Annotated in this window: 35 protein-coding genes and 1 pseudogene; 22 read left to right on the top strand and 14 right to left on the bottom strand. The window is 57.7% G+C overall.

Annotated features, from left to right (window positions below; all coding sequences use genetic code 11):
* Positions 1–732: 732 nt before the first annotated feature.
* From HKD31_RS14185 to HKD31_RS14175, 3 genes are all read right to left on the bottom strand, one after another.
* Entirely contained in the window at positions 733–1,515 is a 783-nt protein-coding gene (locus HKD31_RS14185; protein WP_194265551.1) for an N-formylglutamate amidohydrolase, read from the bottom strand.
* 79 nt (positions 1,516–1,594) lie between these two features.
* Positions 1,595–2,449 carry a MurR/RpiR family transcriptional regulator gene (locus HKD31_RS14180; protein ID WP_194265552.1) on the bottom strand — a complete coding sequence of 285 codons (855 nt, stop codon included), beginning with the start codon at positions 2,447–2,449 and terminating at the stop codon, positions 1,595–1,597.
* Complete coding sequence (locus HKD31_RS14175; RefSeq protein WP_194265553.1) at positions 2,446–3,756, bottom strand: M20 family metallopeptidase; 1,311 nt, start codon at positions 3,754–3,756, stop codon at positions 2,446–2,448. Before HKD31_RS14175 ends, HKD31_RS14180 begins: the two co-directional genes overlap by 4 nt.
* A gap of 188 nt (positions 3,757–3,944) precedes the next feature.
* On the opposite strand from HKD31_RS14175, the gene HKD31_RS14170 reads away from it, so the two are divergent.
* The 4 genes from HKD31_RS14170 (at position 3,945) to HKD31_RS14155 (ending at position 9,570) form a co-directional block, all read left to right on the top strand.
* The gene (locus tag HKD31_RS14170) at positions 3,945–4,562 is read left to right on the top strand and encodes a cysteine hydrolase family protein (protein ID WP_194265554.1); all 618 of its coding nucleotides are present in this window, start codon (positions 3,945–3,947) and stop codon (positions 4,560–4,562) included.
* The gene (locus HKD31_RS14165) at positions 4,555–5,877 is read left to right on the top strand and encodes a type I glutamate--ammonia ligase (RefSeq protein WP_194265555.1); all 1,323 of its coding nucleotides are present in this window, start codon (positions 4,555–4,557) and stop codon (positions 5,875–5,877) included. The genes HKD31_RS14170 and HKD31_RS14165 overlap by 8 nt, the downstream gene beginning before the upstream one ends.
* A 72-nt stretch (positions 5,878–5,949) precedes the next feature.
* Positions 5,950–8,358, top strand: coding sequence for a TonB-dependent receptor (locus HKD31_RS14160; RefSeq protein WP_194265556.1), 2,409 nt, complete (start codon positions 5,950–5,952; stop codon positions 8,356–8,358).
* Between the two features lie 15 nt (positions 8,359–8,373).
* The gene (locus HKD31_RS14155; RefSeq protein WP_194265557.1) at positions 8,374–9,570 is read left to right on the top strand and encodes an MFS transporter; all 1,197 of its coding nucleotides are present in this window, start codon (positions 8,374–8,376) and stop codon (positions 9,568–9,570) included.
* A 173-nt stretch (positions 9,571–9,743) separates the two neighbouring features.
* Here the strand turns inward: HKD31_RS14155 and HKD31_RS14150 are convergent, their stop codons facing one another.
* Positions 9,744–10,697, bottom strand: a complete 954-nt coding sequence (locus HKD31_RS14150) for a LysR substrate-binding domain-containing protein (RefSeq protein WP_194265558.1) — start codon at positions 10,695–10,697, stop codon at positions 9,744–9,746.
* Between the two features lie 136 nt (positions 10,698–10,833).
* Between HKD31_RS14150 and hglS the strand changes: the two genes are divergently transcribed.
* From hglS to HKD31_RS16385, 5 genes and pseudogenes are all read left to right on the top strand, one after another.
* The gene (gene hglS / locus HKD31_RS14145; protein ID WP_228120821.1) at positions 10,834–12,192 is read left to right on the top strand and encodes a 2-oxoadipate dioxygenase/decarboxylase HglS; all 1,359 of its coding nucleotides are present in this window, start codon (positions 10,834–10,836) and stop codon (positions 12,190–12,192) included.
* Complete coding sequence (locus HKD31_RS14140; RefSeq protein WP_194265559.1) at positions 12,189–13,475, top strand: NAD(P)/FAD-dependent oxidoreductase; 1,287 nt, start codon at positions 12,189–12,191, stop codon at positions 13,473–13,475. Before hglS ends, HKD31_RS14140 begins: the two co-directional genes overlap by 4 nt.
* 53 nt (positions 13,476–13,528) lie before the next feature.
* Entirely contained in the window at positions 13,529–15,064 is a 1,536-nt protein-coding gene (gene amaB / locus HKD31_RS14135; protein WP_194265560.1) for an L-piperidine-6-carboxylate dehydrogenase, read from the top strand.
* A 329-nt stretch (positions 15,065–15,393) separates the two neighbouring features.
* Positions 15,394–15,753 (top strand): Rossmann-fold NAD(P)-binding domain-containing protein, encoded by a 360-nt coding sequence (locus HKD31_RS16140; protein ID WP_228120818.1) that lies wholly within the window; start codon positions 15,394–15,396, stop codon positions 15,751–15,753.
* Between the two features lie 307 nt (positions 15,754–16,060).
* Positions 16,061–16,812: pseudogene (locus HKD31_RS16385) on the top strand (IS5 family transposase); the annotation flags it as partial.
* A gap of 237 nt (positions 16,813–17,049) precedes the next feature.
* Here the strand turns inward: HKD31_RS16385 and HKD31_RS14120 are convergent.
* The 7 genes from HKD31_RS14120 to HKD31_RS14090 form a co-directional block, all read right to left on the bottom strand.
* Positions 17,050–19,542: a TonB-dependent receptor plug domain-containing protein gene (locus HKD31_RS14120; protein ID WP_338085587.1), complete on the bottom strand. Its 2,493-nt coding sequence runs from the start codon at positions 19,540–19,542 to the stop codon at positions 17,050–17,052.
* 165 nt (positions 19,543–19,707) lie between these two features.
* On the bottom strand, positions 19,708–20,709 hold the full coding sequence (locus HKD31_RS14115; protein ID WP_194265561.1) for an ABC transporter ATP-binding protein: 1,002 nt from the start codon (positions 20,707–20,709) through the stop codon (positions 19,708–19,710).
* A complete protein-coding gene (locus tag HKD31_RS14110) occupies positions 20,706–22,382 on the bottom strand; it encodes an ABC transporter permease (protein ID WP_194265562.1) in 1,677 nt (558 codons plus the stop codon). The genes HKD31_RS14115 and HKD31_RS14110 overlap by 4 nt, the downstream gene beginning before the upstream one ends.
* A 2-nt stretch (positions 22,383–22,384) precedes the next feature.
* Positions 22,385–23,515 (bottom strand): M24 family metallopeptidase, encoded by a 1,131-nt coding sequence (locus tag HKD31_RS14105; RefSeq protein WP_194265563.1) that lies wholly within the window; start codon positions 23,513–23,515, stop codon positions 22,385–22,387.
* Positions 23,515–24,555: an ABC transporter substrate-binding protein gene (locus tag HKD31_RS14100; protein WP_338085586.1), complete on the bottom strand. Its 1,041-nt coding sequence runs from the start codon at positions 24,553–24,555 to the stop codon at positions 23,515–23,517. The genes HKD31_RS14105 and HKD31_RS14100 overlap by 1 nt, the downstream gene beginning before the upstream one ends.
* Positions 24,552–25,253, bottom strand: coding sequence for a type 1 glutamine amidotransferase (locus HKD31_RS14095; protein WP_194265564.1), 702 nt, complete (start codon positions 25,251–25,253; stop codon positions 24,552–24,554). The genes HKD31_RS14100 and HKD31_RS14095 overlap by 4 nt, the downstream gene beginning before the upstream one ends.
* 2 nt (positions 25,254–25,255) lie before the next feature.
* Positions 25,256–25,927 carry a GntR family transcriptional regulator gene (locus tag HKD31_RS14090; protein WP_194265565.1) on the bottom strand — a complete coding sequence of 224 codons (672 nt, stop codon included), beginning with the start codon at positions 25,925–25,927 and terminating at the stop codon, positions 25,256–25,258.
* A 139-nt stretch (positions 25,928–26,066) separates the two neighbouring features.
* Here HKD31_RS14090 and HKD31_RS14085 point away from each other — a divergent pair, with 139 nt between their 5' ends.
* The 3 genes from HKD31_RS14085 to HKD31_RS14075 all read left to right on the top strand — a co-directional run bounded on the left by HKD31_RS14085 (position 26,067) and on the right by HKD31_RS14075 (position 29,701).
* Positions 26,067–27,281, top strand: a complete 1,215-nt coding sequence (locus tag HKD31_RS14085) for a M24 family metallopeptidase (RefSeq protein ID WP_194265566.1) — start codon at positions 26,067–26,069, stop codon at positions 27,279–27,281.
* A gap of 47 nt (positions 27,282–27,328) precedes the next feature.
* Positions 27,329–28,204, top strand: coding sequence for a LysR family transcriptional regulator (locus HKD31_RS14080; RefSeq protein WP_194265567.1), 876 nt, complete (start codon positions 27,329–27,331; stop codon positions 28,202–28,204).
* A 168-nt stretch (positions 28,205–28,372) separates the two neighbouring features.
* On the top strand, positions 28,373–29,701 hold the full coding sequence (locus HKD31_RS14075) for a CapA family protein (RefSeq protein ID WP_194265568.1): 1,329 nt from the start codon (positions 28,373–28,375) through the stop codon (positions 29,699–29,701).
* Between the two features lie 7 nt (positions 29,702–29,708).
* Here HKD31_RS14075 and HKD31_RS14070 read toward each other — a convergent pair whose 3' ends face one another.
* Positions 29,709–30,599 (bottom strand): LysR substrate-binding domain-containing protein, encoded by an 891-nt coding sequence (locus tag HKD31_RS14070; RefSeq protein WP_062495557.1) that lies wholly within the window; start codon positions 30,597–30,599, stop codon positions 29,709–29,711.
* A gap of 267 nt (positions 30,600–30,866) precedes the next feature.
* On the opposite strand from HKD31_RS14070, the gene HKD31_RS14065 reads away from it, so the two are divergent.
* The 8 genes from HKD31_RS14065 to HKD31_RS14030 are packed head-to-tail and all read left to right on the top strand — an operon-like array spanning position 30,867 to position 39,286.
* Positions 30,867–33,374 carry a TonB-dependent receptor plug domain-containing protein gene (locus tag HKD31_RS14065; RefSeq protein ID WP_194265569.1) on the top strand — a complete coding sequence of 836 codons (2,508 nt, stop codon included), beginning with the start codon at positions 30,867–30,869 and terminating at the stop codon, positions 33,372–33,374.
* A gap of 26 nt (positions 33,375–33,400) precedes the next feature.
* Positions 33,401–34,654, top strand: coding sequence for an MFS transporter (locus HKD31_RS14060; protein ID WP_062495484.1), 1,254 nt, complete (start codon positions 33,401–33,403; stop codon positions 34,652–34,654).
* A complete protein-coding gene (gene pxpB / locus HKD31_RS14055) occupies positions 34,651–35,292 on the top strand; it encodes a 5-oxoprolinase subunit PxpB (protein ID WP_194265570.1) in 642 nt (213 codons plus the stop codon). The genes HKD31_RS14060 and pxpB overlap by 4 nt, the downstream gene beginning before the upstream one ends.
* A complete protein-coding gene (locus tag HKD31_RS14050; protein ID WP_194265571.1) occupies positions 35,289–36,260 on the top strand; it encodes a 5-oxoprolinase subunit C family protein in 972 nt (323 codons plus the stop codon). Before pxpB ends, HKD31_RS14050 begins: the two co-directional genes overlap by 4 nt.
* 39 nt (positions 36,261–36,299) lie before the next feature.
* Positions 36,300–37,064: a LamB/YcsF family protein gene (locus HKD31_RS14045; protein WP_194265572.1), complete on the top strand. Its 765-nt coding sequence runs from the start codon at positions 36,300–36,302 to the stop codon at positions 37,062–37,064.
* A 26-nt stretch (positions 37,065–37,090) separates the two neighbouring features.
* Positions 37,091–37,543, top strand: coding sequence for an acetyl-CoA carboxylase biotin carboxyl carrier protein (locus tag HKD31_RS14040; protein WP_194265573.1), 453 nt, complete (start codon positions 37,091–37,093; stop codon positions 37,541–37,543).
* Positions 37,536–38,891, top strand: a complete 1,356-nt coding sequence (gene accC / locus HKD31_RS14035; protein ID WP_194265574.1) for an acetyl-CoA carboxylase biotin carboxylase subunit — start codon at positions 37,536–37,538, stop codon at positions 38,889–38,891. Before HKD31_RS14040 ends, accC begins: the two co-directional genes overlap by 8 nt.
* Entirely contained in the window at positions 38,888–39,286 is a 399-nt protein-coding gene (locus HKD31_RS14030; protein WP_194265575.1) for a hypothetical protein, read from the top strand. Before accC ends, HKD31_RS14030 begins: the two co-directional genes overlap by 4 nt.
* A 10-nt stretch (positions 39,287–39,296) precedes the next feature.
* On the opposite strand, the gene HKD31_RS14025 is transcribed toward HKD31_RS14030, so the two are convergent.
* Entirely contained in the window at positions 39,297–39,860 is a 564-nt protein-coding gene (locus HKD31_RS14025; protein ID WP_194265576.1) for a winged helix DNA-binding protein, read from the bottom strand.
* A gap of 78 nt (positions 39,861–39,938) precedes the next feature.
* On the opposite strand from HKD31_RS14025, the gene HKD31_RS14020 reads away from it, so the two are divergent.
* Positions 39,939–42,029 carry a hydantoinase/oxoprolinase family protein gene (locus HKD31_RS14020; protein ID WP_194265577.1) on the top strand — a complete coding sequence of 697 codons (2,091 nt, stop codon included), beginning with the start codon at positions 39,939–39,941 and terminating at the stop codon, positions 42,027–42,029.
* On the top strand, positions 42,029–43,597 hold the full coding sequence (locus HKD31_RS14015) for a hydantoinase B/oxoprolinase family protein (RefSeq protein WP_194265578.1): 1,569 nt from the start codon (positions 42,029–42,031) through the stop codon (positions 43,595–43,597). Before HKD31_RS14020 ends, HKD31_RS14015 begins: the two co-directional genes overlap by 1 nt.
* Before the next feature lie 48 nt (positions 43,598–43,645).
* On the opposite strand, the gene HKD31_RS14010 is transcribed toward HKD31_RS14015, so the two are convergent.
* The coding region (locus tag HKD31_RS14010; protein ID WP_276529682.1) for an NAD(P)-dependent oxidoreductase at positions 43,646–44,004 on the bottom strand (359 nt) is incomplete at its 5' end.

Genomic DNA, 44,004 nt, shown 5'->3' with positions numbered 1-44,004 from the left:
TGAAACACAGGCTCATGCGATTTATTTTCCACAGTCAGGGAACAGAACTCGCCGGATGATGGCATAAAGCCCCCTCTTGTCCATCTCCAAAGACCTTTCCGCAGGTCTGCTGTCTAAAATGGAGAACATGCGACCAGATCAAGCCGGTTGTGAATATGTCCCGATTTAGATGTTTAAATCACGTTGACAAAAGACCTATTGGTATGGGGTGAGAGCTGTTCCGCTGGTTGCTTTGACTCGGCAGCGTCGTGGAACCGGCATGGCCTGAGGCGATCTGGTGGATCAGGAATGGGCGATTATTGGTCTGCTTCTGCCACCCGGACACAGATGTTGGACCCGGTCAACTGAAGACAACCACCTGTTCCTCAATGGCATGCTCCGTGTATGTCCGATTTCACCGTTAGACCGAACAGGATCTCTGGGATGCCCTGCGGCAAACGTTGATGGATTTTCGCCTGATCAGTGAGGGACAGAATAGGGTCAAAAGCACAGTAATCCCTGCTCAATCACCGGTCAGCGGCGCAAAAGGGGAACTCGCCTGGAATTTTTTAGTCGATCACGCAGTGACTTTACGAGCAAGGTTCACGCCCGATGTGACAGTCAGGGATATCCTCTCAGGATCTACGGATCCACGGAATCCTGCCGGTCATTCCATCACGCCAGAGCCGAAGAATCCCGCAAAAAAACAGACTGAAACCGCTACAGGGGTTTCAAACGTATTAATATAACGCATCAGCACAACAGCTGGCCCTGAACTTTCAAAGCAGCCTGCGCCAAGAAGGATGCCCATCGGTACGTTTGATGCTTCTCCGTCAGCAGATCCTGCCGAATTTCAACAAGACATGCAGGAATATCGCGCCCGTCGCCATGAACCGGCACCGCATAATCTTCATCAAATTCGATCACATAAGGAAAATTTCCGACGACCGGATCGCCAGAAGCCTCATGAAGGGCCTTGATGAAGGCTTCGGCATAGACTGTTGCCTTGTCAAACAGGATTCCCGCTGGCCACAACCTCTGCTCCCCTTTGAATACTGCGGTAAAACTGTGGATTCCAAGCAGTAGCGTCGGCTCTTTCACTGCCTGCCGCTGGTCCAGAATGCGCGTTACAGCGTCATGGAATGGATGGAACCAGCGCCTCTGGCGCTCTTGCCGCTCGATATCAGACAGATCCTTATTACCCGGAATAACGGTCAATTCACTTACTGTCGGGATCGAACTCGAACTATGCAATGGCCTGTTGAGATCAATGACAAGGCGCGATACTGTTCCCAGAATAAGAACGGCATCGAGCTGTCGTGACAATTCAACAGCAACCGCCCGGGCACCGATATCCCATGCGATATGGCGCAACCGTTCCTCTACCGACAGCCCCAGGTTCGCATAGGAAGATGGAATTGATGACGAGGCATGTTCGCACAGAAGAACATAGGGAGATTTTCCAGATGGATTAACGATCTCTACAGCTTCAGCCCCTGAATTTTCAGACCGATCCAACACAGCTCTCAGTATCATATCTATCCTTTAAATAACCGGATGATCCAGGCGCACTGCCAACACCAGTAAATGAAATGATTGAATTTCCAGTGAATGCCTAAAGCTTCCTGCGTACCCTCTCGATATCTTCCAGTCGTTCCTGAACCCTGCTTTCCGGATCCGCCATGATGGCAGCGAACAGCGCTTCAATCTGTGCCAGTCCTGGAATGAGAGTATCGAATGGAGAGATGGTCGCGATCGGAGCGCTCAGCGTCACATTGGCGAATGCGGCAATAGGAGACTGCCACATGTCAGTGAATAGCAGGATGCGAACACCCCGCTCATACGCGGACCGCGCAAAAGCAATGATATCCTCCTGATAGCGACGATAATCGAACACGGCCAGTGTGTCGTTCTCGGTAAAATCTGCAAGAAGATCAATGAGATCCGCCGGGCCGCCACCAATATGAAAGACGCCTGATCGGGCCTGGATCAAATGCCCTTGCAGCAAACCCGCGAGATGCTTGCTGGATCGTCCTCCCAAACAGTAGACATACCGCCTGCGTCTTCCCAGCAACTCCATTGCACCGTGAAAATTCGGAGGCAGATACCCGTCATGCATCGTCTGAAGATTGGCAATGATCCCCTCAAGAAACATGTTATGCACTTCGTCGGAACGGAAAGACCTGGCATCCTTTCCCTGGAGTACCCGCAATGGAGAAAAACGACCATCATCGAGTTCCTCGAGAATGGCCGCTTTCAGCTCCTGGTAGTTTTCGAACCCCAGCTTCGACACGGCCCGCATGACGGTCGGATCGCTCACATGAGCCTGCCGGGCCAGTGAAGACATTGAGCCCGTAACTGCCAACGGATAATTATCGACGAGAACCCGAACGACCTTGAGTTCAGAGCGCGTCAATCCAGAACTTCTCTCGATCAGTTCGTCCCGGATGGATGTGAATTTTTCTGTCATATGCCGTGAATACCGCACCATTTCATGATGCTATACGCCAGAACCTTTGTTGTCTCTGTGATACTCTCAAGCGTTACATATTCGTCTATGCCGTGGGCATTGTTTCCCGAACATCCATAGATTACACAGGGAATACCATGCGCGGCATAATGGGCAGCGTCGGAAACGGCGATGAACCCCGTAATGTCCACATCCAGCCCCAGCGCCTTTCTGCCCGAAACCAGAGACTGCACCAGTGGATGCTCGACAGGCGTGTTCATAGGTTCAAAATGCAGGCCCCCAAGCTCCCAGATCACCTTGGGAGGATGGTCCCGCAGCCAGGCGTAGTTCTGCGCAAAACGATTGACGAATGCCTCGAATTCGGTACGAACATCCGCACTTTTCTCGTTCGGCAGAAACTTCAGATCAATATCAATTGCGCAACAGTCTGGCGTGATGGCCGGATTTTCCATCATTGTCGGCACGCCATTTGGTCCAGCGAACGCTCCCGCACGGATCACACCCGCGTGCAACGTATTCATCCCTGGTGGCAGGAGAGGATGGCTTTTGGTCATGGCCCAGTCACGTTCCAGTTCGCCAAGTGCAATCAGGAAGCGCGCGCCAAGATCTACAGCACTGACGCCCGGCGTTCGGGACGGTGCCTCAGCCAGCGGGTAAAGCGATGTGTAACGCCATGCTGAATGGGCAGCCCGGCCCGGGATGACCACCCGGACCCATTCCAGACCGCCCTCCGCTGGCAGGATGTTGCCGTAAGTCGTTTCCGTGATGATCCCGGCACGACATTTCGGAAAATTTGCCGCTGCATGAATTGCCCCGAACCCGCCGGCTTCCTCATCAACGACACTGTGAACGTCCACACGCCCCCGGGGTCGGTATCCAGCCCTGAGAACGGCCCTTAGCGCAGCGATCATGGCGATGACGCCACTCTTCATGTCAGTGGCGCCCCTTCCCCACAGACAACCCTTCGCAATGTCACCGGAAAAGGGTGGCATCGACCAGGTTCCGGCATCCCCCGCAGGCACCACATCGATATGACCGTTTAGCATCAGGGACGTTTCGTCCTCTCCGGCCAGGCTGGCGATCAGATTGGGCCTGCCGGGGAACACATCATATCGCTCGGTGCTCAGACCGATCTCTTCCAGCAGGCCAGCAAGATACGCCTGAACATCGGCCTCACGGTTCAGACCGTCTGCGATCTGGAACTTGGGATTAATCGAGGGAATGCGCACGATGGCCTGACTTTGCAGAATCGCCCAGTCCTGCTCCGCATCAATGACAGCACAAACCTTTTCATAAGCCTGCTTCATCTAACACTTCCCCTCAGATGGCGCTTTCCAACACGGGCCGGAATCGTCAGCTCTGGCGTGCCGGTCGCGTTTTGTAAGATAGTCAACATTATTGATGAATATGTCCATACTGGAATCATCTTGACTCCGGATTGATCTACGCGCGATGGTTTTCACATGAACAGCCAACCAGGGACGGACGGAGGCCTATGACACCTCGGGACTCACGATTTCAGCCGGGGCGAAGCGTGCTCCTTCTGGTCGACATGCAAACTGTCTGGATGCGTTCTCCCACCGGGACAGGGAACGACTATTTCACAACACGCAACGCAACCCTTGCAGTCCCCAACCAGGTCCGCATGCTTCAGTCGGCACGCAGACTGGGCATTGATGTCGTGCACACAATCATCAGAAGTCTGCGTTCAGACGGCCGTGACCGGTCTCTGGACCATAAACTGACCCCCATCCACATCGCTCCCGACGATCCGGACGGCGATATCATCCCCGAACTCGCACCTCAAAAGGACGAGATCGTTCTGCCCAAAACGTCTTCCGGGGTCTTTAATTCGACCAATATCGATTACATCCTGAGGAACCTTGGCACCGATCATCTGATCGTCGCCGGGCAACTCACAGATCAATGTGTCGACATGGCGGTCCGCGACGGAGCAGACCGCGGTTATCGCGTCCTGGTTCCCGAAGACGCCTGCTCGACCTACTCCCCTGAACGCCACGCGGCTGCCCTTACGGCTTTTGGCGGATACTGCACGATTACCGATACCGAGAACGTCCTGCGCAGAATGGAAGAGGTTTCCTGTCATGCATGATGATCACCAGACCACAACACTGGGAGCACTTCTCACCAATGATCTGGTCGGAATCACCCGTGGCCGTTTCTTTCCTCTTCCCGCACGCGCGCAGGCCATGGAGAAAGGCTGTGGCTGGGTTCCAGCAAATCTGGGCCTTACACCATTTGACGAAATTGCCGCCGACAACCCATGGGGCTGTACCGGCGACCTGCGCCTCCGTCCCGATCCGCAGACAAAATTCCTTTCCTGTCGCCTTGGAGACGGAGCGTTTTCGGGAATGCTGTGCGACATCACGACGCTTGAGGGGCTGCCCTGGTACGGTTGCGGTCGTTCTTTCCTCAAGGCTGCGCTTGATGACCTGAAAAATGAATTCGGCCTGATCATGCAGGCGACATTTGAAATGGAATTCCAGATTACGGGTACGCAATGGGATTCAGCGCCCGCATTTTCCATACAGGCTATGCGACGTGCAGACGGCTTCCTGCGTGCCCTCACGGATGCTCTTACGGATATCGGCAACGCTCCCGAAATCGTTCTCCCCGAATATGGCGTCGACCAGTTTGAAATGGCTTTTCCACCTCGCCCTGCTCTTGAAGCGGCCGACAAAGCCATTCTGACCCGGGAGGTCGTCCGTGAGGCTGCACGCCTGCATGGACATCGCGCCACCTTCACCCCCAAACTGCATCCAGACAGCGTTGGGAACGGGCTGCATATTCATTTCTCGTTCCTGGATAGCACCAACCTTCAACCCGTAACCTATGACCCGAGTGCTCCAGGTGGGGTCTCAACACTGTGCGGTCAGTTCGTCGCCGGCATCCTGGAACATATGCATGCACTTATGATTTTCTGTGCTCCCACGGCAGTGTCCTATTTGCGTCTGCTTCCGCATCACTGGAGTTCGGCCTATGCGAGCTTCGGTGCTTTAAACCGGGAAGCCGCTCTGCGCATTTGCCCGATGGCGCCGGGGGTTAATCCGGAAAAAGCCTTCAATATTGAATTTCGCCCGACAGATGGAACATCCAGCCCCTACTGGGCCCTGGGTGCACTGGTGCGCGCGGGTCTTGAAGGCCTTCGCCAGAAACGCTCGACCCCCTCACTTCTATCGGGAGATCCCGATGCCCTCTCGGAAACGCAGCGTTCGGAGATGGGCATCACGCGCCTTCCCGCATCACTAACAGAAGCGCTGGCAGCGTTCCTGGATGACGTTACGGTAAAGAACTGGTTTGATCCGACCCTGGTGGATGGAATCCGTACCGCCAAGATCTGCGAAATAGAACGGGTAGCCGACTGCGATCCGGCAGAGCTGTGCCGGAAATATGCAAGAATATACTGATCCAGAGACAACAAACCCAGTAGCCAAAGACGTAACCACATCGTCACGGTTTTTAGAAAAGGCGGATCCACAATGTCCAATGGCAGGTCACAGCACAGCAGGCGTCTCCGGGGCCTACTCGGTTCCGCCTCGCTTCCCGCAACATTTCTTGTTTTTGTTGCCATATCGCAACATAAAGCCTGCGCAGCCGAAGAAGCATCTTCCGGCCATCAGGCGAACCGCGACATCCCAAACGCATCTCGCCACGGTTCACACGCTACGAAAAAGGCAACTGCGCATCCGTTAACAGTGGCTAGCACAAGTGTCGAAAAAATTCATATCAACGGGCAAAGCCACAGACATCAGCTTTTGCAGGAGCCGCAGTCTATTGCCACATATTCCGGGGCCGAGCTACGTCAGCTCAATGTTACGAAAACTACGGATCTGCTGGGCATGACACCCGGTCTTTACATGACAACCAGCAAGCTCTCGCCCTCACAGGAATCTACCCAGTTGGTAATCCGCGGTGTTGGTACCAATGCCCAGCTTGAGCCCGCTACCGGAATATACGTCGATGGCGTCTACATGCCTGCGCTTGATTTCGATGTAGGTTTCATGGATCCCGAACGGGTTGACATCTACAAAGGGCCCCAGAACACCCAGTTTTCCCGAAATGCAGAAGCCGGCATTGTCAGTATCGTGACAGCCCCACCAGGTGACCATACAGTCAGGCGAGCACGTGTCGGGTTGGACAGCTTCGACACGTTAACCACTCAGCTTTATCTCAGCGGCAAAATTGCCAGGAATTTTTATGGTTCCATTATCGCCGATTATAGCCGTTCAGACGGATACATCAAAAATAATGGAAAATCCAAATTCCCTCTCACCGATCCATACTTTCCCAATCAGGATCTGATCTCCCTTTACGGTTCGCATATCAAACTCAACCGCTATACGGGCGTCGAACAGAAAGGGGGCTTCCGAACGGACCTGCGTTACAAACCTACACAGAGGCTCGAATTTCGCCTCGTCGGCGACTATCATCGCGATAATGGCAACCAGAACGGCGCCGGCCCTCTGGACAGTTGTCACTGTTACAATGTCAATGGCGATCTGGCTTATCAGGCTGACAGTGTCAATTACGGTGCGGCCCTCATCGCAAGCTATACGCTGCCTTACGCCAAATTTTCGACCATCACATCATGGCGTGAATCCCGTTCCGATGTTCCCCTAGATTTCGTGGGAGATTCACGCCTGACCAATAACCTGCAGGACATCTATTCCGAACAGCAGTCCAAAATGCAGGAATTCAGGATCGAGTCCGTCGGACAGCGACGTCTGACATGGAATGTGGGCTTCACGGCCTACAAGGACAGAGAATACACGAACAGGTTCTATCTTCTTTCTGATCTCGACTCTCCGGACGGAACCCAGCATTCGCTCTACAGCGGAATCTGGAACTCGCAGGTCGTCTCCCTGCGCCGCACCGGGTATAGCGGGTATGGGGAGTTGGCCTATGCGATCACGCCTCGCTTACATCTCACAGCAGGTGTCCGGTATCTCTGGGAAGACACCCGCGCTTCGGGGCTGGAACGTTATGTTATCCCGGCAAACAACGTCCTGTCCGCTCCACTCTCCAGCCTGTCTTCCTGGGGGTCCTTCAACACGCCCGTCCTCAGCGAGAGACGCTGGAACAGGGCACTGCCTTCTGCCACGCTGAGTTATGACCTGGCTTCCTCGACATCTGTCTATTTGCGTTATGCCCAAGGCTACAAATCTGGAAGCTATCAGAAGGCCCCCGTCGTCCCGACGGATGTTTCGCCCGTCCTGCCGGAAACGACCAACACCTATGAGATGGGGATAAAATCCCAGGTCAACAAAAACATCATTGTCGAGCTTGCCGGCTTCGACACCGAACTCCACAATCAGCAGGTGGATTCTACCGTTGTTCGCGATGGCATTACCTCCAATGCCATAACGAATGCCGGGGCCAGTCGCATTACGGGTTTTGAGGCCAATATTGGCTGGCACGTTACCCCACGCTTCGAGATCAACGCCAATGCAGCTTACACGCCGAGCAAGTTCCTCGACTATGTAATTCATCCCGGAGCAGGCAAAGCTGCCGTAGTGCGTACAGGGTCCGCCCTACCCAGCACTCCGGACTGGACCGCCAACATCCGCGGTGCCTACACCCTAGCCTTGAGCACCACGCAAAGTCTCATGTTCCAAGCGAATTTCCGCTGGGTCAACAGTACCTATGTGGGCACGAATGCGACATCTGCCGATCCCATCCTACATATCCCATCCTGGAACCAGTTGGACCTCAAAGTGATGTATCATGGCAAATACTGGTCAGCCTCGCTCTATGGCAACAACGTACTGAACCGATACATCATCCTCTCCAAATTCAACACTTTCTTTGCCCTGCCATCAGGACGATATATCCACGATATAGTCGCTCCTCCAGCAAATGTCGGCTTCGATGTCACTGCCAATTTCTGACGGCAAGAAAAAAGAATGTTATTCGCATCTCACCCAAAAAACGTCTGGAATATTTTTGCGATCGCAGTTTTCGCAGGTCTAGCCAATGCCAGCCTGCTTTGCGCTCCGGTGATTGCCACTCAGTTAATAGCGGAACTTGCGCTTACGACACGACAGACGGGTTTATTTTTTTCCATTGAATTCGCTGGATACTGCATCGCTGGGTTCGGCGGACGATGGCTTTTACCTCATGTCTCCTGGCACCGGATCACTCTCCTGGCGATTGTTATTGTTGTCATAACCAATGCATGTGCCGTTCTGCTCCTGCACCATTGGCAGCCATTGCTGCTCCTGCGTCTGATTGGTGCTTCTGCCAGCGCGATGATTGGTATTATCGCCATGAGCAGCGCGAACAGGCATCCTTCGGCAGGTCGCGCCTATGGCATATATATTCTCGGCCAGTGCATTACAGGGGTGGTCGGGCTCGCCCTTCTACCTGCGCTTTTCGCGCACTGGGGCGTGAGAGTCTATTTCGTTTCCATGGCGCTCCTTTTCTGCCTGGCCGCTTTCATGGTGCCGCTGCTTCACAGCGGGGAAAGCATCCATGCTGGTACGGACGCGTTCTCCAGTCATCCCTCCATCATGGATGGGAAAGACCATACGATACGCGTCGTCCTGCGTCGGGCTGCGGTTTTCCTGTTCTATACGGGCCTGAGCGGCATCTGGACGTTCTCTGGAGCTCTGGGGCAGAGAGCAGGTATTAGTAATCTCCACGGTGGAGTTCTACTGTCTCTGGCTGCTCTCGCTGGCGTCCTTGGATCAACATGCGCAGCTTGGTACGGAGGACGGCAAGATGGCACAGGATCAGGCAGTACAAGAATTGCTGTTCTCGTAGGCTACATACTCTTGATCGCAGCGCTGCTGACGATGACTGCTCCGTTCGGCACAACGTATATTGTGGGAATTATCTGTTTCAAGTTCGCCTGGACCTTTGCCGTACCGTTCATTTTCGCCACTGTCGGGCGCCACGATGTTGATGGAAAAATCATCGCCGAAATCAACCTGCTGGCTGGACTGGGATTGGCTGTAGCGCCCTGGATTGCTGGCCAAATCGTAGCTGCCGGAAGCCTGACACTCCTCCTACTAAGCGAAAGTGCACTGCTATTGGGGTCAGTCGCCAGCGTTCTTGTGCTTCAAGGCCACGAACAGGCAACCCAAAAACATCAAAAATAAAAAAATACGCTCAGGGTATGTCGTCAATCACGTTGAGGTTATTCGTCCCCAGATTGACGGAGAACATTTCTCCTGAAGTTCGTACCCGGGCGGTTCGACTAAATGTAGAACATGAGGAAAAGCACCCATTACGATGGGCCGCGATGCTTCCATTATGAAATGACTGTCCTCTCTCAGCCTTTGGCCACTTCCAGATACCGCTGAAATTTGTGTCGGCGCTGGGTCTGGCGTCCATTTTCTACGGCTACCTCCTGAAGCAACCAGCGATGGAAAGTTTCCAGCGCCCCCGACAGGCTTCGCGCAAGTGGTCTTGCAAAGTAATAGGCATCTTCACTCTCCACAGGCCGAGCAACAAACTCCAGCAACTGCCCCGTACTGATCTCCTTCTCCACCAAAAAACGAGGCACGAGCGCACATCCGGCTCCGCCAAGTGCTGCCCCTACGATGAAGCTGAACTGGTCAAACAGCGGACCATGCAAGGATGTTGGCTGAACATTCTGAGCTACAAACCAGCGCTCCCATGCATCCGGCCTTGAAACGAGATGCAGCAGGGGGGCAGAGAGCAGATCCTCACATTTTCGGAAGGAAAACCTTTCATAAAGCTCAGGAGTACACACCGGCACCAACCGCTCCGGCATCAGATATGAGACTTCGCTTCCCGGCCATTCCGCCGTACCGAAATGTATAGAAGCATCCAAAGTGTTTTCCGTGAATTCAAAGGCATGCAGATGAGTATACAGATTGAGCGTAATGTCCGGATGCTGCTCCATGAAGGAAGCAAGCCTTGGCGCAAGCCATTGTGTGCCCAGCGTCGGGAGGACGCCCAGACTGACAGTCCCGCCACCCGGATTGGCCCGGAATGCCAACGTGGCAGACGAGATATAACGCAAAGCCGCCCGGATTTCGCGGGCATAGGCGTCCCCCGCCTGCGTCAGCCGTACTGTCTGGCGATCACGGGTAAACAGTGCGGCGCCTAGATGTTCCTCAAGAGCACGAATATGTCGGCTGACTGCACTCTGGGTCAGATTCAACTCTTCTGCCGCGCTTGTAAAGCTCTGGTGCCGGGCAGAGGCCTCAAAGGAATACAGAAGCGAAGTGGAAGGCAGAAAACGGCGTGCAATAGCCATGGCGGGAGCCTCGTTCACATGAGTCAGGACAGGAGATCATTCCATATCTACATGACCTCTGTCTTCAATATCGTTTGTGAAATGCAACGTGACAATTACAGTCTCGATTTCAGACCCGTGGCGCAATGAGAGGAAAATGATTGCCATGCCGCCCTGTTCGCATGTTTCTCCTGATGAGATCAGGGCACATTTCGCAAGTGCCATGTCTGCGATGTACCGTCAGGAGGTTCCGTCCTACGGCACGCTTCTGGATCTGGTAAAAGAGGTCAATCAGCAGACCCTGAACGCGCACCCGGCACTGAAAGCACGCCTGAGTAGTGATAATACCTGCGCGCGGCTGGACGTGGAACGTCATGGTGCCATCCGTCTGGGTACGCCCCAGGAACTGGAAACATGCCGCAGGGTATTCACGGTAATGGGCATGTTTCCGGTAGGATATTACGATCTTTCCGTGGCAGGTATCCCTGTTCATTCAACGGCCTTTCGTCCGCTGGATGAAGTGGCGCTTTCTCGCAGTCCATTCCGGATTTTCACTTCACTTTTGCGTCCGGAACTGATTGCGGACGAAGAACTACGCCAGACAGCACTGGATGTTCTGCAAAAGCGCGACATCTTTATTCCAGAGACAAAAAACCTTCTCGAACTCCATGATCGGAATGGTGGCCTGACATCCGCTGAAGCAGATCGTTTTGTTTCGACAACCCTTGAGACTTTCCGCTGGCACAGAGAAGCCAGTGTCAGCGCGAACACCTATCATCAACTCCATGCCGCCCATCGGCTTGTTGCAGATATCGTGTGCTTCAAGGGCCCACACATAAACCATCTTACCCCTCGCACCCTCGATATCGACGCTGTCCAGAAACAGATGCCAGAACGGGGAATGCAGGCAAAAGCCCGGATTGAAGGACCGCCAGAACGACTGGTGCCTCTACTGCTGCGTCAAACCAGTTTTACGGCACTTAAGGAGGAGATCATCTTCGCCAATGGCGAGGCTGGAACACATACAGCCCGCTTTGGAGAGATTGAACAGCGCGGCATTGCACTGACCCCCAAGGGACGTGCCCTGTACGACACCCTGCTGGAACAGGCCCGGCAGGAAAGCACCACACCCTATGAGCAGCGTCTTGTAGAGGCATTTCGCGCCTTCCCTGACGATGAACAGGAACTGCGCCGCCAGAAACTGGCTTTTTTCCGCTACGTGCTCACTACACAAACCGTGCCCGCAGGTCGCTCCCTTGAAGGCCTTATTGCAGAGGGTGCCATCGTAGCTATCCCTATCACTTACGAAGATTTTCTGCCCGTCAGTGCCGCTGGTATTTTCCAGTCCAATCTGGGGGAACACAAAACTGCTGCCACAATGCAGGCGGCCAGTCGCCTTGCCTTTGAAAAGGCACTGGGTGCACCGGTGCATGACGAAATGGCACTTTATGAAGCCATGCAGGCGGCATCACTTGAGCAGCTCGGACTGACAGAAACGGAACTGTGCAACGCATGAATAACGATCCGCTGACACACGGCCTCTGGGAACTTACCGCCCCGCCGCCCCCGAAAACAGACACTCTGTCAGATGACCTTCATGCAGATGTAGTAGTGGTCGGAGCGGGTTATACAGGCCTCAGCGCCGCCCTGAAAATTGGAACAGCAGGACGTTCCTGCATCGTTCTGGAAGCAGAGGAAATCGGTTTCGGAGGCTCCGGCAGGAATGTCGGACTTGTCAACGCCGGTCTCTGGCTGCAACCAGCAGAAGTACGCAAGGTGCTGGGCCAGCCCTATGGAAACCGTATTCTCTCCTTGCTCGATCAGGCGCCTTCCGTGGTGTACGATCTGATAGCAAAATACGGCATTTCCTGTGAAGCCTCACGGCCCGGCACACTTCATTGTGGGGTCGGAGCAGCCGGAGACAGACAGTTGCGGGAACGGGAACGCCAATGGCAAGCCCTGGGAGCAGATGTCGTCCTGCTGGACCGGAATGAAACCGCAGCTCTGACCGGCAGCAGACGCTATTCCAGCGCCCTGCTTGACCGTAGGGCGGGCACCATCCAACCCCTGGCCTATGCTCGCGGACTAGCAGATGCCGCCCTTGGCGCAGGCGCGCAGATCTTCACCCGAAGCGCGGTTATAAGCACGACAAGGCTGACAGATGGCTCTTGGCGGCTGAGCACGCCGAACGGCAGTGTCACAGCACGCTGGGTTATCGTGGCGACAAATGCCTACACGGTCTTCCCATGGTCCAACCTCCGGACGGAGCTGGTGCCATTGCCCTACTTCAACATTGCCACTACACCACTTCCTCCTGCCATACGCCGGAGCGTGCTGCCACATGGGCATGGAATCTGGGATACAAAAGAGGTACTGACATCCGCACGGATGGATCAGGCGGGGCGGCTGATCATTGGGAGTGTAGGTGCACTACGGTATGGTGGTGCCCCCATCCACGAGGCTTGGGCAAAACGGTCCATGCACCGTCTTTTCCCGCAGACACGGGATATTCCCTTCGAGAGCGCATGGTGGGGCACAATCGGCATGACCGCTGATCATGTGCCACGCTTCCACCACCTGGCGGATCAGGTCGTCACGATGTGTGGATATAATGGCCGCGGGATCGGCCCCGGAACCGTATTCGGAATTGCTCTGGCTGAACTGGCATTGGGCACGCGGGATTTGTCCCAGATGCCCCTTGCCTGCCAGCCCGTACACCGCATCACCGGCCGTAAAGTACGAGAAACTGTCTATGAATTGGGATCAGTTGCTTCGCATCTGGTCACAGATCGCGTCTAGTTGCCCTGCTGTCTTCAATATTCTTCCCAGAAATTATCCGGAATTCTCTTTGCATGATGTCTTCTCTCTCTTCCCAGACCAGCGCGCTCCTTGCCAGCCTCGACATTCCGGAAGGGTACTATACGCAAGGCACGCGTGTCGTAACGTCTCCTCTGACGGGTGAGGAAATCGCACGCGTCGCGGAAGTAACTTCCCAGGATGCAACGACCAGGATCGGCGCATCTGTCACGGCTTTTCAGGCGTGGCGTCAGGTTCCCGCCCCCCGACGTGGCGAACTTGTACGGCTGCTGGGTGAAGAACTGCGCGCTGGCAAGAAAACCCTTGGGCAGCTGGTTTCTCTTGAGGCGGGGAAATCCCCGTCCGAAGGTCTGGGTGAAGTGCAGGAAATGATCGATATCTGTGATTTTGCAGTCGGTCTGTCTCGCCAGCTTTATGGTCTGACCATCCCTTCTGAACGCCCGGATCATCGCCTGACGGAACAATGGCACCCCATGGGGCCAATCGGCATCATCTCCGCATTTAATTTCCCTGTCGCCGTCTGGTGCTGGAATGCGGCTCTGGCGCTGGTCTGCGGCGATCCAGTCATCTGGAAGCCATCGGAGAAAACTCCTCTGACAGCTCTAGCCACACAGGCTCTTTTCCTACGCGCTGCCGCCCGTTTTGGTGATGCTCCGGCAGATCTCAGCACTGTGCTGATCGGTGGCCGGGCAATCGGCGAACTACTGGCTGATGATGCCCGTGTCCCCGTTATTTCCGCAACCGGCTCCACCCGCATGGGACGTTGGGTTGGCGAGCGGGTGGCACGCCGCTTTGGCCGATCCATCCTCGAACTGGGCGGCAACAATGCCTCCATCGTCACACCTTCAGCCGATCTGGATCTCACCCTCCGGGCCGTTGCGTTCAGTGCAATGGGTACGGCGGGTCAGCGCTGCACCACACTACGTCGTCTGCTGGTTCACAGCAGCGTCTACGATCAACTCGTGTCGAAACTGGTCAACGTCTATCGCACCATCAGCGTCAGCAACCCGCTGGAAGGCAATGCTCTCGTCGGTCCGCTCATCGATGAAGCCGCGTTCACTGCCATGCAGACCAGCCTTGAGGCCGCCAGGGCAGCTGGCGGGACCATTCATGGCGGCGAACGTGAAAACGTCAACGGTGCAGGCTCATTCTATGTCCGCCCTGCGCTGGTTGAAATGACCTCACAGACAGGCCCTGTTTTGGAAGAGACATTCGCACCTATCCTGTATGTCATGAAATACGACACACTTGCCGATGCGATCGCGCTTCAGAACGACGTCCCGCAGGGTTTGTCCTCCTCCATCTTCAGTACCGATATCCGCGATATCGAACTGTTCCTCTCTTCCCGTGGGTCGGATTGCGGCATTGCCAACGTCAATATGGGGCCATCCGGTGCAGAAATCGGTGGCGCATTTGGCGGGGAAAAGGAAACAGGTGGCGGCCGCGAGTCTGGCTCCGACGCCTGGAAAGGCTATATGCGCCGCCAGACCAACGCCATCAATTACGGTCGCACCCTTCCGCTGGCACAGGGTGTGAAATTTGATATCGATGACGGGTCCGCGAAAGGTTGAAGTATTTTTCTTCTGCTGAGACATAGAGCCTGCTCCCCTGGGAGGCCCTGATTGATACACTGGCGCAAGCCGTGTCTGATTATGCTGCGGGAACTATCATCTGCCATGAGCGGATGGTGCTCCCTGCTGGAGAAGGGCATGCATATCAAATGTGCATGCCCACAGTGACACCGGATCTGCTTGTCACAAAACTGCTCACCATTTTTCCTGAAAATGCCCGTCATGGGCGCCCCACCATATAGGGGTAGGTTCTATGCGCAGATGGTCAGACCGGCACGTTTCTGTTCGGACCCGATGGGTAGACGGTAACGATGCGTAGAACGGCTACCATGAGCCTTCTGGCAATCAGATGGCTTCATGCGGAAGCCCTGTGCTGCCTCTATCCAGATGTAAAAATCGCTATTCACGGGCACGCATGGGCAGCAGCCAGGAAAATCTGTGCGTCCCTCGCAAAACAGAACATCTTTCCCGCTGAAACCCGGAATGACTTTTATTATGAACCAGCCAGACCAGACTGTCTGGTCAGCGGCGTGGGAGCCTATCGTCCCGGCATGCTAGAAATCGGATCGCGCACCATTAGGGGCAGCCTAATTTACGTTGATGATCCTGTCGGAGTCCCTACAAAAGCGGGAGATATTATCCAGGCTGGAGTAAGCTGGGATTTTGTCCATGCGTTAGCAAAAGCTTGAAAAACACCACCGACATCGAAAAATTCCATCTTCTTCAAATCGGTCGGTTGCGAAACATGGGATCTCGCGGCAAGGCGGCTTGCAAGACAGGCTCAAGCAGATGCGCCATATCGCGACCCGCTACGACAAGACCGCCTTGTCCTTCATGAATTTCCTCAATATCGCCGCAGCAAGGCTCTGGATCAGGTCTTTTGTCAACGTGACCTAGGTACTGTTGACAAAAGACCTTTTCAGGTTGTTGGAGATGTGCTTCAAAGCTGGTCTTTGTGGAGACCCGTAGATGCGTGGCGACGTGAGGGACGAGGAATGGGCGATCATTGGCGGCCTGCTGCCGCCTGAACGTGGCCGTTGGTCACGGCCAGCACAGGATAACCGTCTGTTTCTCAACGGAATGCTTTATGTCCTGCGTGTGGGTTGCCCATGGCGGGACATGCATGAGCGCTACGGAAAATGGAACTCGGTCTATGTCCGGTTCCGTCGATGGGCAGAGCAGGGTGTCTGGGACGCCCTGCTGGAAACGCTGGTTGAACTTGGCCTGACCGATGACTGGCAGCACATGATCGACAGCACGGTCGTTCGGGCTCACAGCCAGGCTGCTGGCGCAAAAGGGGGACACATAAGGAAGGCTTTGGTCGAAGCCGCGGCGGCTTTACGAGCAAGATCCACGCCCGCGCTGACGGTCAGGGACGCCCTCTTGGCTTTGAACTGACGGGCGGTGAAATTTCTGACTACTCCGGCGCTGATGCCCTGATGGACCTGTCGGTCGTGACACCGCGCCGACTTCTGGCCGATAGGGGATATGATAGTGACAGGATACGGGAGAACCTGCTTTTTCGAGGCATTCTTCCTGTCATCCCGCCGCGTTCAAAGCGCACAGAGGATATCCCCTGCGACTTCCGTCGCTATCGGGATCGCAACCGTATCGAGCGGATGTTCAACAAGCTGAAGCAGTTTCGCCGTATCGCAACCCGCTATGACAAGACAAGAAAATCGTTCTTCGCCCTTCTTAACCCCGCAGTCGTAAAACTGTGGCTACCGTCCTTTGTCAACAGAACCTAGACTCACTCGAAACGATTGTCCTGATGGTCAGTCAGGAAATTGGTGTCTCGCTTCTGCCTGACTGGCTTCCGCCTTGACCCGAAGGCCTTAGGGTCCGGAAAATTTCTGCGCCCTCAAAGCCACCAAAGCGCCCTATCAGCCTTCTGTACCTGCGGACTTTCTTACACTTCCGGGTGCTCCAGAACATGCAGGATGCCCTGAACAACCGGAACTGCAGAGTACCCTCCACTGCCCGGATCAGAATGTGGAATTCAGTCGAAGATAATAATATCCCCCATTATATCCCATCTGGTTGGAGTAATCGTCATAAATTTCCGCGCCGGCGTAGGTCCCGTCGGCAGGCAGACGACGTGGCTTCATGTCAAACAGGTTATTGGCACCTACTGCGATATGGATCTTGTGCGTAGCCTGATATCCGAATTCCGCATTCGTGACCCAGACCGGTGTGTTGGCAAACGGATAAAAGACGGAATTCGAGTTCGCATAAGGTCCGGTGCGATAGGACTTCATGTCCTTTGTTTCACCCCAGCGCATTTCCTGCACGAAAACATCGAAATTGCGATATTTCCAGCGCGCAGACATCATGATCTTGCTACGCGGGGACGTCGTCGTGAGATAAGAAATCGTCTGGGCCGTCAGGAGGGGATTGCCGTTCGTATCGTTCCCCAGATGGGTCAGGCGTGTTCGGTTGAGGGAAATTCCCAGATCCCAGTTGATCGTTCCCATCTGATGCAGATCGGTCAGATAGTTCGCAACGATATCAAGCCCCTGGGTGCGGGTACTGGCACCATTGGAATAATAATGTGCGGTCACCGACGACGGTGCAATCGTGCTCGGTACCTGAATACCCATCTGTTCGATGGCATCAACTGCCTGCTGCCCCGAATAGCTGCCACCATTGATGATGCGGTCCCGGATGTTGATCTGATAAACATCCGTGGTGATATTCAGGTTCTTGATGGGACGCAGGACAAAGCCGCCACTGGCATTGGTCGAGAATTCCGGCTTGAGGGGAATCGCGCCCAGCGCAGCAGCCGCAGCGGAATTGACGGCCAGCTGACCACCCGCATAGGTCGGTGCCACGCCCAGTGTAGAATAATGTTCCTCAGCCAGCGTCGGCGCCCGGAATCCTGTATTGATGGCACCCCGGATCGCGAACCATTTCGTAAAGTCGTAGCGCGCGGCAATCTTGCCGGTCTCGGCATTCCCGGCATCTGTGTAATGTTCGAAACGCCCTGCAAAATCGATATCCAGACGTTTTACCGGCTTCACGTCAACATCCACATATCCCGCATAGACATCGCGATACCAGGACCCGGCATTGCTTGGTGACAACCCGACAAGAGCCTGAGAACCGGAGCCATAGTATGAGGCATAGTCGCCAGCCGTCATGGTATAGCTCTCCATGCGGTGTTCGGCACCGAACGCCAGATGCAGCGGCGCAGCCAGCAGTGGAACATGGATTGCCCGATGAAAATCAAGATTGTTGGTCCACTGGGTGGACTGGAAAGAACGGAGATTGAAGCTCGTCGGTGTCCAGCCATAGGTGGCCAGATAGCTCAGATTGGCTGAGTCATGCTGACGAAGGTGGAAATTATCCGCGCCATAGGTCGTGCTGATATCCCAGCCAAAACCCAGGAAGTTATCGCCTTTCAGACCGACAGTTGCTGCATAATCATCTTCATCAGACGTATCGACCGGCGCAAATCCCGACGGATAGTAGGACGGGAGCGTACTGGCCACGCGAAAATACTGTGGCGACTCACCATGGCGATGTCCGTAGATCACGTTGCCATAGAAATTCGCGGCCCCACCGAACAGATCCTTGCCCCAGTTGATGGCAACGTTTACGCGGGTCTGGTCCGGCTCGCCTTCCTGGTTGAAGTCCTTGCGTCCGGTACGGTTATCAATCGCATCCCGGGAGGTCAGGTCATTATGTTTGAAATCAAGACCGAAATGCAGGAAGCCATCATCACCAAGGCTGATGCCATGATCTCCCCGAACCTGATAGGTAAAACCATCCCCCTGGTAAGTGGCGCCGGCAAGAGCCTGCTGCGACCCGCCATGAGCACCCTTTTTCAGGATGATATTGATCACACCAGCAATGGCATCCGAGCCGTACTGTGCCGCAGCCCCATCCCGAAGCACTTCGATATGATCAATCATGCTCATCGGGATCATGTCGATATCGACTGGCGTTTCGCCGGATTCCGGACCTGAATCCGAATTGATGTTCGACGTCGTGTGGCGGCGTTTGCCGTCAATCAGGATCAGCACCTGATCCGGATTGAGTCCACGCATCCGGATAGAAGATACCAGTGCTGCCTGATCAGTCTGATGCGCCTGCATGTTCAGGGAAGGATTGGTCAGGACCAGCGCGTCCCCCAGGTCCCCCTGCCCCGTCTGAGACAACTGGCGCGCGTTGATGACATCGATCGGGCTCAGGCTGTCCGTAACCTTCCGCGCAAGGCCACGGGAACCGGTGACGATGATCTGTTCATTTGCGGAATGCAGAGGCACACTGTCTGCTTTCTGAGACACTACCCGAGCACGGGCCACGGATGCCCCTGAACCCGGTGCGTGTGTGCTGACCTTGGTGGTTTTCTGACTCCCCTGACTACTTTCAGGTTTCTGGACCGTCTGGGCAAACCCTGGGGAACACCACAGGATTGACAGACCGGTCGTCGCCAGAAGGCCCGACATCCACTTGCCGCGACGGATCGTATTCACGTGTTTTTCTCCCGGATAATCACAACCAAACCAGCCTTCCAAAGACAGCAACCTGTTCTGATTCGGACCAGAATTTCAAAAAAAGATATTACGGTTTAGAAACATACAAAAAGGTAAAATAATGTAGGTTCAGTATATGTTTTTTGTTTTCTAAAAAAGATTTTCTCAAATCTCTTCCAGAGGCATAACGTCACTCTCCATGAAACCAACAGGAGTATCCTGCCCAACCACGAATTCTTCCATGTTCTCCGAAGAAAGACGCGCCGTCATGGTCTCTCCTGCTACAGTCAGGCTGATACGCCGATATGTTCCCAGAAAAATCATGCTTTCCACGCGTCCCGACATGACATGATCTGCCACATGCGCTGAGGATCCCACCCGGACATGTTGCGGCCTTATGGAAACGTTCCTATTTTGCAATGACATGAAGTTGCAATCATCCAGAAAACGAGCAACAAAACGGTTTTTCGGCTGACTGTAGATTTCCCTGGGAGAACCGAGCTGCTCAATCTGACCACCCCGCATCAGCACGATCATATCGGACATCTGGAGGGCCTCCTCCTGATCATGCGTAACAAAAACCGTCGTCATGCCAAGCCGTTGCTGGATATCCCGGATCTGCTGCTGTAATCCCTGCCGCAGACCACGATCCAGCGCACCAAGGGGCTCGTCCATCAGAAGAATGCGCGGACGGATCACGAGCGCACGCGCCAGAGCCACGCGCTGCTGCTGCCCCCCGGACAGATCGCGCGGGTAACGGTGACCAAATTCCTTCAGCCCGACCATTTCCAGAGCTTCGCCAACGCGGCTCTCCCGCTCCGCACGGGGAATCCGGCGCATTTTCAGCCCGAATGCCACGTTTTCATGCACGGACATATGCGGGAACAGCGCATAATTCTGAAAGACCATTCCGATCTGACGCCGATGCACCGGAACCCTGCTCAAATCCTGCCCCTGAACTAGGATCTCGCCGCCATCGGGCGTTTCAAAACCCGCAATCAGCTTGAGAATAGTGCTCTTGCCAGAGCCGGAAGCCCCCAGCAGGGTGCAGAAACACCCTGCTGGAATATCCAGCGACAGGGACTGCAGAATGCGCGTTCCGCCATAGCTTTTTTCAAGTCCCCGGATCTGCACCGGCTGGCCAAGAGATTCTGGCCTATCCATCATGATTTTTCTCTCTGGAACAGGAGGCTGGACAGGAGCAGCCCCAGCGTCAGCACGATGACAAGCACCGCGACCGCCGTAATGGTGGGGCTGACATCCTGCAGCACGTTTTCATAAATCAGACGCGACAGGGTCCGCGCCCGCACATCCGTCAGGAACAGGGCGAGGATGACATCATCAAAACTCGTGATGAACGCAAAAATCGCCCCTGAAACGATCGCTGGCATCAGCGCCGGCAGGACAATACGGCCCATGACGGAAAACCACCCCGCGCCAAGGCTCATTGCCGCCAGTTCCAGATCCCGGCTGAAACCCCGCAACGTTGCCTGAACCGTCAGGAAGACGAACGGCATTGCAATCACGGCCTGCCCCAGACCCAGCCCCCAGTAGCCACGGGTCAGCCCTAACGGCGTGAGCTGGTAATAAAGCCCTACCGCCAGAATGATGGCCGGAACGACCATCGGCAGGATGAACAGACCTTCCAGAATCTGTGCGAACGTCCCCTTCATGCGGGCAAGACCGATCGCCGCCAGCGTTCCCAGAACCGTGGCCACCGGCACAGCAATCAGCGCGACTTTCAGGGAATTGAAGAACGCGCCAGCCCATTGCGGCCGGCTCAGAAGTTCATGATACCAGCGAAAAGACAGGCCATGCGGCGGGAACATCAGGATGGGAGACGCACTGACGCTCATCGGAAAGACGATGACGATCGGCGCGAGCAGGAAGACCATGACGGCACATCCCGCAATAACCATCCCCCACCCTGCTCCGGACCTTCCGGACAGGCCTTCGCCATAAGGACGTGCGGCCGTCACAACGCGCCTTTTAAGACGTTTTTCCAGAACACCCCGGCACAGAAAGAACGCAGCAAGCGTCAGAACCAGCATGACGCCGGAAAGAGCGCCCGCCATCCCCCAGTCGAGCTGTTCGCTGACATTGAAGGAAATCAGCTGCGAGACCATCGTCTGTGCTGGACCACCCATCAGCGCGGGGGTGATGTAGTAGCCCAGCGCACTCATGAACACGATGTTCGCACCGGCAAGAGCACCGGGGGCTGTCAGGGGAATGAAAATCTTCCGGCACAGCGTCAGCGGTCCTGCGCCCAGCAGCATGGCAGCCTGCACGAGGTTCCGGTCCAGTCCGCGAAACGCCGTGTACAGGGGAAACACCACGAACGGCATCAGCACATGGCTCATACCAATGAGCACGCCAGACATATTGTAGACGAACGCCACCGGGTGACGGATCAGATGCGCCCGCATCAGGACGCTGTTGAGGATGCCATAGCGCTCCAGCAGCATGATCCAGGCCGTGGTCCGCACCAGCGCACTCGTCCAGAACGGCAGCAGCACCCCGATCCCGATGAGACGCGCCATACGCGGCGAGACCGTCGCCATCAGGTAGGCCACCGGATAAGCCAGCATTACGGACAGCACGGTTACGGCAATCGCAATCTCGAACGTGGTCAGGATCGCCTCACGATAGGCCGGCACCGTAAACACACGCAGATAGGAATGGAATGGTCCCGCCTCATCCCCGAAACCCAGCGCCAGCAGACGCAGGACCGGCCATATGAACAGCACGGCCAGAAAGCAGGTCGGCACCAGTACGACAGAAAGACCGCAAAGATGTGCAGCAGACCAGCGGCTCCCGGAGGGAAGGGCAAGCGGCTTCATGGTCAGGTCACGAACAGCTGGCGGGGAAAGTGCGTCAGACGCTCACAGCCGCCCTCATGGACATGAACCGTTTCAGACATTCCCATGCCCTGCGCCAGCACATAGGAATGAAACACCATGCCCGGCTCGAAAACCCATTGGCTTTCAGGCACTGCAGACAGCATCTCCCCCGAATTGGGCAGCAGCATCAACCCAACCGAATAGAAGGTCTTGTTCGTGTATTCGAAGCCCAGTCCGGCGCCAAGAACACCCTCCCGATAGATCGCATCGGGCACTGCGGCACACACACCCGGTGCAACGGCGGCCAGGGCACGATCCTGAATGTCGATGAGCGTCTCCGCAAGCCGATATTCTGCATCCGTCGCCATCCCGACCTTCATCGGCCGCATGAAACGGGCGTGATACTGACGCACATTCGGCGTAGTCTCGAGCTGTACGAGATCCCCGGTTTCCAGAATACGGTCACTATAGGAGCCGTGCAGATGAAATGCCCGCTCCCCGGAGGACAGGACACCCGGCCCGGGAAGATCGCTTCCCTGGAGGATCATCGCAGAACAGATGGACGCCGCCATGTCCCGCTCACTGGCACCGGCCTGCGCACTGTCGATCCCGGCCTGCATTCCGGCTTCCGCCGCCCGTGCTGCCCGGCGCTGGAACGCGACTTCCGCGGGAGACTTGATCAGCCGCAGAGCCGCGACCATGCTCCCGGCATCCTCGATCCAGGCTCCTGGCAAAGCATCTTTCAACGCAAGATAATTCGTGACCGACAGCGTCCAGGCAGACAGTTCCACGGCAAGCTTCGGCTGTTTTCCGAGAAACCGTTCAATAGCCTGCACCCCGATCTGCAACGGAACATCGCTGTCACTCCACAGCGCACAGTCCGAATAATGGGACGTACGGTCAAAATGGAACTTCTCGACATCCCGCAGCACAACAAACGGCTCCCCTGACGCGGGAATGATGGCAAACTGAAAGCCGCCGTAAGCGCGTGTGAAATATCCGGTCAGCCACGTGATGGATTCCGGCATGAAAGCAATCAGCGCGTCCTGTCCGCGGGATCTGAGGATCTGCTGGACGCGGGCGATACGCTGATCATGTTCGGCGCGTGTGAACCAGTAGTCAGTATCGCTCATCAGTTTCCCTGCATCACTGAGGTGTAGCGTTCGGTGGCGTCCTGTCCGTGCTCGGCCCACCAGGCATTGTCGACAAACAGCGCGTCCCGCAGATGCTCTGGCGAAGACGGCAGGTGGGCCTGGATGGCGGGAGAAATCTGCTCGAAAACATCCGTGCGCACAGGACCGTAGGAAATGAACCGGCTCAGCCGGGCCTGAGCCTCAGCAGACGCGATATAGCGCATGAAATCCAGCGCTTCCCTACGATCCGGCGCCCCTTTCAGAAGCAGGAAATATCCGACCTGAAGTATACTCTGCGCCCAGGACACCCCGATCGGAAGTCCTGCATCCTCACCGTCCTGAAACCGGCCGTTCCAGCCCAGCGCCATGACGGCATCCCCACTTGCGAGCGCCTGAACAGGCTGCGCAGCCGAATTCCACCACACTGCCACCGAGGGCCGGATCTGCCGGACCTTGTCCAGCGCCCGATCCAGCCCTGCTGGCGTGGAAAGGACGTTGTAGACATCGGCCGCAGGCACACCATCGGCCATCAGTGCGGCCTCCAGAACCGTTACCGGGCGGGCAGGCAGGATCCGCTCGCCGGGAAAGCGTTTTACATCCCAGAAATCCGCAAATGTTTCCGGCGGATGTGTCGGGAAAGCCTGTCGCGAATATCCGATCAGCGTCCCGAAGATTTCAGACGGCACGCCATACGGGCTGCGAGCACCGGGAATGATATGGGACTGGTCAACCAGATCCGCTGGCACAGGTTCGAACAGGCCCTGCTGTACTCCCAGAACGAAACTGACGCCACTCGTCCCTACGACGTCCCAGCTCACGCTGCCCGTCTGCACCATGACCTTGATCTTCGCGAGAGACGGCCCGGTATCCTCGATGACGGAAATTCCCGTCTTCTTCGTAAAAGGCATGATCCAGGCATCACGCACGGCGTCCTGATAAGCGCCCCCCCAGCTTGCGAACACGACCTCACCTGCCCGTGCCGTCGATACCAGACAGAACGCCGCCACAAACGCCGAACTCAGGAGCAGATGCCACTTCACTGGCGACACAATCCGGCAAACCGATCGAGGATCAGCTTCGCATCTTCCGCCTCACTGGCAGTCCGCATCAGTTCGTCCAGATCAGCGCCATCATGTTCAAGGCGTGCGCGACTGGCCTCGAACCAGTCTTCTGCCGTCTCAAGGGTAATTTCCGGATGCCCCTGGATACCCCACACAGGCCGATCCCGATATCGCCAGACCTGATTCGGACACTGATCGGAAGATGCAAGAACACGCATGTCGGGATGATCCGCACGGACTTCGTCATTATGCCAGACGAACATGTGCATCTTCGCCCCCAGATGGGAGCAGACCGGATCGGCCTGAGCCTCGGACGTCACATCAAGCCATTTGTACCCGACCTCGCACTGCCCGCGCCGGAAAACCTGATCCCGTCCGCAAAGCGCCGAAGCCAGGATTTGATGGCCAAAACAGATTCCCAGCATCGGGATCCCACGGTCCGCAGCATCGCGGATCAGTTCATGTTCCTGATGGATGAACGGCACATCCTCATAGGCCCCATGCGGACTCCCCGAGAGGAAAATGCCCGAATACCCGTCCAGGCTTTCGGGAAATTCATTGCCGTAAGCCCAGAACGTTTCGACATCCAGCCCGTGAGAGGCAAAGCGCAGATCCAGTCGCGCGGAGGAAATACGCGCCTTGCCATTACCCAGAAAAAGCAGCTTCTTGCCCGTCATATTCAGACTGTTCCTCCCTGAAGGGCCTCAATGATGGCATCCCGCGCTGCATCCAGATGTACCCGCATCAGCTCTGCCGCGCGCTCCCCGTCACGGACGGCTACGGCATCCAGAATGTCGAGATGCTCCCGGATTCCCGCATCAAAGCGACTGGGAATCCGGGTCATGCCGAACATCCGCGTCCGCTTGCGCAGGAGATCAATGATCCGGCTAAGCTCGTGATTCCCAGAAGCTTCGGCCAAACCGATATGCAGATGATCATCTGCACGCCAGTGCTCCTCATCGGACACATGGCCACTGGCAATCATTGATTCGATTCCCTGACGCAGTTCAGCCACTTTTGCGAGCGGCATGTTCCGGGCTGCAAGCCGGGCGGCATCGCTTTCAAGCAGCCGCCGGATGGAAAGGATGTCAATGATCTCCTTTACCGACACGGTGGCGACAAACAGCATCCGTCCATTCCGGGACAGGAATCTTTCACCCTCAAGCCGACTCAGCGCATCCCTCACCGGAGTTCTGGAAAGCCCCATCTGTTCAGCAAGACGCCGCTCCGCAATCAGCGCTCCTGCTGGAAGAGCGCCCTCCAGCAGGTAAGCACGAAGCTTCTTATAGGCAAGTTCCGTCAATGAAACGGACGACCCTTCACCAGAAAGATCCAGAATTGTGGAGGACATGACGATTTTACCGGCATTTCAGTGGTATTCCACTTGCATCCCAGCAGAGTCCCGATGCTAAGTCCAGATAAAAGAAACGACTTTGTTTCTTTCCGGGTTCGTTCTGAACGTCCTGACAGAAATTTTGGGAGATTCCCTTATGTTCGCATCCGACACGTCGCTGGGCCATTCCGGGAAAACGGATTCCGGAAGAACGGTTGCGCTGACTTTCCCCGAAAATGAATATCGCAGAAGGCTGCAACGTACCGGGCAGAAGCTGTGTGATTCTGGGCTCGCGGCACTTCTGGTTTTTGCACAGGAAAGCCACCTTTACCTGACGGGTTTCGACACTGCGGGTTATGTATTTTTCCAGTGCGGCATCATCACTCCAGACGGAAAAGCTGTTGCCCTCCTGACCCGAAGGCCGGATCAAAGTCAGGCCCTGCGCGCCTCTCTCTATGAAAACGTTCACATCTGGTACAATGCGAATGATGCCGATCCGGCCGCTGATCTTGCGGCGATCCTCAAAGAGCTGGGCCTTGAGGGCAAACGTCTCGGCGTGGAACTGGCCACCTACGGCCTGACTGGCTTTAACTGGGAAAGCGTCCGCAAAACGCTTGGCAGCCACTTCACTCTTGAGGACGGGTCGGCCATCGTCCGGGAACAGAGGCTGATCAAATCAGAAGCCGAACTTGGACTGGTCCGGCGCTCGGCCCAGCTGGCCGATGATGCGGTCGAAGCCATGATCCGCTCCGTACAGCCGGGTGTTCTGGACAGTTCAATCACGGCAGCCGGCGTCACCGCAATGCTCAACGGCGGCGGTGACATGCCCGCTGCAGGCCCCATGGTCAATACGGGTCCAAGAGCGATCTATGGACGCGGCTTTGGCAGCGCGCGCCACCTGGAAAACGTAGATCAGATCGTTCTGGAACTGGCAGCCTCCTATCGCCGCTACAATGTCTGCACTGAACATACCGTCACCATCGGTGCCGTTCCACCCAAACAGAAACACATGCACGCAGCCACGGTCGAAGCCCTCGAAAAAGTCCTGCAGGCTGCCCGCCCTGGTGAGCCGATCGGCCGACTGGACGACATCCATCGCAGTACGCTTGACCATTTCGGTTACGAACGTGCCCGTTTCTCTGCCTGCGGCTATTCTTTGGGCGCAACATTCCGCCCTTCATGGATGGATGCCCCACCCATGATCTATTCCGGCAATCCAATTCTGCTCGAACCGGGCATGGTGCTGTTCGTCCACATCATGCTGGGAGATGCCGAGAGTGGCCTGGCGGCCGGTGTGGGAGAAACCTTTGTCATCCGGGATGGAGAGCCGGAAAGGCTCAGCCGGATCCGCCCCGCCCTGCACAGGATCTGATCGCAACCGCTTTCCCCTGTTCCGACAGTCAGCCTGGATACCCGCTCATGGACACACGTTTTCTCGAAAGTTTCCTGATCGTCATCGAGCAGGGTTCGCTGGCTGCAGCAGCACGACAGCTTCGCCTTACGCCAGCCAGCGTTGCCCAGCGCATCCGCACGCTTGAAGACGAAATCGGCTGTGCCATCGTGCAAAGAGACGGGCGCAACGTCCGTCCGACGGAACAAGGCCTGGCCATCATCGAACAGAGCCGTGCGATCATAACGAGCGTACGCGACCTGTGTGCCATCGCCGCCAGCGATACCCCGGTCGGAAAACTTCAGATCGGCGCCATATCCAGCGCGGCGAACGGCCTCCTACCTCCCTATCTCAAGCTTTTTTTCGAATGTTTCCCGGACATTGAACTGCATATCACGCCGGGTTCATCGTCCGGCCTGCACAACGCCGTTCTGGACGGCAATATTGACGCCGCCTTCATTGTTGAGCCTCCATTTGAAATTCCCAAGACCTGTGTCTGGCAGACCTTGCGCTCTGAACCACTGGTCGTACTGGCGCAGGAGCAGATATCTGAAACAGATCCACACGAAATTCTGCGAAACCACCCTTTTATCCGCTATGACCGCAACCAGTGGGGGGGGCGCCTTGCTGATGAATATCTGCGAAAATCGGGAATCTGGCCGCATGAGCGTCTCGAACTCGACTCCCTTGATGCCATCGCCATCATCGTCAATCAGGGAACAGGCGTCTCACTCGTCCCTGACTGGGCCCTTCCGTGGCCGGCAGACGTCCATCTCCAGAAAATTCCGCTCCCTACTCCGGCTCCATGCCGAAATCTTGGTTTCCTCATGCCGCGCAATTCACCGCGACGACGGCTGGTCAATCGCCTGCTAGAAATTCTGCAGACGCCACTACCGTCTCCATGAAAGAGAATTCTGGCAGACGGAAACAAAACATGATTTTTATATGCCAAGAAGATGAAAAAACCGTCAAAAGAACAGGCAACCTGCAACTGGACAGACCATCAATCTTCTATAACCATATTTCCAAAGAGCGTCTTCGCTCAAAAATAACTGCTTTTCCGGACTGTTTTGATGAAAATCTGCCTCACGGGTGACAGTATTCTTTTTCGGCAACTCAACAGCCGAACTGATCCCAAAATTTCTCCACTCTTCGACATGATCCGTTCCTGCGACGTCTCCTTCACCAATCTGGAACTGGTCCCGAATGACTTCGCGGGTGATCCGGCACTGGACATGGGCGGCACCCATTTCGGAGCTTCCTCCTGGGTGCTGGATGAACTGAGCGAAGCCGGATTTGACCTTTTTGCCGCGGCCACCAACCATTCCCTGGATTACAGCATCTCGGGTCTGCGCAAGACACTCGAAGAACTGAACAGCCGGAAACTGCGTTACGCCGGCATCGGCACCCATCTGGAAGAGGCTCGCCGTCCGACCTATTTCACCCACCCTACGGGCACAGTCGCAATGCTCTCCTGTACGTCCACTTTCGCCAGAGGACAGGAAGCGGCACTGCAGACTGCCATGATGCAGGGACGCCCCGGTGTAAATCCACTCCGTTACAGCACCATGCATCATGTTTCTGAAGAAGAAATGATCTCACTTCGGAACATCTACCAGAAACTTGGTTTACAGCGCGTCAAGGACGACAAGATCCAGCTGGGTTTTGGCTTTCCAGCTCCCGAAGGTGTCCTTGCTTTTGAGAACCTGAATTTCCGGACTGCCGACGAGACGAAAGTCGTTACCACGCCCAATGCAACGGATATCGAGGCGATCAGACGCTGGATCGCTGAAGCCCGTATGGTGTCCGACATAGTGATCCTGAGCATCCATGCCCATGAAAGCGGCTATAACGACAAAGGCCAGCTCGATGTCGAAATCCCGGCCGATTTCCTCGTCACCGCCGCGCGTCAGGCAATCGATGCCGGCGCGGATATTGTCGCCTGTCATGGACCGCACCTGTTGCGTGGCATGGAAATCCATAACGGCAAGCCAATTTTCTACAGTCTGGGCAATTTCATCGGCCAGAATGAGCTCGTGGAACGCCTGCCGGTGGAATCCTATCTGGCGAACCGTGTAAGCCCGGATCTGACTCCTCATAAGCTCTACAAGGCTCGCAGCAATAACGATGCCAAGGGCTTTCCGGCCGAGACGCGCTTCTGGGAAACGGTCATGCCGATTGGAACCTGCGAGAATGGCAAACTGGAGCGTCTGGAAATCCATCCGATCACGCTCAGCCTCAGCCCGGCCGCGCATGTGCGCGGGGTTCCCTCTCTGGCGCACGGGGACGAAGGACGGCAGATCCTGGAAAAATTCGCAGCCCTGTCAGTTCCCTTTGGAACCACGCTCAAAATGGATGGGACCAGCGACGCTCCTGTTCTTCTGTGGCAGGCCGAATCCTGAACGGAACTCAGGAATTCCACGGCTCAGGGGGGACATTATCCCGGGATGCCTCATCCAGATACCGGATCAGCGCTTCCCGTCCCTCCGCCATATGACCGCGCAGAGTCATGACCCCCACTTCGCGGGCTATCCGGTGCTCCCCTAAAGGCAGGACGCGGATATTGGGGACGACGCTGACCGCGAAAATATAGGGAACAATCGAACACCCCATATTGTTAGCCACCATCTGCAGGATCGTGTGAAGTTCTTCCGTTTCAACGACCTGACGCGGAGCAATTCCCTGTGCTTTCAGGAACCGGTCCAGAGTGCGCCCCCCGAAAGAACGGCTATCGTACCGGATGAAAGGCTGCGTCTGCAGGATCTGACGCCAGTTCTCGTGCTCCGTATGGGCGGGCACCACCATGACATAGGTCTGCCTGACAAGAGGGTGCCACTGCATGTCCGGCATCAGGCCAAAGGGCGGGCGTACGATCAGTGCAGCATCCAGTTCCCCTGCATCGAGACGGTCCAGAAGAACCATTGAGAGCCCGGGAACGATTCGGACTTTCAGATCCGGAAGCTCCAGATGCAACCTTGCAATGGCGGGGGCCAGCAGGCTCGTCTGAACCGTGGAAATCGCTCCGATACGCAGGGGTACGCTGTCTGTCGGGGGGCGTCTCAAACCTCGGAGCGCCTCGAAGGAAGAGAGAATATCCTCGACCTGACTCAGAATCGCGTTTCCCGCAGAAGTCAGCGTCACAGACCTGCCAGTACGCTCAAAGAGATCATAGCCAAGTTCTTCTTCCAGCCGACGTATCTGGGCACTGATTGCCGACTGGGTCAGACCGATTACCTTGGCTGCGGAGGCAAAGCTCTCCGTCTGTGCTGCAATAATGAATGTTCTGAGTTCAGGAATCATGGTCTGACAGACATAAAAAATTCTTCTTACAACAAGAATGCGACATTTTTTTTTGCCATTCAAGATACCCCCACCTGTATATCCTGAGATAAGGTCCCCTTTCTCAACGACGAAATGATAATTTTCCCTTAGGAAAATCTAAAAATTCCTTAGAGCCATTTCCAAAAAGCAACATTTTAGTTGCCGTTCCGTTATATGTGTGATTTGCTCATGAAAAGCATATATTTCTGACTATCCCGCCGCTCCCGGCCGGAAAAGGGGATGCCCATGAGCAAGCGTTTCGGACCCAAGGCTTTCCTGATGGGCGGTGCTGCCCTGAGCACGCTCGTATCACTTTGTCCGCCCGTTTCGGGTTCATCCGCACTGGCTAAAACACCGACGCATTCCACCACGAAGTCTCACAGACATCCGGTGGCACCTGCGCCGAAAATCACGACAGGCCACACGCAGTCCGCCGCCCGCCGGACTTCAATCATCTCACGATCCGGGCCGGAAGAAATGCGCGTCACGGGCACGACGCCCACCGGGCAGTCGGTGATGAACCCGTCGACGCCGGTTCACGGCACCACTCAGGTCACGGTCGTGTCCGGCAGCCAGCTTCTTGCCACCGGCCAGACAAACGTCATGCAGGCGCTGGCCCAGGCGTCCGCGTCCATCACCTCGCCGCCCCAGTCCGGCGTCGGCAACAGCGGCTTTATCCAGACCATGCAGCTTCGGGGACAATCGGCCGATGACACGCTGATTCTCGTCAACGGACATCGCCGCCATATCGGCGCAAACTTCAATGCCAATGCGGGTCCGAACTGGGGCACTGAGCCGACGGATATTTCGCTGATCCCGATTTCGGCTATCGACCACATCGAAGTCATTACAGAAGGCGCATCGGCCCTTTACGGTCAGGACGCACTGGCGGGTGCGGTCAATATCGTCCTCAAACAGAGAACGCATGGCGGTTCCATCAACTTCCAGAACAGCGGCTTCTACGCCGGCGACGGACAGGCGCTGAACGGGTATGCGGATTGGGCCACAGCACTTGGCAAAAGCGGTGGCTATCTCGATCTCGCGGCGCAGGTCACCCACCAGCTTCCCACCAACCGCAGCGGCCTTTTCGTGGGGCAGCTTTATCCGACAGGGGATTCCCGCGAAGAAACAGCCAATCGCGATGTGCAGCGTGGCCTCGGGATTCCGAAGTCCACACTGGAAACCCTGAGCGAGAACATGTCGGTCCCGCTGGGAGAAAATCTGGATCTCTACAGCACGTCGACCTTCAGTCATCGCAAGGCCCACGTGGCCGAGACCTATCGAAGCGCCGGCAACAGCCTGACCAATATCGATCTGTGGCCCAACGGTGACCAGCCCTATATCGGCATGGACCAGTACGACTTCGAAACCGATAATGGCATCAAGGCCCGCAAGTTCGGCTTCGCCTGGGACGCCTATGTCAATTATGGTCGTGACGATCAGGCCTACTCGACCCTCGACAGCAACAACATCTCGCTTGGTGATGCCAGCCCGCGTGATTTCTATGACGGCAAGACCATAACATCCGAGCTTTCCACCGGCCTGCGCGGGTCCCGCTCTTTCCACACGTCATGGCTTCCAAAGCCGATTTCCCTGCGCTTCGGTGGAGAATACCGGCGTGACACCTTCCAGATGACGGGTGGTGACGAGGATTCCTGGATCGGCCTTGGTGCAACGGATCATGCCGGTAACGTGCCGCTGGCCGTCACGAACCGCGGGCGTGATATCTATGACGGCAACGTCAACCTGGATTTCTACGTTACGAAAAAATGGGAATGGTCCCTCGGTGGTCGCGCCACGAGCTACAGCCATCTTGCCACCGTCACCACAGGGTCGATCGGAACGCGTTACAACTTCAACAAGCACTGGGCCATCCGCGCCAGCATCAACACCGGCTATCGTCCGCCAACGCTGGGGCAGACCTATTATTTCTATAACGCGCCCTTCGCCACCTACGCCGTGGACCAGCTTCCCAACAGCAGCGCCGCCGCAAAGGCGCTCGGCGCAGGACACATCAAGGGCGAATATTCCCGCAACTACAGCATCGGCATCGACGCCACGCCCCTCAAGGACTGGAACGTCACCGCGAACCTGTATTACATCGCGATCAATGACCGTCTGGCCAGCACCACGACCCTGGGCGGCACCGGCGTGGCTGACATTCTCGCCGCCTCTGGCCTGAACAACGTCACCTATGCGTCATACTATACCAACCCCGTCAATACCCAGACCTATGGCGGCGACGTCGACACCAACTACACGCTGCACACCAAACGCGCCGGCACCTTCCGGTTCGACTTCACATTCAACTACTCCGACAACGAAATCCGCAGCCGCAACAAGACTCCTTCCGTTCTGGCGAACATGGGCCTGTCCACGTTCAACACCTATGCCGAAGAGATGCTCCTGCATTCCGCGCCCAAGAACCGCGAAAACCTTACGGTCAACTGGAACTACGGCAAGTGGAACGTCATGGTGCAGGAGCAGCGTTACGGTTCCATCATCTTCCTCGCAAGCCCGACAGCGGCTCCGATGGAGCAGCGCCCGGCGTTCCTGACCAACATGTCCGTCAGCTACAAGATCCTGCCGAAATGGAGCGTCACTGTAGGCGCAAACAACCTGGGCAACAAATATCCGACCCGCGTTCCCAAGGCCACGGCAGCCCCGCTCTTCAATGAATACAAATATGCCTACTACTCGCCTTACGGTTTCAACGGAGGCATGTATTATATCCAGACCGGGCTGACCTTCTGAGACTTAACGGAAAAAGGCGCAGTTTCTTGCAGACAGTTTCCCAGACGGTTCCAGAAGATCGCCGGCCTTTCCGGTTCGTCATATACGCCCTGACCATCGCCATGTGCGTGATCTGTTACGGAGACCGGGCTGCCCTTTCCGTGGGCATGCCCCAGATTGCCCACGAATTTGCTCTGACACCCGGGGAAACGGGCTGGGTCCTGTCCAGCTTCCTCTGGTCCTATTTCATTCTTAATCTTCCCGGAGCGATCCTTCTGGACCGCTTCGGGGTTCGCATCATCGGTGCGGCAGCGGTCGCGCTGTGGTCGATCGCCATGATCCTCGGCAGCCTGACCGCCACCGTCCCCGCCTTCATTGCGACCCGTATCCTTCTGGGCGTCGGTGAAGCCCCGACTTTCGCTCTTGGAAACAAGGTTGTCCGGGCCTGGGCCCCCTTACATGAACGCGGCCTCATGATGACGGCGTTCATCTGCGGCATTCCCATCGGACTGGCCTGCGGCGCCGCATCGGGGGGATGGCTCATTGCCCATTATGGCTGGCGCCCGGCTTTCTCGCTGCTGGGCGCTCTGGGGCTGGTCTGGTCCGCCATCTGGCTTCTGACCCATCCCCGCCCGGCCCGCGGCCCGGCTGCCACACCCTTCGCCCTGATTTCCGTGCCGACCCTGTTTCGCTCGGCGGCCTTCTGGGGCATCGTGATTGCACAGTGCTGCGCGAATTACGCCAATTTCCTGCTGATGTCCTGGCTGCCGATCATCATGCGCCAGACACTGCATCTGGATCTTGCGCAGTCCGGAGCCTACACGGCCTACTGTTATGTCGGCGCCGCCATCATCTCGATCACGGCAGGAAAGATTGGCGAGACACTCGTACGGCGGTCCGACCTGTCTCAGGGGAGCCGCCGCAAGGTTGTCTGTCTGTATCTCGTACTGGCATCGTCCATGGGATTCCTGCCCCTGTGCACCAGTGCGGGGACCATTATCCCGCTCCTCGCCATATCCATGGCCTTTATGGCAGGCGGAACGGGAGCAAACATGGCCCTTCTGGCAGACCTGTTGGTAGAAGATGAAATCCTCGGCTCCGTGACTGGCCTGACGCTGACTTTTTCCAACGGGCTCGGCATCCTGGCCCCCGTCATGACGGGCTATCTGCTGGAAGCCACCGGCAATTTCCACGGGGTCTTCTACATCACGGGCCTGATCATCCTGTGCGGCGCCCTCGCCGCGGCCCTTCTTCCACGGCGTCCGTTCCATGGTCGCCTCCAGCCGGATCACACTCCATGACCCGCATTCATATGGCAGGCGCGGGCGGCCTTCTCCTTGATGCTGCCGACGGCGCTTTCAACGACATGACACAACGCCGCATCTGGGCCACCAGCCGCGAGTTGAACGTGCGAGCGGACATCGTCCAGACCATCCCCGGTGTGAACAACCTCCTCGTCATGTTCGACGCCGTCGAAACCGATCCTGCCACCATGGAAACCCTGCTGCGGGACGTGTGGACGCAGGCTTCGGCCGATGAGATCCCCACCCGCGAGATCGTGGTGCCCGTTATTTATGGTGGCACGTTCGGCGAGGATCTGGCCCTCGTGGCCCGCTTCGCCAACCTGACGGAAGAAGAAACCATCGAAGTCCATGTGGCCGGGCGTTATAGCGTGGCTGCCATCGGCGCCATGGCCGGCTTCGTCTACCTGACCGGGCTTGATTCCCGGCTGGCCGTTCCCCGACGGGATTCCCCGCGCCTGCGCGTCGAGAAAGGGGCCGTGGTCATTGGCGGCGGCCATGCCGGGATGATGCCCTGCACCTCGCCATCAGGCTGGCATATCCTTGGCCGGACGGATCTCTGCCTTTTTGATGCCTTCCGTCCCGAACCCGGTCTTCTGCGGCTGGGCGACACCGTCCGTTTCGTGAGGGCCTCATGATCGAAATCCTGACAGGCTCCTCCCTCAACACGATTCAGGATTTTGGCCGCCGCCATGCGATGGCCATGGGCGTGGCCCAGGGGGGCGCCATGGACCGTCTGGCGCTGAGCCACGGCAATCTGTTACTCGACAATCCGGTGGATGCCGCCGGGATCGAAATCGTGTTCTTTCCCTTCCGTGTGCGCTTTCACGCCGGGATGTCCTTTGCCGTCACCGGGGCGGACTGCCCCGTTACGCTGGACGACCTGCAACTCCCGCGTGACTGGGCCATCACCGCCCGCCCCGGACAGACACTGACCATCCGTGCACCACGACAGGGCGCCAGAGCCTATCTGACGGTGCGGGGCGGTCTGGATGTTCCCGCCGTTCTGGGCGCGCGTTCAACAGATCTGAAGGGTAGTTTCGGGGGGCTTGAAGGCCGGGCGCTCCAGAAAGGAGACCGTCTTGCCTGTGTGACGGCCACCAGCATCCGCCTGCCTGCCGCTGGATACGGCCTCTCCCGTCCCTGCCCGCTTCCTCCTGCCGAGGGAACACAGGTCCGCGTCCTGCCTGCCGCCGAGCATGACATCTTCACGCCTGAAAGCCTGAAGACCTTGCAGACGGCAGCCTGGATCCTGACGCCCAGCGCCAACCGGATGGGATACCGTCTGCAAGGGCAGGACGCACTGGCACTGACGCGCCCTCTGAGCCTGTTTTCCCACGGTATCCTGCCTGGGACGGTTCAGGTTCCACCAGCGGGGCAGCCCATCATCCAGATGATGGATGCCAATACCTGCGGCGGTTATCCCAAGATTGCCACCGTCATAGAGCCGGATCTGCGCCTGCTGTCCCAGACCGTCGTCGGCACCCCGGTCCATTTCCGGGACATCACGCGCGATGATGCAGTTCAGGCCATCCGTCAGGATGCCTCGGACCTGCGGACACTGGCGGCGGAGATTTCGAAGCTCCGCACGCAACTCGTTTTCTGATGCCCCATCCTGTTTTTCATATCCGGGAGTTCTGACACCATGACCGCCAAGACAATCGATCTGAACGCCGATCTGGGCGAGAGCTTCGGCCATTACACGATGGGCAATGACAGCGCGATGCTGGACATCGTGACTTCCGCCAACGTCGCCTGCGGCTTTCATGGCGGCGATCCGGAAGTCATGGCCGAAACCTTCCGCATCGCGCGCGAAAAGGGCGTGTCCGTCGGCTCCCATCCGGGCTTCCCGGATCTGTGGGGCTTCGGACGACGCGTCATGCCTTTCACGCCTGCACAGATCGAACGGATCGTGGCCTACCAGATGGGCGCGGCACAGGCGCTCGCCACCTATTCCGGTCATCGCATGACCTACATGAAAACCCATGGCGCCCTGGGCAATCTGACGGAACGCGATCCCGCCGTTGCTGAAGCCATCGTCAATGCGGTCAAGGCCGTCGATCCGAACCTTCCCATCATGGCCATCGCCCTGAGCCATCTTGAACGTATCGGACGCGAGCGGGGCCTGACTGTGTTTTCGGAAATTTTCGCGGACCGTGCCTATACGGAAGACGGGCATCTCGTATCGCGCAAGGAGCCGGGTGCCGTCCTGCATGATGCCGAATTCGCAGCCGCCCGCGCAGTGCGGATGGTCCAGAACGGCGCCATCGAGACCATCACCGGAAAAATGCTGCCGACACGCATCGATACGATCTGCGTGCATGGCGACAATGCGGAATCCGTGGACGTGGCCCGCAAGGTTCGCGCGGGCTTCGAAGCCGCCGGCATTGCCCTGCGCGCCCTGACCTGAAGCAGACCGGAAGACGGACCGTCCCCATGATCCCCGATCTCAAGACCCTCGATGCCCTGATGGCCCGGATGCAGGCGCTGGGCATTACCGAACTCGACTATTCCCGCGACGGCGAGCACATCCGTCTGGTGCGCGGGGAACAGGATAGCCGCCCGCAGGCGACCGGCACCCCTCCAGCAGTCGCAGCTCCCTCGCTTCCGGCGACCGAAACAGCCCCGGCCTCATCCAGTGCCGAGACGACAATCGAAGCCCCGATGCACGGCCAGTTCTATGCCTCGCCAGCCCCGGATGCGCCGCCTTTCGTCAAGCCGGGCGACATCGTGGCGGAAGGACAGCCGCTCTATATCCTCGAAGTCATGAAGACGCTCTCGCGTATCGAGGCCGAGTTTCCCTGCCGCATCCTCGCTGTTCTGGCCGCAAACGCAGACGCGGTTTCCCCCGGAACCCCCCTCTTCACCGTGGAGCCGCTCGATGCGTGAGCCGCGCCGGGTCCTGATTGCCAATCGCGGTGAGATCGCCCTGCGCATCACGCGGGCCTGCCGTCTGCTCGGACTACACAGCATCGGCATCCATTCCGAAGCCGACGCCAGCCTCGCCCATCTGCGCCTCGTGGATGAAACGATCTGCATCGGCCCGGCCGCCGCCTCGCACAGCTATCTGGACGCCGCCCGTGTCCTGCGTGCCGCCGAACTCACGAACGCCGACATCATCCATCCCGGCTACGGCTTCCTGTCCGAAAACGCCGATTTCGCCGAGGCTGTGGAACAGTCCGGCCGCACGTTGGCAGGTCCGACCGCCGCTATCATGCGCCTGATGGGTGACAAGATCAGCGCCAAACAGCAGATGCGCCGCTCAGGCGTCCCGTGCCTTCCCGGCACGGAAGACGCCCTGCCGACCGACCTCTCCGAAGCGCAGACCATCTGCGATGCCATCGGCTACCCGCTGATCGTCAAGGCGGCCGGCGGCGGCGGCGGGCGCGGGATGCGCGTGGTGATGGCCGCAGCCGATCTGCGCGGTGCCATTGAAACAGCACGGGAAGAAGCCGGACGAGCCTTCGGCAACCCTTCCGTCTACGCCGAACGCTTCCTCCAGCATCCCCGCCATATCGAGATCCAGGTCCTGGCCGACCGGCAGGGCAATGCCGTCTGGCTCGGCGCAAGGGACTGCTCCATCCAGCGGCGCCACCAGAAGCTGATCGAGGAAGCCCCGGCCATAGGCATCTACCCGCAGGCCATTGCCGAACTGGGCGAGCGCTGTGCGAAAGCCTGCACTCTGATGGGCTACACGGGGGCGGGCACGTTCGAGTTCCTGTACGAAGACGGCGCATTTTCCTTCATCGAGATGAACACCCGCCTTCAGGTCGAACACCCCGTCACGGAAATGACGACCGGCATCGACATCGTCCGTGAACAGCTCCTCATCGCGATGGGACAGCCGCTTTCCTTCACACAAGCCGATATCCGCACGCAAGGCCACGCCATCGAGTGCCGCATCAATGCCGAAGATCCCGAAAGCTTCCGTCCGGCCCCCGGAAAAGTCGCAAGCTGGCGCGCCCCCGGCGGCCCCGGCGTGCGCGTCGATACGCATCTGTATGACGGCTACGTCGTGCCCCCGAATTACGACTCCCTGATCGCCAAGCTGATCGTCCACGGCACGGACCGCACGGATGCGCTCAACCGCATGCATGCGGCCCTTTCGGAAATGCAGATCACCGGCATCGCCACGACCACGCCCCTGCATCTGCGCCTGATGAACGAGCCCGGCGTCCGCGAAGGCAGCGTCAGTGTGCACTATCTCGAAGCCCTCATGCGAAAGTCCACCCCATGACTTTTCTTGAAGACCTTCTGAACGACCTCCCCGGTCTGGTTGGCCGGATGAGACATCACGATATCCGTCATGTCACCCTAAAAGACGGGACGAGCACGCTTGCCCTGACCATAACGGCGAACCCGTGCCAGATACCTCAGGCACAACCTGTTGCACCAATTGCAAAGTCGGAAGACACACCTGTTCTCAGCCCCGAAATGGGCCTCTTCCGGCAACACGGTCTGAGCGACAGTCAGACGGTCCGAGCCGGGGAGATCGTGGGATTTGTCGAGGCGGGTGTCCTCCGTCTTGCTGTTACGGCCACGGCGAATGGCACGCTCGGCCGGGCACTGGTCGGGGATGGCAGCGTCGTGGGCTATCATGACGTGCTCTTCCGGATTCACCCGGATGGCTGAGACGCTGCGTTCAGAGGGATGCGGCGGACCGCGACGCCTGTTCGTAAAAGCCCGTCAGGACACGCAGCGCCTTGGCGACCTCGGCAATCGTGACATCCCCGACTTCCCGGTTCTGGGGGATATGCTCCAGCAGGCAGATCCGGCGCAGACGGGCATATTCCATGCAGGCTTCCCGGCCTTTCTGCGTGGTGCTGACGAAGACTTCCTTGCCGTGACGCCGCCGCTGGATCAGCCCGTGCTCGTCCAGCTTCTTCAGCGCGTAGTTCAGGTAATGCCGTTCGGACAGGTTGAGGGTGAACATCAGGTCCGAGATGCTTTTTTCCCGGTTCCGATGCGTGACGCTGTGAAGAATGAGCGTGTCGAGCGCCGAAAGATCCGGCAGTCCCGCCGCCGCCATGCCACGCGACATCCAGCGATGAAACGCATGGTTCACGACCGTCAGGGCAAACTCGAATTCACTCAGGTCTTCGTTCCCTGGCAACGCCAGATGCGACGAAGACACGATGAAGGCCCGTTCCATATCCGCAACATCCGGCATGACTGGCATGCGGCTCTCGCCTTTCGCGTCCTTCATGGCCCTTTTCACTCTCCTTCAGTCCGCGCCCTCCCGGGGCGCTCCACGATACTCTAACCCGATACGGAAAACATAGGCATGGTCGACAGTACACAAATCCGTCTCGCCGCTGATATCGGTGGCACGTTCACGGATGTGGTTCTACAGACACCGCAGGAGCGTCTGACACGCAAGGTCCTTACGACGCCCAGCGCACCGGAACAGGGCGTCATGGATGGCATAGGGCTCGTGATCCAGGACGCGAGCCTGCAGTTTCCCGACGTGACAGTCTTCGTGCACGGCACGACGCTGGCGACCAATGCGATCATCGAACGCCGGGGCGCCCGCACGGCCCTCATCGGAACGCAGGGATTTCGGGACATTCTGGAAATCGGCACCGAAAGCCGCTTCAATCAGTATGACCTGATGCTGCAGAAACCCAGCCCGCTCGTCTCCCGCGACCTGCGCTTTACCGTTCCCGAACGCATGGATGCCCGCGGCACGGTCCAGCTTCCGCTCGATGAAGCAGCCGTGCTGGCGCTTGTGCCCCGGCTGCGGGAAGCCGGGGTCGAAAGCATCGCCGTTGCGTTCCTCCATGCCTATGCCAACCCGGCGCATGAACAGCGCGTTCGAGCACTCCTTCAGGAAGCCCTGCCGGACGTCACAATCTCCATTTCAAGTGAGGTCTGTCCCGAAATCCGGGAATATGAACGTACCTCGACCACGGTTGCCAATGCCTATGTGCAACCCCTGATGGCGGGCTATCTGGGGCGCCTGCGCGAGGCTCTTAATGCAAAGGGTTTTCAGGGCGCGCTGTATCTCGTCACGTCAGGCGGCGGTCTCACCGCACTTGAAACGGCCCGGCAGTTTCCTGTGCGTCTGGTGGAATCCGGGCCGGCCGGTGGTGCGATCTTCGCCGCACAATGCGCCGAGCGTCTGGGCGAGAACCGCGTCCTGTCCTTCGATATGGGCGGCACGACCGCCAAAGTCTGCCTGATCGAAGATGGCGAGCCCGCCTCATCCCGTTTCTTCGAAGTGGACCGCACGGCCCGCTTCATGAAAGGGTCCGGCCTGCCCCTGCGGATCCCCGTGATCGAAATGGTCGAGATCGGCGCTGGTGGTGGGTCAATCGCCCATCTGGACGCCATGAAACGCGTGGTCGTCGGACCGGAAAGCGCATCTTCCGTTCCCGGCCCAGCCTGTTACGGGCTCGGAGGCAAACGCCCCGCGGTCACGGACGCAGACGTGATGCTTGGCCTGATCCGTCCGGAAAACTTCGCGGGCGGCAGTATCCAGCTCCAGCCGGACCGCTCGGCCGAAGCCCTTCTGGCCGATATCGGCACCCCGCTGGGCCTGTCAGCGGAAATGTCGGCCCATGCGGTCTATGAAATCGTCTGCGAAAACATGGCCAGCGCCGCCCGCGTGCATGCCGCCGAACGCGGCGCCGTCATCGGCGACCACACCATGATCGCCTTCGGGGGCGCGGCCCCGCTCCATGCCGCGCGTGTCGCGGAAAAACTCGGCATCCAGCGCCTGGTCATCCCATCAAACGCCGGTGTCGGCTCGGCCGTGGGCTTTCTCGCAGCCCCGGTCTCGTTCGAGCTGGTCCGTTCTTTCCCCATGCGCCTGGACGACAGCTTCAATTCAGAAGAGGTCTCGGCCCTGCTGGATGACATGACGCAGGCCGCGCACGGGCTGGTTCAGGACGATGCCCGGACCGAAACGCTTCACACCCGGCGCAGCGCCTTCATGCGCTATGTCGGCCAGGGGCACGAAATCATCGTAACACTTCCGGAAGGCGCCATCAGCAGCGACCATCTCTCCGCCCTCCGGGGAGCCTTCGAGGCCGAATATGCCCGACAATTTGCGCGCGTCATCCCACATGCCGCCGTCGAAATCCTCAACTGGTCCGTCAGCGTGTCCACCACGCCGCAGAAATACCCGCCCTTTGAGGCTGCCCCGGCCCTGCACGACGCAAAATCCGGCGACATCCGCAAGCTGTTCGACGGCGCAACCGGCACTCATGTCGATCTGCCGGTTTATGAACGCACGGACATGGGACCGGGCAGCCGCATTTCCGGGCCGGCCCTGATCGCCGAGAAAGAAACAACAACCTACGTTTCCTCCCGCTACAACGCCCATCTGGACGGAAGCGGCAACATCATTCTGGACATGAAGGACGCCGTCTGATGAGCGCACACTCCCATAAGGAAATCGATTTCCAGATCATGTGGAACCGCCTGATCGCCGTCGTCGGCGAACAGGCCCAGGTGCTGATCCGCACGGCGTTCAGCCCCATCGTCCGCGAATGCGAGGACATTTCGGCCGGCATCTTCGACCTGAAGGGCCGGATGATCGCGCAGGCCGTGACCGGCACACCCGGCCACGTTAATTCCATGGCGGAGTCCGTCGGCCATTTCCTGCGCCACTTCCCGATCTCGACCATGAAGGAAGGCGACGCCTACATCACGAATGACCCGTGGATGGGAACCGGACATCTCAACGATTTCGTCATCACCACCCCGGCGTTCCACAAGGGTCGCCTGGTCGGACTGTTTTCCTGCACCAGCCACCTGATGGATATCGGCGGACTGGGCAACGGACCGGAAGCGACGGACGTTTTCATGGAGGGCCTGTCGATCCCCATGCTGAAACTGATCGATCAGGGACAGGTCAACGAGACGCTGATGGCCATGATCCGCGCCAACACCCGCCTGCCGGTGGACACGGAAGGCGACACCTACTCCCTGGCCGCCTGCAACGATGTCGGTGTCCGCGCATTGTGCGACATGATGGACGAATTCCGGCTCGACAGCCTCGACCCGCTGGCCGATTTCATCATCGAACGCTCCCGTCAGGCCGTTCTGGACAAGATCGCGGCCCTTCCGCAGGGCACCTGGTCCCATGACATGACCATCGACGGCTATAATGCGCCGCTCACGCTCAAGGCAAAGCTCACGGTCGGCGATGACCATGTCAGCGTCAGCTATGACGGCTCACCCCCAGCCGTGGGACGCGGCATCAATGTTCCGATGGCCTATACGCGGGCCTATACGGTTTTCGGACTGGCCTGCGCGATCTCGCCCGATGTTCCCAACAATGCAGGCTCCCTGGCGCCCTATCATGTCGAAGCGCCAGAGGGTTCCGTTCTGAACGCCCTGCGTCCTGCCCCCGTCTCCTCACGCCATGTTATCGGACAGATGCTGCCGGACATGGTGTTTGGATGCCTGCGCACGCCTCTTCCCGACAGGGTCCCGGCGGAAGGAACATCCTGCCTGTGGAACATTGCGGTCCGGGGTCAATGGCTGCCCAAAGGGGCCACAACACCGCAGACCTATGCCCTCGCCATCACCACGAACGGCGGTACTGGCGCACGTCCGGGCCTGAACGGCCTGTCGGCAACGGCTTTTCCGTCAGGAGTGCATGGCACCCCGGTGGAAATCGCGGAGATCCAGTGCCCGCTTCTCTTCTGGGAAAAGGAACTGCGCGAAAACAGCGGCGGTCAGGGGCAGACCAGAGGCGGCGACGGGCAGATCATGCGTATCGGTACGACCCAGGAACGGCCATTTGAACTGCTGGCGGCGTTTGACCGCGTCGATCACCCGGCTCGTGGAGCGCTCGGGGGCCATGATGGTGCCGCAGGCCGCGTTGAGACGGCATCGGGTCGGAAACTCGCCGGCAAGGGCCTTCAGGTTCTGGAGCCGGACGATGTTCTCGTCCTTATGACGCCGGGCGGCGGCGGACTGGGCGCAGTCTGAAAACGCCACGCGCCCTTCCGTTTCGGGAAGGGCGCGGGTCTTCATCGTTCAGAGACAGTGTGGCGGGGTACGCCCCGCCAGAGCATCCTGAACCTGTGACGCGCACAGCATCGCCATCCGGCGCAGAGCCTGTTCCGTCGTCGCACCGATATGGGGCGTCAGAACGACATTCGGCGCTCCAAGCAGCGGGTCATCCGGCAGCGGAGGCTCGGGGGACATCACGTCCAGACCTGCTCCGCCCAGATGCCCTGCCTTCAGAGCCTCCGCCAGCGCAGGACCGTCCACTTCTCCCCCAAGACTGGTATTGATGAGGATCGCCCCCTGCTTCAGGCGCGACAGGGCCGAAGCGTCAATCGTGGGACGACCACTTCCCTGTGCCGGGCGATGCAGGGAGAGGACATCGGACG

The organism is Gluconobacter potus, assembly GCF_015244705.1.
Taxonomy (GTDB): domain Bacteria; phylum Pseudomonadota; class Alphaproteobacteria; order Acetobacterales; family Acetobacteraceae; genus Gluconobacter; species Gluconobacter potus.
This window is presented reverse-complemented; position numbering and strand designations above follow the sequence as displayed.

Excerpts from the sequence above, each read along its gene's own strand:
- HKD31_RS14020 (WP_194265577.1), top strand. The coding sequence starts at position 39,939 with ATGGTCGACAGTACACAAATCCGTCTCGCCGCTGATATCGGTGGCACG.
- HKD31_RS14090 (WP_194265565.1), bottom strand. The coding sequence starts at position 25,927 with ATGTCCTCCACAATTCTGGATCTTTCTGGTGAAGGGTCGTCCGTTTCA.
- HKD31_RS14115 (WP_194265561.1), bottom strand. The coding sequence starts at position 20,709 with ATGATGGATAGGCCAGAATCTCTTGGCCAGCCGGTGCAGATCCGGGGA.
- HKD31_RS14165 (WP_194265555.1), top strand. The coding sequence starts at position 4,555 with ATGCATGATGATCACCAGACCACAACACTGGGAGCACTTCTCACCAAT.
- HKD31_RS14075 (WP_194265568.1), top strand. The coding sequence starts at position 28,373 with ATGAAAATCTGCCTCACGGGTGACAGTATTCTTTTTCGGCAACTCAAC.
- HKD31_RS14065 (WP_194265569.1), top strand. The coding sequence starts at position 30,867 with ATGAGCAAGCGTTTCGGACCCAAGGCTTTCCTGATGGGCGGTGCTGCC.
- HKD31_RS14085 (WP_194265566.1), top strand. The coding sequence starts at position 26,067 with ATGTTCGCATCCGACACGTCGCTGGGCCATTCCGGGAAAACGGATTCC.
- HKD31_RS14080 (WP_194265567.1), top strand. The coding sequence starts at position 27,329 with ATGGACACACGTTTTCTCGAAAGTTTCCTGATCGTCATCGAGCAGGGT.
- HKD31_RS14150 (WP_194265558.1), bottom strand. The coding sequence starts at position 10,697 with ATGGCTATTGCACGCCGTTTTCTGCCTTCCACTTCGCTTCTGTATTCC.
- HKD31_RS14025 (WP_194265576.1), bottom strand. The coding sequence starts at position 39,860 with ATGAAGGACGCGAAAGGCGAGAGCCGCATGCCAGTCATGCCGGATGTT.
- HKD31_RS14030 (WP_194265575.1), top strand. The coding sequence starts at position 38,888 with ATGACTTTTCTTGAAGACCTTCTGAACGACCTCCCCGGTCTGGTTGGC.
- HKD31_RS14070 (WP_062495557.1), bottom strand. The coding sequence starts at position 30,599 with ATGATTCCTGAACTCAGAACATTCATTATTGCAGCACAGACGGAGAGC.
- HKD31_RS14170 (WP_194265554.1), top strand. The coding sequence starts at position 3,945 with ATGACACCTCGGGACTCACGATTTCAGCCGGGGCGAAGCGTGCTCCTT.
- HKD31_RS14185 (WP_194265551.1), bottom strand. The coding sequence starts at position 1,515 with ATGATACTGAGAGCTGTGTTGGATCGGTCTGAAAATTCAGGGGCTGAA.
- HKD31_RS14050 (WP_194265571.1), top strand. The coding sequence starts at position 35,289 with ATGATCGAAATCCTGACAGGCTCCTCCCTCAACACGATTCAGGATTTT.
- HKD31_RS14045 (WP_194265572.1), top strand. The coding sequence starts at position 36,300 with ATGACCGCCAAGACAATCGATCTGAACGCCGATCTGGGCGAGAGCTTC.
- HKD31_RS14155 (WP_194265557.1), top strand. The coding sequence starts at position 8,374 with ATGTTATTCGCATCTCACCCAAAAAACGTCTGGAATATTTTTGCGATC.
- HKD31_RS14140 (WP_194265559.1), top strand. The coding sequence starts at position 12,189 with ATGAATAACGATCCGCTGACACACGGCCTCTGGGAACTTACCGCCCCG.
- HKD31_RS16140 (WP_228120818.1), top strand. The coding sequence starts at position 15,394 with ATGAGCCTTCTGGCAATCAGATGGCTTCATGCGGAAGCCCTGTGCTGC.
- HKD31_RS14175 (WP_194265553.1), bottom strand. The coding sequence starts at position 3,756 with ATGAAGCAGGCTTATGAAAAGGTTTGTGCTGTCATTGATGCGGAGCAG.
- HKD31_RS14110 (WP_194265562.1), bottom strand. The coding sequence starts at position 22,382 with ATGAAGCCGCTTGCCCTTCCCTCCGGGAGCCGCTGGTCTGCTGCACAT.
- HKD31_RS14105 (WP_194265563.1), bottom strand. The coding sequence starts at position 23,515 with ATGAGCGATACTGACTACTGGTTCACACGCGCCGAACATGATCAGCGT.
- amaB (WP_194265560.1), top strand. The coding sequence starts at position 13,529 with ATGATGTCTTCTCTCTCTTCCCAGACCAGCGCGCTCCTTGCCAGCCTC.
- HKD31_RS14180 (WP_194265552.1), bottom strand. The coding sequence starts at position 2,449 with ATGACAGAAAAATTCACATCCATCCGGGACGAACTGATCGAGAGAAGT.
- HKD31_RS14040 (WP_194265573.1), top strand. The coding sequence starts at position 37,091 with ATGATCCCCGATCTCAAGACCCTCGATGCCCTGATGGCCCGGATGCAG.
- accC (WP_194265574.1), top strand. The coding sequence starts at position 37,536 with ATGCGTGAGCCGCGCCGGGTCCTGATTGCCAATCGCGGTGAGATCGCC.
- HKD31_RS14160 (WP_194265556.1), top strand. The coding sequence starts at position 5,950 with ATGTCCAATGGCAGGTCACAGCACAGCAGGCGTCTCCGGGGCCTACTC.
- hglS (WP_228120821.1), top strand. The coding sequence starts at position 10,834 with ATGATTGCCATGCCGCCCTGTTCGCATGTTTCTCCTGATGAGATCAGG.
- HKD31_RS14015 (WP_194265578.1), top strand. The coding sequence starts at position 42,029 with ATGAGCGCACACTCCCATAAGGAAATCGATTTCCAGATCATGTGGAAC.
- HKD31_RS14095 (WP_194265564.1), bottom strand. The coding sequence starts at position 25,253 with ATGACGGGCAAGAAGCTGCTTTTTCTGGGTAATGGCAAGGCGCGTATT.
- pxpB (WP_194265570.1), top strand. The coding sequence starts at position 34,651 with ATGACCCGCATTCATATGGCAGGCGCGGGCGGCCTTCTCCTTGATGCT.